The organism is Candidatus Clostridium helianthi (assembly GCF_045310795.1).
GTDB classification, from domain to species: domain Bacteria; phylum Bacillota; class Clostridia; order Clostridiales; family Clostridiaceae; genus Clostridium; species Clostridium helianthi.
The window spans coordinates 57,672-115,342 of sequence record NZ_JBJIAB010000014.1 but is presented as its reverse complement, the minus strand read 5'-3'; the positions used below and the strand labels follow the sequence as shown (position 1 = coordinate 115,342).

56 protein-coding genes (1 of these 56 only partly in view) are annotated in these 57,671 nt (G+C 30.2%); 12 read left to right on the top strand and 44 right to left on the bottom strand.

Annotated elements, in window-relative coordinates; genetic code table 11:
* Window positions 1–225: 225 nt before the first annotated feature.
* The 8 genes from ACJDTP_RS12790 to ACJDTP_RS12755 all read right to left on the bottom strand — a co-directional run bounded on the left by ACJDTP_RS12790 (window position 226) and on the right by ACJDTP_RS12755 (window position 9,257).
* Window positions 226–1,461 carry an MFS transporter gene (locus tag ACJDTP_RS12790; RefSeq protein WP_406761415.1) on the bottom strand — a complete coding sequence of 412 codons (1,236 nt, stop codon included), beginning with the start codon at window positions 1,459–1,461 and terminating at the stop codon, window positions 226–228.
* A 208-nt stretch (window positions 1,462–1,669) separates the two neighbouring features.
* Window positions 1,670–2,233 (bottom strand): flavodoxin family protein, encoded by a 564-nt coding sequence (locus ACJDTP_RS12785; RefSeq protein WP_406761423.1) that lies wholly within the window; start codon window positions 2,231–2,233, stop codon window positions 1,670–1,672.
* Window positions 2,234–2,986: 753 nt separating this feature from the next.
* The gene (locus tag ACJDTP_RS12780) at window positions 2,987–4,207 is read right to left on the bottom strand and encodes a YibE/F family protein (protein WP_406761414.1); all 1,221 of its coding nucleotides are present in this window, start codon (window positions 4,205–4,207) and stop codon (window positions 2,987–2,989) included.
* 111 nt (window positions 4,208–4,318) lie between these two features.
* Window positions 4,319–5,977, bottom strand: a complete 1,659-nt coding sequence (locus tag ACJDTP_RS12775) for a purple acid phosphatase family protein (protein WP_406761413.1) — start codon at window positions 5,975–5,977, stop codon at window positions 4,319–4,321.
* Window positions 5,978–6,664: 687 nt separating this feature from the next.
* Window positions 6,665–7,147 carry a MarR family transcriptional regulator gene (locus ACJDTP_RS12770; RefSeq protein ID WP_171772220.1) on the bottom strand — a complete coding sequence of 161 codons (483 nt, stop codon included), beginning with the start codon at window positions 7,145–7,147 and terminating at the stop codon, window positions 6,665–6,667.
* A gap of 123 nt (window positions 7,148–7,270) precedes the next feature.
* Window positions 7,271–7,459 (bottom strand): hypothetical protein, encoded by a 189-nt coding sequence (locus tag ACJDTP_RS12765; RefSeq protein WP_078117646.1) that lies wholly within the window; start codon window positions 7,457–7,459, stop codon window positions 7,271–7,273.
* Between the two features lie 216 nt (window positions 7,460–7,675).
* The gene (locus ACJDTP_RS12760; RefSeq protein ID WP_406761412.1) at window positions 7,676–8,338 is read right to left on the bottom strand and encodes an HAD family hydrolase; all 663 of its coding nucleotides are present in this window, start codon (window positions 8,336–8,338) and stop codon (window positions 7,676–7,678) included.
* A 271-nt stretch (window positions 8,339–8,609) separates the two neighbouring features.
* Complete coding sequence (locus tag ACJDTP_RS12755) at window positions 8,610–9,257, bottom strand: LptM family lipoprotein (protein ID WP_406761411.1); 648 nt, start codon at window positions 9,255–9,257, stop codon at window positions 8,610–8,612.
* Window positions 9,258–9,850: 593 nt separating this feature from the next.
* On the opposite strand from ACJDTP_RS12755, the gene ACJDTP_RS12750 reads away from it, so the two are divergent.
* The 3 genes from ACJDTP_RS12750 (at window position 9,851) to ACJDTP_RS12740 (ending at window position 11,358) form a co-directional block, all read left to right on the top strand.
* Window positions 9,851–10,243, top strand: a complete 393-nt coding sequence (locus ACJDTP_RS12750) for an RNA polymerase subunit sigma-24 (RefSeq protein ID WP_406761410.1) — start codon at window positions 9,851–9,853, stop codon at window positions 10,241–10,243.
* Window positions 10,244–10,391: 148 nt separating this feature from the next.
* Window positions 10,392–10,613, top strand: a complete 222-nt coding sequence (locus ACJDTP_RS12745; protein WP_077841126.1) for a BhlA/UviB family holin-like peptide — start codon at window positions 10,392–10,394, stop codon at window positions 10,611–10,613.
* Window positions 10,614–11,127: 514 nt separating this feature from the next.
* The gene (locus tag ACJDTP_RS12740; protein ID WP_241395666.1) at window positions 11,128–11,358 is read left to right on the top strand and encodes a hypothetical protein; all 231 of its coding nucleotides are present in this window, start codon (window positions 11,128–11,130) and stop codon (window positions 11,356–11,358) included.
* 96 nt (window positions 11,359–11,454) lie between these two features.
* On the opposite strand, the gene ACJDTP_RS12735 is transcribed toward ACJDTP_RS12740, so the two are convergent.
* Both ACJDTP_RS12735 and ACJDTP_RS12730 read right to left on the bottom strand, forming a co-directional pair.
* The gene (locus ACJDTP_RS12735) at window positions 11,455–12,072 is read right to left on the bottom strand and encodes an anthranilate synthase component II (RefSeq protein WP_406761409.1); all 618 of its coding nucleotides are present in this window, start codon (window positions 12,070–12,072) and stop codon (window positions 11,455–11,457) included.
* On the bottom strand, window positions 12,044–13,546 hold the full coding sequence (locus ACJDTP_RS12730) for an anthranilate synthase component I family protein (RefSeq protein WP_406761408.1): 1,503 nt from the start codon (window positions 13,544–13,546) through the stop codon (window positions 12,044–12,046). The genes ACJDTP_RS12735 and ACJDTP_RS12730 overlap by 29 nt, the downstream gene beginning before the upstream one ends.
* Before the next feature lie 796 nt (window positions 13,547–14,342).
* On the opposite strand from ACJDTP_RS12730, the gene ACJDTP_RS12725 reads away from it, so the two are divergent.
* Together ACJDTP_RS12725 and ACJDTP_RS12720 are read left to right on the top strand one after the other, a co-directional pair.
* Window positions 14,343–14,684 carry a hypothetical protein gene (locus ACJDTP_RS12725; RefSeq protein WP_406761407.1) on the top strand — a complete coding sequence of 114 codons (342 nt, stop codon included), beginning with the start codon at window positions 14,343–14,345 and terminating at the stop codon, window positions 14,682–14,684.
* Window positions 14,685–15,102: 418 nt separating this feature from the next.
* Entirely contained in the window at window positions 15,103–15,423 is a 321-nt protein-coding gene (locus tag ACJDTP_RS12720) for a hypothetical protein (protein WP_406761406.1), read from the top strand.
* Between the two features lie 41 nt (window positions 15,424–15,464).
* Here the strand turns inward: ACJDTP_RS12720 and ACJDTP_RS12715 are convergent, their stop codons facing one another.
* The 5 genes from ACJDTP_RS12715 to ACJDTP_RS12695 all read right to left on the bottom strand — a co-directional run bounded on the left by ACJDTP_RS12715 (window position 15,465) and on the right by ACJDTP_RS12695 (window position 18,349).
* Window positions 15,465–15,884: a helix-turn-helix domain-containing protein gene (locus tag ACJDTP_RS12715; RefSeq protein ID WP_423244595.1), complete on the bottom strand. Its 420-nt coding sequence runs from the start codon at window positions 15,882–15,884 to the stop codon at window positions 15,465–15,467.
* Between the two features lie 133 nt (window positions 15,885–16,017).
* The gene (locus ACJDTP_RS12710; protein WP_406761405.1) at window positions 16,018–16,539 is read right to left on the bottom strand and encodes a ClbS/DfsB family four-helix bundle protein; all 522 of its coding nucleotides are present in this window, start codon (window positions 16,537–16,539) and stop codon (window positions 16,018–16,020) included.
* Between the two features lie 294 nt (window positions 16,540–16,833).
* The gene (locus ACJDTP_RS12705; protein WP_406761404.1) at window positions 16,834–17,301 is read right to left on the bottom strand and encodes a VOC family protein; all 468 of its coding nucleotides are present in this window, start codon (window positions 17,299–17,301) and stop codon (window positions 16,834–16,836) included.
* Between the two features lies 1 nt (window position 17,302).
* Entirely contained in the window at window positions 17,303–17,689 is a 387-nt protein-coding gene (locus ACJDTP_RS12700; RefSeq protein WP_406761403.1) for a carboxymuconolactone decarboxylase family protein, read from the bottom strand.
* Window positions 17,690–17,737: 48 nt separating this feature from the next.
* A complete protein-coding gene (locus tag ACJDTP_RS12695) occupies window positions 17,738–18,349 on the bottom strand; it encodes a class I SAM-dependent methyltransferase (protein WP_406761402.1) in 612 nt (203 codons plus the stop codon).
* A 487-nt stretch (window positions 18,350–18,836) separates the two neighbouring features.
* On the opposite strand from ACJDTP_RS12695, the gene ACJDTP_RS12690 reads away from it, so the two are divergent.
* Entirely contained in the window at window positions 18,837–19,253 is a 417-nt protein-coding gene (locus ACJDTP_RS12690) for a hypothetical protein (protein WP_406761401.1), read from the top strand.
* 716 nt (window positions 19,254–19,969) lie between these two features.
* On the opposite strand, the gene ACJDTP_RS12685 is transcribed toward ACJDTP_RS12690, so the two are convergent.
* From ACJDTP_RS12685 to ACJDTP_RS12635, 11 genes are all read right to left on the bottom strand, one after another.
* Window positions 19,970–20,305, bottom strand: a complete 336-nt coding sequence (locus ACJDTP_RS12685; protein ID WP_406761400.1) for a cupin domain-containing protein — start codon at window positions 20,303–20,305, stop codon at window positions 19,970–19,972.
* A gap of 4 nt (window positions 20,306–20,309) precedes the next feature.
* Window positions 20,310–20,648 (bottom strand): cupin domain-containing protein, encoded by a 339-nt coding sequence (locus ACJDTP_RS12680; RefSeq protein WP_012059922.1) that lies wholly within the window; start codon window positions 20,646–20,648, stop codon window positions 20,310–20,312.
* A gap of 315 nt (window positions 20,649–20,963) precedes the next feature.
* Window positions 20,964–24,881: an acyl-CoA dehydratase activase gene (locus ACJDTP_RS12675; RefSeq protein ID WP_406761399.1), complete on the bottom strand. Its 3,918-nt coding sequence runs from the start codon at window positions 24,879–24,881 to the stop codon at window positions 20,964–20,966.
* A 430-nt stretch (window positions 24,882–25,311) separates the two neighbouring features.
* Window positions 25,312–26,682 (bottom strand): FAD-binding oxidoreductase, encoded by a 1,371-nt coding sequence (locus ACJDTP_RS12670; RefSeq protein ID WP_406761398.1) that lies wholly within the window; start codon window positions 26,680–26,682, stop codon window positions 25,312–25,314.
* 485 nt (window positions 26,683–27,167) lie between these two features.
* A complete protein-coding gene (locus ACJDTP_RS12665; protein WP_406761397.1) occupies window positions 27,168–27,971 on the bottom strand; it encodes an ABC transporter ATP-binding protein in 804 nt (267 codons plus the stop codon).
* Entirely contained in the window at window positions 27,971–29,002 is a 1,032-nt protein-coding gene (locus ACJDTP_RS12660; RefSeq protein ID WP_406761396.1) for a FecCD family ABC transporter permease, read from the bottom strand. The genes ACJDTP_RS12665 and ACJDTP_RS12660 overlap by 1 nt, the downstream gene beginning before the upstream one ends.
* Entirely contained in the window at window positions 28,999–29,997 is a 999-nt protein-coding gene (locus tag ACJDTP_RS12655) for a FecCD family ABC transporter permease (protein ID WP_406761395.1), read from the bottom strand. The genes ACJDTP_RS12660 and ACJDTP_RS12655 overlap by 4 nt, the downstream gene beginning before the upstream one ends.
* Complete coding sequence (locus tag ACJDTP_RS12650) at window positions 29,997–31,022, bottom strand: iron-siderophore ABC transporter substrate-binding protein (protein WP_077855799.1); 1,026 nt, start codon at window positions 31,020–31,022, stop codon at window positions 29,997–29,999. Before ACJDTP_RS12650 ends, ACJDTP_RS12655 begins: the two co-directional genes overlap by 1 nt.
* A gap of 414 nt (window positions 31,023–31,436) precedes the next feature.
* Window positions 31,437–32,777 carry an MFS transporter gene (locus ACJDTP_RS12645; protein WP_406761394.1) on the bottom strand — a complete coding sequence of 447 codons (1,341 nt, stop codon included), beginning with the start codon at window positions 32,775–32,777 and terminating at the stop codon, window positions 31,437–31,439.
* A gap of 318 nt (window positions 32,778–33,095) precedes the next feature.
* Window positions 33,096–35,165 (bottom strand): beta-glucosidase family protein, encoded by a 2,070-nt coding sequence (locus tag ACJDTP_RS12640; protein ID WP_406761393.1) that lies wholly within the window; start codon window positions 35,163–35,165, stop codon window positions 33,096–33,098.
* Between the two features lie 2 nt (window positions 35,166–35,167).
* Window positions 35,168–36,100 (bottom strand): helix-turn-helix domain-containing protein, encoded by a 933-nt coding sequence (locus ACJDTP_RS12635; protein WP_026885720.1) that lies wholly within the window; start codon window positions 36,098–36,100, stop codon window positions 35,168–35,170.
* 415 nt (window positions 36,101–36,515) lie between these two features.
* On the opposite strand from ACJDTP_RS12635, the gene ACJDTP_RS12630 reads away from it, so the two are divergent.
* Complete coding sequence (locus ACJDTP_RS12630; RefSeq protein WP_406761392.1) at window positions 36,516–36,920, top strand: FMN-binding protein; 405 nt, start codon at window positions 36,516–36,518, stop codon at window positions 36,918–36,920.
* A gap of 156 nt (window positions 36,921–37,076) precedes the next feature.
* Here ACJDTP_RS12630 and ACJDTP_RS12625 read toward each other — a convergent pair whose 3' ends face one another.
* From ACJDTP_RS12625 to ACJDTP_RS12585, 9 genes are all read right to left on the bottom strand, one after another.
* On the bottom strand, window positions 37,077–38,459 hold the full coding sequence (locus tag ACJDTP_RS12625) for a HAMP domain-containing sensor histidine kinase (protein WP_406761391.1): 1,383 nt from the start codon (window positions 38,457–38,459) through the stop codon (window positions 37,077–37,079).
* A gap of 3 nt (window positions 38,460–38,462) precedes the next feature.
* Window positions 38,463–39,161: a response regulator transcription factor gene (locus ACJDTP_RS12620; protein ID WP_406761390.1), complete on the bottom strand. Its 699-nt coding sequence runs from the start codon at window positions 39,159–39,161 to the stop codon at window positions 38,463–38,465.
* A gap of 1 nt (window position 39,162) precedes the next feature.
* The gene (locus ACJDTP_RS12615) at window positions 39,163–40,428 is read right to left on the bottom strand and encodes an ArnT family glycosyltransferase (RefSeq protein ID WP_406761389.1); all 1,266 of its coding nucleotides are present in this window, start codon (window positions 40,426–40,428) and stop codon (window positions 39,163–39,165) included.
* An 11-nt stretch (window positions 40,429–40,439) separates the two neighbouring features.
* A complete protein-coding gene (locus ACJDTP_RS12610) occupies window positions 40,440–40,784 on the bottom strand; it encodes a hypothetical protein (protein WP_406761388.1) in 345 nt (114 codons plus the stop codon).
* Window positions 40,781–40,930 (bottom strand): hypothetical protein, encoded by a 150-nt coding sequence (locus ACJDTP_RS12605; protein ID WP_173715003.1) that lies wholly within the window; start codon window positions 40,928–40,930, stop codon window positions 40,781–40,783. Before ACJDTP_RS12605 ends, ACJDTP_RS12610 begins: the two co-directional genes overlap by 4 nt.
* Window positions 40,931–40,954: 24 nt before the next feature.
* On the bottom strand, window positions 40,955–41,650 hold the full coding sequence (locus tag ACJDTP_RS12600; protein ID WP_406761387.1) for a glycosyltransferase family 2 protein: 696 nt from the start codon (window positions 41,648–41,650) through the stop codon (window positions 40,955–40,957).
* A 427-nt stretch (window positions 41,651–42,077) separates the two neighbouring features.
* Window positions 42,078–43,535 (bottom strand): FAD-dependent oxidoreductase, encoded by a 1,458-nt coding sequence (locus ACJDTP_RS12595; RefSeq protein ID WP_406761386.1) that lies wholly within the window; start codon window positions 43,533–43,535, stop codon window positions 42,078–42,080.
* A 60-nt stretch (window positions 43,536–43,595) separates the two neighbouring features.
* Window positions 43,596–44,840 carry an NADH-ubiquinone oxidoreductase-F iron-sulfur binding region domain-containing protein gene (locus tag ACJDTP_RS12590; RefSeq protein WP_406761385.1) on the bottom strand — a complete coding sequence of 415 codons (1,245 nt, stop codon included), beginning with the start codon at window positions 44,838–44,840 and terminating at the stop codon, window positions 43,596–43,598.
* Between the two features lie 13 nt (window positions 44,841–44,853).
* On the bottom strand, window positions 44,854–46,962 hold the full coding sequence (locus ACJDTP_RS12585) for an FAD-dependent oxidoreductase (protein WP_406761384.1): 2,109 nt from the start codon (window positions 46,960–46,962) through the stop codon (window positions 44,854–44,856).
* Between the two features lie 99 nt (window positions 46,963–47,061).
* Between ACJDTP_RS12585 and ACJDTP_RS12580 the strand changes: the two genes are divergently transcribed.
* Window positions 47,062–47,880 carry a MerR family transcriptional regulator gene (locus ACJDTP_RS12580; RefSeq protein ID WP_406761383.1) on the top strand — a complete coding sequence of 273 codons (819 nt, stop codon included), beginning with the start codon at window positions 47,062–47,064 and terminating at the stop codon, window positions 47,878–47,880.
* A gap of 391 nt (window positions 47,881–48,271) precedes the next feature.
* On the opposite strand, the gene ACJDTP_RS12575 is transcribed toward ACJDTP_RS12580, so the two are convergent.
* The 5 genes from ACJDTP_RS12575 to ACJDTP_RS12555 all read right to left on the bottom strand — a co-directional run bounded on the left by ACJDTP_RS12575 (window position 48,272) and on the right by ACJDTP_RS12555 (window position 52,502).
* Window positions 48,272–49,039, bottom strand: a complete 768-nt coding sequence (locus tag ACJDTP_RS12575; RefSeq protein WP_406761382.1) for a hypothetical protein — start codon at window positions 49,037–49,039, stop codon at window positions 48,272–48,274.
* A 107-nt stretch (window positions 49,040–49,146) separates the two neighbouring features.
* Window positions 49,147–49,809 (bottom strand): response regulator, encoded by a 663-nt coding sequence (locus ACJDTP_RS12570; protein WP_077308507.1) that lies wholly within the window; start codon window positions 49,807–49,809, stop codon window positions 49,147–49,149.
* Window positions 49,802–51,082: a sensor histidine kinase gene (locus ACJDTP_RS12565; protein WP_406761381.1), complete on the bottom strand. Its 1,281-nt coding sequence runs from the start codon at window positions 51,080–51,082 to the stop codon at window positions 49,802–49,804. Before ACJDTP_RS12565 ends, ACJDTP_RS12570 begins: the two co-directional genes overlap by 8 nt.
* A 525-nt stretch (window positions 51,083–51,607) precedes the next feature.
* Entirely contained in the window at window positions 51,608–52,054 is a 447-nt protein-coding gene (locus tag ACJDTP_RS12560; protein WP_406761380.1) for a hypothetical protein, read from the bottom strand.
* Complete coding sequence (locus tag ACJDTP_RS12555) at window positions 52,047–52,502, bottom strand: DUF3990 domain-containing protein (protein WP_173708598.1); 456 nt, start codon at window positions 52,500–52,502, stop codon at window positions 52,047–52,049. The genes ACJDTP_RS12560 and ACJDTP_RS12555 overlap by 8 nt, the downstream gene beginning before the upstream one ends.
* A gap of 356 nt (window positions 52,503–52,858) precedes the next feature.
* Between ACJDTP_RS12555 and ACJDTP_RS12550 the strand changes: the two genes are divergently transcribed.
* From ACJDTP_RS12550 to ACJDTP_RS12535, 4 genes are read left to right on the top strand one after another with little or no spacing between them, the layout of a single operon-like run.
* A complete protein-coding gene (locus tag ACJDTP_RS12550; protein ID WP_406761379.1) occupies window positions 52,859–53,824 on the top strand; it encodes a DUF4097 family beta strand repeat-containing protein in 966 nt (321 codons plus the stop codon).
* 4 nt (window positions 53,825–53,828) lie between these two features.
* Window positions 53,829–54,365, top strand: coding sequence for an RNA polymerase sigma factor (locus ACJDTP_RS12545; protein ID WP_023975226.1), 537 nt, complete (start codon window positions 53,829–53,831; stop codon window positions 54,363–54,365).
* Window positions 54,346–54,651: a hypothetical protein gene (locus tag ACJDTP_RS12540; RefSeq protein WP_023975227.1), complete on the top strand. Its 306-nt coding sequence runs from the start codon at window positions 54,346–54,348 to the stop codon at window positions 54,649–54,651. The genes ACJDTP_RS12545 and ACJDTP_RS12540 overlap by 20 nt, the downstream gene beginning before the upstream one ends.
* Window positions 54,652–54,655: 4 nt before the next feature.
* Window positions 54,656–55,159 (top strand): hypothetical protein, encoded by a 504-nt coding sequence (locus tag ACJDTP_RS12535; protein ID WP_039773745.1) that lies wholly within the window; start codon window positions 54,656–54,658, stop codon window positions 55,157–55,159.
* A gap of 220 nt (window positions 55,160–55,379) precedes the next feature.
* On the opposite strand, the gene ACJDTP_RS12530 is transcribed toward ACJDTP_RS12535, so the two are convergent.
* The 4 genes from ACJDTP_RS12530 to ACJDTP_RS12515 form a co-directional block, all read right to left on the bottom strand.
* Window positions 55,380–55,811, bottom strand: coding sequence for an MOSC domain-containing protein (locus tag ACJDTP_RS12530; protein WP_039773827.1), 432 nt, complete (start codon window positions 55,809–55,811; stop codon window positions 55,380–55,382).
* 8 nt (window positions 55,812–55,819) lie between these two features.
* Complete coding sequence (gene moaC, locus ACJDTP_RS12525; protein ID WP_406761378.1) at window positions 55,820–56,290, bottom strand: cyclic pyranopterin monophosphate synthase MoaC; 471 nt, start codon at window positions 56,288–56,290, stop codon at window positions 55,820–55,822.
* A 4-nt stretch (window positions 56,291–56,294) separates the two neighbouring features.
* Entirely contained in the window at window positions 56,295–57,251 is a 957-nt protein-coding gene (gene moaA / locus ACJDTP_RS12520) for a GTP 3',8-cyclase MoaA (protein ID WP_406761377.1), read from the bottom strand.
* 235 nt (window positions 57,252–57,486) lie between these two features.
* Window positions 57,487–57,671, bottom strand: the 3' end of a protein-coding gene (locus ACJDTP_RS12515; protein WP_406761376.1) for a molybdenum cofactor guanylyltransferase. It continues 427 nt past the right edge of the window; the window shows 185 of its 612 coding nt (coding positions 428–612); the start codon falls outside the window, past its right edge — the gene reads right to left on this strand; it ends in the stop codon at window positions 57,487–57,489.

The window sequence follows — 57,671 nt, the reverse complement described above, 5'->3', positions numbered from 1 at the left end:
TAATATGAGGGTAATTCATATCCTTGCCTTATACCAAAATCTCAGGCGACATGGACTTTTTATCATTTTTATATTCCTTACAATCCAAAATGAAAATTGATACTCGCCTGAAAATAAAGTATTTATATATGTTGCAATTCACAATGCACGTTTCACAATTACAGATAAAATTCTTGTAATATTTTTAGAATTATGATGAAGAGTTATTTTTGCAACGTATATGTTTTATATATTTACATGAGTCCTCTTATATAGAACTGGTATTGCCAATGCTATAAGGAGTATCCCCATAAAAGCAGGTGCTGAATGACCAAGTGATACATAGATTTGTCCACCAATGATAGGTCCAATCATTCTTGCTAAAGCCTGAATAGATTGATTGCCTCCTTGAATCCTTCCTTGTTCACTGGAATCCACAGACTTGGAAAGCATCCCATTGAATGAAGGCCCAAATATTGAATCACCAAAACCGAATATAAACATTCCAATAATAAAGAGAGGATAAAATGATAACAAAGCCGATAGAGCAATAAAAGCATATCCCATAATCTCCGAACCCATACCGAGAATTGCTATTTGTCTATCATTAAGTTTTAGTAAAAGCTTTGGCATTATAAGGCTCTGTGAAATGATATCTTGAAAGCCCATAATTGAAAACATAAGTCCGATTACTGTAGGCTTCCAGTTAAAAGTATCTATTGTAAATTGTGAAAAAACTGCTTGCAGAGATCCGTTTGGTATCCAAAGTAAGAACCCAGATATAAGTAACATCTTTATACTTTTCATAGAAAGTATGCTGGCAAGCTGTGTAAATGGATTTAGTCTCACAAAAGTGATCTTCTCTAGTCTATCTTCATTGTGGAGACTCTCAGGCATAAAAAAGATTCCATAAACAACATTTAGTAAAGTTATTATTGCCCCAAAATACATTGGCACAGAATAACCAAACTTAGCAAGTAATCCACCTAGAGTTGGACCAATGACAGTACCTACGCCTACAATAGCGCTCACCCATCCAAAGTATTTAGTTCTCTGATTACTAGGAATTATGTCTGCAAAATATGCAAAAATAGTGCTTATGGTCCCACCTGTTATACCATCTATTATGCGTCCGGCAAATAGTATCCATAAGGCCCCTCCTACACCAAAGACTACGTACCCGATTGCTGAACCCAAGAGACATACTAAGAGCACTGGACGACGTCCATATCTGTCGCTCAAAGCGCCAAGTCCTGGAGCTGCTAAAAACACACAAACTGCATAAACAGATGTAAGGAGTGTAACAACTATAGCTTGCTCTCCTGGATTACTTGTATAAGGCTGAACTAAAAATGGAACGACTGGTGCTATGATCGTAAAGCCTATTCCACAAAGAAATACAGATATAAGACCGAATATTAAAGCGTGTTTATCTATAATTTGTTCTGAACTTTGTTCATTATTTGATTTAAATTTGGACATTTAAACCCTCCTATCAATATTTGTTATTTTGTAAAGATTTATGAAGTGAGGTTGATATAATATAAGTGAGTCCTCCTGTTAATAGTTGCTATTTTGTTTCATTAAGAACTATGCATACCGTATAACAAATTGGGTATTTTTGACCATCCCTCCAAAATGGAGGAATGAGCAAAGATACCTAGTATCATTATTACTTTGAGAACCCTTCCTAAACAATTGTTGAGCCTATTTCCTTTAGCATAATGTTAAGATCTTCTCTTTCATTAGCTGGTCCATTTCTCAAACCAGTAACAACCGGTACCTCTGTAACATCAAATTCAAGCAGCTCAAACATGTGCTTAGTATAATCAATATACGACTTGAACAGTTCTGGATCTGGATTTCCCTGATTAAACGTAAGAATTAGTCTTTTTTCAGCTGCATTTTCTTCCTTGAAATATGGAGAGTATCTTGGAGAAAATCGTGCAAACATCCTGTCAATGATGATCTTTCCTTGAGCGCTCATCTGCATCATATAAATCGGCGAACCGAAAACAATCACATTTGCACGGTCAATTGCATCATTAAGTTTTTGCATATCATCTTTGATAACACACCCCTGATCACCTTTATGGCAGGCCCAACATCCTTGACATGGTTTGATATCAAGATTATTGAAATCAAAGTATTGAGTTTCAGCACCTTGTTCTTTCGCACCTTCGAGTATTTTATTTACTATCCAGGCAGTATTCCCTTCTTTTCGTGAACTAGCACTAATTCCGATTATATTCATACTTTTTCCTCCTTGCATATCTTTTCTATCTATAGTTTGTTTTGTACTTTCTAAATTCATTTTAAATTCTCCTTTCGTAGCAGGTATTTTTTGTTTACCTCTCAACAAAACCATCTTAACACCATTTTGTTTACCTGTCAACAAAATAGCAACAATAAAAATGCAGCCTATCACAAATAGTTTTAGGCTGCCTGTTGTTTCATTATAGATATCCAAATTTAAAATTATATTTATGTGTGATAACTTACCGAAATCATAAATATTTTGATTCCGAAAAGCTATGAAAATATCGCTGGAGGTTCTAAGCAGCAGGTTGTATCCACCTTAGCATGCTCCAACTTTCAGTTTGACAAGCTAAAATGGAACAACCTACAGCTAAGAACCTTTAACAGCTCATTTTCAAATGTTTTCTCCACAAATATATTTATGATTTCTAATGAAGATACAAACTTAAATTCTTAGCAACTTTGTAAATATGTTCATCTAATAAGTCTAATTTTCAAGTTGTTTGTCTATATAGATAACACAACCAGAAATGAGTAATATACTTTTGTGGAATGTTTCATTGGTAATTTTGATGGATGTGATTCTTTGGCTATAAGTTGTTCCAAATGTGCTAGTTCAAAGCTTGTCTTTGAGGCTAGCACTTTGGGTGCAACTTTATAGCCTTAGAATCACCCATCAGAATTACCCAGAAACTGGAACAAAAGTATATTATTCATTTCGGTGAATTATATGCATAAATTCAGGTATCTAAAGTGCATTAAAACTAGTTTCTTGTTCCTTAACGGAACTTTGCTTTCCTTGAAGCAGTTTTGCTGCAATAGCCGATACAATTGGAACTGTAAGTATAACTGCTAAGCTCCCACAAACAGCATTAAGAATATCAATTGCAACACCGTTTGAGTTAATCAATTGCCTAAACTGTACTTGGTAAGAGTACATTAGAATAAATGAAAAAATGGATTCACCTAGGAATGCTAGAATAAGAGTATTACTCATAGTCCCCATCATATCTCGTCCAATATTCATACCTGAACTGAATAATTCACTAAAGGAAGCATCCTGATTTTGCTTCTTTAGTTCATTGATTGAGGTAGCAATAGAAATAGCAATATCCATTACAGCTCCAAGTGAAGCAATAATAATACCTGTAAATAAAAGATCTTTCACCTGCAGCTTGCTTTGTCCAGCAATGTTAAGCAATGCATCTGTATCTGAAGATGTATAACCAGATACACCTAGAATCCTACTAAAAATAAGCATAATTACAACTGACACAACAACACCTGCCACTGTTCCTAATACGGCAGACAAAGTTTTTCTATCAAAGCCACCTACTAAAAAGAGGGTTACGCAAGAAGTTACAATGACAAGTAATATAGTTGCCAAGACATCAGACACACCCATGAAAAGTAATGGAACAAAAATAAATAATACCGTGGTCAAGGTAAATATTATCCCTAGCACAGAATGAAAACCACGCCATCCACCTACTAAGCAGATTGCTCCAATAAAAAGGCCTATAAGTACAAGTAAAGGAACAACACGATATGGTGCAAACATATAAACATTTACGTATGATTTATCATCAGTAGATGTATTAACAGACACCACAATATCTTGTCCATTATGAAGAATAAAATTAGTATCATAATTAAGGGCATTATTAACCTTAAAAGTCTGTCCCTTATATTGCCCACTTTCTATAAGTACATCTACAATCTGTCTTCCAATGTAAAGCCCAGAAAAACCTGATGAATTTATTACCTGTTCATCAATTGAGACAACCTTACCCTTTTCATAATGTACTTCTCCACCAGCTCCTGAACTAAATGGATTATAAATAGGCGTATGTGAGCTAAAAAGTATAGCTAGTATAATGTAAACAGACAAAATGGCAATAGATCCAATAATTTTGCCCCCTATTTTAATAGATGAAATCCAACCTAATTTTATATTCATAATATTCATGCTATTCTCCTACTTCTATACTGCCTTATAAAAAGCAGTTTAATTTTATATGACAAACAGTCCAGTCAATATTAACTGAACTTTTGTCTTTTACTAAGTTATGCTTATTTATTATTTCTTTGTAATAGTGTAGCTATCAATTAATGATTGATTACCAATTGTATAATCATTTGCTGCATAAGTATTGATTGTAAATGTATCATCAGTGAAACTTACATATGAGTACGATGGAACATACCCCTGCCACCCAACAACACTAAATGAATGATCAGCAATTCCGCCAATTGTATCATTATTACCCTTGTTTAAGTCATAATATTTACTTCCTGTACCTGAATCAAGAGTAAAGTAAACTGTTCCCTTAGGATTAGTTACACTGTCTGGATATTCTTTTTTTGCATAAGTAGCATTTGGATTTGCAGTGCCTGGTACAGAAGCGTTGCTACTATTTTTCAAAGTTTCAGGAGCACCAGTATTAGGATCAACAGCACTTCCATTTAACATTTGTGCAGTACGAGTATAGTAGTGATCATGTCCTTGTAGCACAACATCTATATTGTATTTATCCATCATTTTTGTCCAAGTATTACGTATTGTTAAAACTGGATCATCAAGTTCATTTTTAGTATTGTGATTAGCTTCGCTGTATGCAGATTGGTGCCATGTAGCAACCTTCCACTTTACATTTGGATTAGCTTTAATAGCCTCTGCTATAAATTGGTCATGATCAGCAGTACCATAGTTATTTGCATTCAATACCAAAAATAATACTGGACCAGCAGTAAACCAGTAGTCACCATCATTTCCATATTGTGTAGCACCTAACTTGCTTATATTTGGCTGATTGTAGTGATATCCATAATATTCACCCATTTGGTGATCATGATTACCGCAAAAAGCAGCTAAAGGCATATTTTGCATGTAATTCACTGTAGAATCTGGATTAAAGAAATCCCTATATTGATACCATTGTCCATCAGATGAATTTGAAGGTTGAACTAAGTAATTATAGTCGTTAATTTGATCTCCCATTGAAAAAAGGAAGTTTAAGTCCTTATTTTGAGTCACTAGTTTCAGCATATTATTCCAGCCTGTTTTATCATCATTTAAGTTCTTGTGACCACCTGTAGCATTAGATTTAGCAGTACCTTTAGAATTATCAAATGCACCAATTTGTGGATCACCAAAAGCAGCAAACGTTACTTTATCTGTAGATAGTGTGGTAATCGTATAAACTGGACTCCAATTACCTTGTCCATCACTTACAGAATAAGAGTATTGTGTATCTGGATCTAACCCTTTTACTTTCGCTTTATTTGAATATTCACCAGTTTGAGCACCTGCTGTTTTCTTCCCATTATAAACAGCATCCCCATTATTAGCAGGAGTAGCCTTTCCATCAATATCTGTAAGGGCTGTCTCACTCTGATTAATAGATTGTGTAGCTTTTACAACAGTTTGTTCCGCATCCTGAATATCTGCAGAAGTTGGAAATTCTGTACCATTCATATTAGATGTACGTGAAATTTTTATTTGTGTCTTTCCAGAAGATTGTGTGAACCAAGCAAAATCAAGCTCTTTTGGATCAGAACCAACATTTGCATTAATATTGTAAGGTCCTGTAACCTTAGGTAATGAGAAATTTTCAATACCTGATATACCAGTAATTTCGGCATTAACGTTTCTTATAAAAGGTATACTGGCAGACGTAGCCATGACTGTAGCTACAGCAATTGGAAGCATGAATTTAACTTTTTTACTAATTTTCATATAATCTTACCACCTTCTAAATATTTTGTTCTTATATAAAGTTACTACTTTTATTTTAAATACCAGTTAACTTATAGTTAATTTCACTTTAAATATTATAATTTACCTTTAATTACATATTTTTACTGAAACTATAGTTATATAACTACTTTACATGCAATTTTATTACAAAGGAATTATAAAATTTCTAGTATAAGCCCACACCAAATTTTAACAATCGCAGATAATCATTCTAGATATAAATCTAATTTATAGTTTTTATATCTATATGGATAAACATATTTACAAGGTTGCTAATACTTTAAGTTCGTATATTCACTAGAAATCATAAATATATTTGTAACCACAAGGGTCATAATATGGAGAAAACATTTTAAAATTAGCTGTTAAAGGTTCCTAGCTGTAGGTTGTTCCATTTTAGCTTGTGAAGTGAGCGTCCAAAATTTTATTTTGGGTTCTCGAACTTCCTCAGCGAATGTAATGAGTCGAGCTTCCCTAGGAAATTGGGAGCACGCATTAGTGATGCAACCTGCAATTTAGCACTTTCAGCGATATTTTCATAGTCCTGCGAAATAACAATGTTTCTGCTTTCGGTGGAATATCCCATAAATCTGTTTGTCTATAATTTGAAAGAAAAAAATACAGCCAATTCCAAATGGAATTAGGCTGCTTATCGTTTTATTTTAATTATTCAGATTTATCAGACTTAGTATCTATTCCAAGTTTATTTATTTCCGCGTCCAAATGTCTGCTATATTTTTCTATGAAGCCAAGCATAGCGTCAAATTGTTCATCAGTCACTTGCTCAAATACGACTTTATCTCGCTCCTGAAACTCTTTGTGCAACTTTTCATGGACATCATAAACTTTTTGCCCTTGCTCAGTAAGCCTGAAATAGATTTCCTTCTTATTATCTGGCTTCTGATAGCTTTCTATAATGCCTCTTTGTATAAGCTTCTTTGTCATTTTACTTATAGCTCCCCTAGTCATATAAAGAGACTCTGCAAGTTTTGTCACGTTGGACTCTACGTTTCTTCCAATACATTCAATGTAATGTACTTCCGAAGGATTATATCCCTTAAGACTATCTTCCATCTTAAGTTTATTAAGCCAAGCCATCTTATTAAATACTTTCCTAAAATCCATTAAGACCTGTTCTTGTTTATTCATGGCCTACCCTCCCACTTTTTGACGCATTAAGAATATTATATTACTCTTTTGTTTCCATTTCAACAATATTAAAATATTATTGTAAGAAATTGAACTATACGTAAAAAGTTATTCTTATCCCTATTATGCTTCCTTATACTCTATTTGTATCTTTTGATCCTCACTTCTCACAAATGTATTGCAGGTATTACAATTATAACTATTTGTTATAATCTTAAAAAAATTCCCTTTTTCGTCTTCTTCATTTCTCTCCACAGTATTTACATTCATAATTTCTAATGCATGACATTTAGGACAATATTCATTAACCATAATTTACACTTCCTCATAACATAATTTTGTATTTAAAAATATTTTTTATGATTCAACCGTTTTTTATTCTTGCCAAAAACTACACGTATTTATGTTAAATGTACTTTTTGCTAACTAAAATTTATATATTTATCTTAAATCCAATTTTAATTATATGCCCAATATCTCTGTATTAAAAACTAAGTAAAAACTCTCTTAAAATTAGCTTCTTCATCCTTAGTTTTCAGAATCACCAATTATATCCAGCAACTCACAAGGCTTGTCTATGATGTAATCTGCACCTTTTTCCTTTAGAAGCTCTCTATCTCTAAATCCCCAAGTCACGCCTACACATTTAACTCCAGAATTTCTAGCTGTCTTTACATCTACTTCTGAATCCCCCACATATATTGCTTTATCAGTAGTAGAATCTAATTCCTTTAAAGCTTTAATTACTGTATCAGGGGCTGGTTTTTTAGCAATATTTGAACTTTCTCCAATTGCAACTTTTATATATTGTTCAAAATAAATCTTATTAAGCTCTTTTACTGCTGCATCAAATTTATTAGAAACAATTGCGAGCTTATAGTTTTCCTTTGATAAAACATCTAAAAGCTTCATGATTCCTTCATATGCTTTAGTTTTATTTTGCATATTTTTTGAATAATGACTGCGAAAATCTGCAAGACATTCTTTATAATAAGGATTATTTAAGCCGTCAGGTACAGAAAGCTCCATTAAACGCCCAACTCCGTTTCCTACAAAGCTTCTAACTTCTTCCTTTTTTCTAGATGGAAAATTATATTTTCCTAATGCAAAATTCACGCTATCAGCAAGATCTTCAAGAGTGTCAAGAAGCGTTCCATCCAAATCAAATATAACTGTATCATATTTCTTCATAAATAGTATCTCCTTAAAAAACATATAAATTTATAATTTACAACTTAATTGTTAGTTAATTATAACAAAAAGCAATTAGAAATAGAATTCTACATTTAAAAAACATATATATGTTGCAATTCACAATGCACATTTCACAATTCACAATTACAGCTAAACTTCTTGCAATACTTTTATAATTATGATGAAGAATTGTTTTTGCAATATATATGCAAAGATAAAAGAGGTAATTTACATTTTTGCAGATTATCTCTTTTATCTTTATATTTTACTATTCTCTTTTAACCTCATAAAATACACCTTCATCAAAATAAAGTAAAGTATTATTGTCCTTGATGAATAAAGTTAATTTATCTGCTACATTTAATTGAATAATAGAATCAGTACTAACACCTATTTTTGAGAGATTGGTCTTATACTCACTCGCCATATTATTTTGAGTTTTGTTTGTCATCTTATATTGTGGATTATTATAAGATTCATTACCAAAGGTCGCTAAGTTATTGGACAAACTAATCTTTAAACCTATTAGTGATGTTTTTTCACCAACAGATACCTTTGCATACCCTGCTACTTTTTTGATTTCCCAATTACCATAAAATGATTTTTCATCATTACTAGTTTCTTTATCATTGTTTTGTGACTTAGAATTATTATTTGTGCTACTATTGTTTTTCTCCACTGCAACATTTGCATCTTTCCTGTCAGTAGATGAGCTAGCAGTCTTATTTGTTTCAGTATTATTATCTGTATTTTTTGAATCACTGTTAGTAGTAGTATTATCGCTATTATCTGTAGTAGCCTCAGTAGTTGTATCATTATTGGTTTGGTTAGCATTATTTTGTGGCTTTTGATTTCCACAACCACTTAATGTTACTAATATAGCTGCTACTGATAAAATAATTTTTATTTTTTTCAATTTTATTCTCCTTATTGGATTAACTCGTTATATTTTAATATGAAGATATTTTAACATAAACATACATGGCTTACAATTTTTATATTTACTCTAAATTGTAAATGCGCTTTTGTAATAATATTATAAAGTGTACATTATAGAAATAACCTTCGGAATCTCTGCAGGTTATTTTTATCTCTCCAAACATCTATCTTTAATCTTCTTTAGGGCAGCGTTTTTCTTTCTAATAATTTTATGACAATATATTTTCTTTTTAGCTGCATAATCAGTTAAGTCTATAGCAATTATTTAAATCACTATAAACTTATTATAGTCAACCAGAAAGATTAATGAAACTTGATCTAGCTCAACATCTGATATTATTTTTTGAAGTTCAACTATTTTATCATCATTACAGATAATCTTTTTAGCAAATTTAAGATAACAGATGAAAACATAAGTCTCTTATATACTATCTCATAATATAATTCAGTTTCTATGATATCAGCAGTTTCATTTTATCACCCTAACCGTTAAAATTAATATATGTAATTACATTAACTTTATTTAATAGGAAATGAGTAACCCTAAATAAATCACTTGGAGGTTAGAATATGGATATAGACTTATTAGAAAAACTTATAATTTTTCAGAAAAATAAAAATAATTTTATGGAAATCTTATCTTATTTTAATCCAAAGATAAAATACCTAAGCTATAAACTAAAATATTCTGAAGCTGAAACAGACCTTATAATATTTCTTTATGAATTAATTGCAAAAATAAAATTATATAAATTTGTTTCTAGTGCAGATGCTTTAAGGTATATAAAAAGATGTCTTAGAAATCAAGCAATTAAATTATCATATAAAGTTAATCGTGATAAAAATTTTCTCATCTTTAATTCTGACCATGAATCATTAGAATCATTTAATGAAAATAATTCCATCAATGATTATTCAGATGTATTTTTCAATGATTTAATTTCATCATTAAAACCTAGGTAAAAACAAATTGTTTATTATAAATTTCATATGCAGCTTTCAGATATTGAAATTGGTAAAATTCTTAAAATATCTAGACAATCCGTAAATACATCTAAAAGAGTTTCTTTAAATCTACTAAAAACTAAGTTATATATGGAGGGATGATATTATGTATGATGATCTTATAAAAGTTGCTATGACTCAAGGAATTTGGACATTACTCAGTTGTGTGCTTATAGTATACATATTAAAAGCACAGGAAACCAGAGACTTGAAGCAAGAAGAAAGAGAAAAGAACTATCAGGAAATAATCAGGGAACTCACTGACAAATTAAACCTTTTAGATTCTATGAATTCAACCTTAAATGAAATCAAAATTAAGATTAATTAAAGTTTACTTTTAAAATTTTACTAAGATATATCCAGTTATTTCTTTAAGATGTGCATTAAAAAGTGTTCAATAATATAAAATAAAAGTATATAATCTTTAAATTTTATGGATTATATACTTTTATTTTCATGTAAGCATAATGCTATTATGTTTATTTTTGTCATATATTTATGTATAATATAATTTAAATAAACTTAGATTGAGGTGATTTATGATTTTAATATTTAAATATTTAGATATTCTTCTATTCCTTGTTTTTTTCTGTATTTCATTAATTTTTATGATAAATTATATACAATCCTACCGTAGGTTAGTTGGAGATAAAAAAGCTAATTTAGTAATTGATTCACATTTATGTTCTAATAAACACTCATACTTTATGTATATCTTTATTATATTTCTTATAGTAAGAAATATTGCAGAAAGCTTTTCTTTATACTTACTGCTAAGTAATTGTATTCTTATATTTATTATTATTTTGTGTCTATTTTTATATGACAAAGTTGTATCTAAAATGTATTTTCTTGAAGATGGAATTTTTATTGGAAATAAATTCATTGAATATATAGATATAAGAAGCCTTGATTTTATAGAAGAGAAAAAAGAGGTTTTCATTATAAAAATATATTATATTTTTTTAGAAAAAGATTTTACTATTTCATATAAAATAAATCATGATTCAAAAAGTAAAATCGAGGATTATATTAATTCATTGAGTGTTAATGTTAATATTAATGAAAAATAGATAAAACTTAACATCATAGTTTCCTAATTATTGCATTAAGAAATCTATGATGTTAAAATTTAACTTGATATACTTTTAATAATTTTAGAGTTTATCTTAAAGTGCATCGCAAAATCTGCCAGGACGAAGCGATGCTCTTTGCTTAACATACTTATCTTTAAAATTCTTTAATATTAATTTACCTTCTTCTGTGCCAATACTTTCAGGATGAAATTGTAATCCTTCAATAGGATAATATTTGTGACGAATTCCCATTATGTATCCGTCATCTATAGAAGTTGCAGTTATTTTAAGTTCATCCCCGACACTATTATTATCAATAACTAAAGAATGGTAGCGCATAGCCTTAAATTTATTTTTGAGGTCTTTAAAACAACCTTTCCCGTCACTTTCAATTACACTTGTTTTTCCATGCATAAGATGTTTGGCTTTAATAACTTTTGAATTAAAAGCTAACCCAATTGCTTGATGGCCAAAGCATACTCCTAAGATAGGAATTTCACCTTTGAAATAATTAATAATTTCTATATAATATGCATCTTTTGGATGGCCAGGTCCAGGTCCAAGCAATATCATATCTGGAGATAGTTCTTCTATTTTCTGTAAAGAAATTTTATCATTTCTAAATACTATTGGATTCATATCCATTTCTTTTAAATATTGAACAATAATGTGAACAAAACTATCATACGCATCTATAACTAGAGTTTTCATCAAATTTCACCCTCTCAATTTCTTTTTCAAATTCCCTGCCTGTTATAGCTAAATAGCTAGCACCAAGCTTATTTAAAGTTTCCTGCCACTCATTTTCAGGTTTAGAATCTGCAACAATACCAGCTGAAGCACGTATAGAGTATTTACTATCCTTATACAAAGCAGTTCTTATACAAAGAGACATTACTGCATCCCCGTTTAGAGATATTAACCCAAGTGCACCTGCATACATGCTACGTCTGGATTTTTCATATGATTCAATTATCTCCATAGCTCTTATTTTAGGAGTACCAGTCATAGTCCCTGCTGGAAATGTTGAAGCTAAAACATCAAATATATCTTTATCATCGTCCAGCTCTACCCTTACATTAGAAACAAGATGAAATATATGAGAATAACGCTCAATTGCTAATTGTTCATTTACATCTAACGTACCTGGCTTACACAAACGCCCTAAATCATTTCTACATAGATCTACAAGCATCATATGTTCAGCAACTTCTTTTTCACTTGAAAGAAGTTCATCAATATTTCTTTTGTCTTGTTCAGCATTTTTCCCACGCCGAACAGTTCCAGCAATAGGTCTCATAGCTACCTTTTCTCCTTGCTTTCTAACAAAAAGTTCTGGACTTGCACCTACGACAAGTGCATCATTAATCGGTATAAAATACATATATGGAGAAGGATTAATTTTACGTAACCGCAAATACACGTCAAATGGATCAATGTTTGAAGTAATTTGCAATTCATGGCCAATTTGTATTTGATAAATATCTCCATTTGCAATGTGTTCTAAGCAAGATTCTGCTATAGATATAAACTCTTCCTTCGTAATACTATCTAATATATTTGTTGGTAAACTTATTTTTTCTTGAGCTTCTGGTTCAATTTCGTTTTTAAATTCTTTTTCAAGAATATTACTGTCAATTGGTGAAAAGTCATTTATAATTATTTGTTCAAATACAGCATTTGAATTGGTCTGATTAAATGTTATTATGTCTCTATATAAAACTAAACAAATATCAGGTAATTCTAAGTTATCTTTCTGAATAATACGAGGCAATTTTTCAATATGCCACGCAGCATCATATCCTAGGAATGTAAGAAAACTAAAATTTGTATGCTCTTTCACCGAAAATACTTTATATATTCCCTGTAATACATCCCAAGTATGCTTTTCATCAATTAAAAATGACTCTTTGTTTGATTTTAAGTAGGAACAATTGTTAAAAAACTCTTTGAGCACCTCTTTTACTTGTCCAATTCCCGAAATGGTCAGCTCATTTCCTTTTATGCTTATCTGTGCAAGTTTATCGAATCCGACTACAGACATTATTTCACCGCACTCTAACCCAGAAAGTGATTCCATAATGTAGCAATTATTAATTCCATAAGATTTTTTCAAAGTTTCATAACATTGTAACGGAGTGAAGCTTGAAGATAAATTTTCTTTTAGTAATTTAAATGATTCCATAAGGACACCTCTATTCATTAAAAATTTTGTTGCGCATTAATATATATGTTGCAATTCACAATGGACATTTCAAAATTCACAATTACGGCTAAAATTCTTGCAATATTTTTAGAATTATGATGAAGAATTATTTTTGCAACATATATACTTAATTAAATTTTTGTACATCTCCTTTCTTAATAAAGTAAGTGAATAAGGCTATTCTAGGTATCATCCATATATTACGATATAAACTGAATAGAGAGTAAATAAAGAATAAAAAAAAGTACTTCATCCTAAAACAGGACAAAATACTAAAATTCTGCTATACCACCTATACGTTATATATCTCTTACCAGGTACTCAAAATATAATTTTTTTATACCCTGTCATTTTAACGGCTGACTTTCCCGAATATCCCTACTCTTAAAAATTTCAAGATATCACCTCAGGGACCCATTCAATAATAGCTACAATACTTGGATCTCACTACCCCAAATTCTCTGGAATCAAACTCTATTATCTACTATCTCCCATCAAAGGCTTTATTTTACTATTTGAAATTATTATAGAAGTAATTATATTTAATATAATTACTTAAATCTAGCTTCAAATTCACTCATAAGCATTTGTTTTTTCAAATAAATCCATAATAATCTATATAATGCTCATTCTTTCCTTTAAATCCTTAATAATTTATGTTATTAAATATTTAAATAAAATAATTAAACATTCAATTTCCACATATTGTAGCTAATAGAGATATAATGTAAAATACTTAAGTGAATAGGTCTATTAATGTAACTGGGGGATCAACATGAATGAATTTATCTGCTTTTTGGAAAAATATTTTTTCTTAGTGCTTTCAATAGTACTATTTGTAACCGGTTTTAGCTGTCGTTTCAATTTATCAAAAGCTATTGCTTCTTTTAAAATTAATATTACTAAAAGAAAATATACAATAATCGATGAAAAAGAATACTTAAGATTTGAGGGAACTTACGATTTAATCATAGGATGCTTATCTTTTATTAGTTTTTTAATAGTTACATTAAAGGAAGACTTGATTTTTCCTGTGCTAACTATAGAGGTAATCATCATAAATATTATTATTTACTTTTATAATAATCTAAAAAAGGGCTTTCTACAAAATAAGTAATCAATATTTTACAATATAACAACATTGTTTCTATGTAATGTGAAAAATTTTAATTCTGTTGAATATTCCATTTAACTTATGCAAATAATTATTAATGAAGTATTAACTTTTCAACTATGGTAAAGAGATAGCATTTTAGATTACCCTGCTATCTCTTTTTTATGATTTATTAAGTCTTATAAATATTCACATAATATTATAATTGTGAATATTTTTTTATAAATAACATATACTACTCTCGTAAGATAGTAGTAATTTAATTTCATTAAAAGTGAACCACCTGAATAAGCCCTTATTTTTAGGGGCTTATTTTTGTATTATTAAATAAGTATTTATTCTGAATATATATACTAACTTTTCACATAATAAAATAAATAGGTTAATTATACATTTTGATTAAGAAAGGTGGATGATTTTAATGAATAAAATTCGTATGGCGCTATTAGCTTTCTTATTAGTATTATTTACTACATTAACCTCCACTACTTATGGCCTATCTGGTAAAACTCTTTCTCAAGGGATTTACAGTGCAAGAGATTCAAATTTATTAATAGGTACTCCTATGACAGTTAAGATTGATTCTCCTAGTGGTAAGGCCATTATCTTTATACTTGATTCTGATTATTCAATGAAGGAAATGGTAAAATTAGAGTCTGAGTCTACTGAACATACTTTAAAGCCATTTGATTATGGCTCTTTAATCATAGTTGTTGGTAATTCAAGTGTTACCTTCTTCTAAAAGGCACTAGAAATAGTGTCTTTTTTATATATGATCTATACTTATGCGTATACCTCACCGAAATGAATACTGTTTGGATATTCGCTTAGATATTTTTTACATTCTTTCTCACCAATTGCATACCCCTCATGAAGAAATAGTTTTGTGAGCTTTGATTTTATATTATTAACTTCTTCTTCAGAAAGTTCTTTATGAAATGATAATAATGTATCAATAGATGTGTTTAAAGCTCTGGCTAAAGGTGCTAATATTGAAATATCAGGCATTGAATTTCCATTTTCCCACTTACTTACTGTCCTGCTGAAATTCCAATCATAAGAGCTAATTCCTCTTGGGTCAATTTTCTCTCTTTTCTTAACTTTAAAATTGTTTCCCCTATATTTAATTCGTTCAATTCTATACCTCCGATATTTAGGCTTGAAAATACCTTTTGATAAATTTATTATAAGTTTACCTTTCACAACAAACAATAGAGGCTAATTCATATTTAAGTTAAGAAAACTTGAATGATATTCAACTTTAATTTATTTAAAAATATATAGATTTCATGAACAAATTCTATTAAAAATTACTATGCAATACTTACTTAATGCATTATAATTGTGCTGCACGAAGTTTTTTCCACTTTCGAATTTTGCTGCGAAAAGATTTAAAAGGTGCAACAGTATTTATATGAATCCATTTCCAAACTGGCCAATTAGATGGTGTTGACTGTGCCCACTTTCTGCCTCCTTGATTAAATAACTCATCCTCATTAAAATCTTTTATCCATGAAATAATATCATCTACATTTGAAATGTACATTTCCTTTAACTCTGCTAACGAATAGTCATTATATTTAGCATAAAATCTTTCATATAACTTTCCTAGTTGATTCCATTTAAAATCTTTATCTGGTGTTATTACTTCCTTTCCAGCTAATTCATCACTTTCCCAGCTTTTAAGCAGCTCCATCCATCCAAGTTGGTATGCAATTATTTGTTCAGGAGCTCTATCAACTCCTTCTATAATAAGATTCTTATCACTTTCTGCTACATCATCAAATTCCTTTATAAAAAGTGTTGATGTCTTTTTTATTTCATTTATGAAAGTTTCCTTATCTTCATATTGCTCCATAACTACACCTCCTATTTTATATAATGATACAGCATAAAACTTGACAGCATCATGTCATATTAATTAACTTTACTAAAGTGTTAATTAGCTTTAGTAAAATATAGGTTAATATAAAAAGCTACTAATTCAATTTATATAATTAGTTTAGCTCCTTCAATGGCTTTTTCATTTATTAAAATCTATGGGTAATTCCTAAAAGTATAAGAAATATATGGTCTTAAATCAGATTTCCTTGTGTTATTCTATATTAGAATTTCTAAACCTTCTCCTGTACCCATCTAAGATTATAAACATCTATTTTAAGCAAGACTCTATATAATCAACTGGCACATCCATCCTAATAGCCGTTTCTTCTATGGATAGACCACTATTTAAGAATCTTTTTACGACCATGACCATATTTTCTCCAACTTCGATAATATGCTTATCAGGATCATAAAATCTAATAACACGCTGTCCCCAAGAATGTTCTACCATAGGATGTACATAATTAATATCTGAGTTCCTGTTAAGTTTTTGAATAAAGCTGTCAAAATCATCTTCCTCAAAATATAATTCTGCTGCATTTCCACCAAAAACAATTTCATCATTCTGTTTGCATATAAATGATAACCAAGTATCTTTTGTTTGTAATGCAACACCACCAGTCAAAGTTACATTTGCTCCAAAGTCAACAACAACCTCTAGCCCAAGTACTTCATAATAAAATTTCTTTGATTTCTCCATATTAGAAACAACTATCATTGGATTTGAAAACTTCATTTTATTCCTCTCCTTTAGCTAGCTTTATCTCTTCTAACCTTTCCTCAGCTGCTTTAATTGCCTGAGTTCCTGTTTTGCAAAGTACATTTATTCCCTTAACAATAGTTACAATTAAATATGCTTCTACTAATTCTTCCATAGTTAAACCTGCTTCTACAGCTGCAACAGCATGTGCCTTTGCTCCACTTACTTCATCATCCAAACTATCCAATATAGTAAAAATCAATTCTCTTGTTTTTTTAGGAAGATGTCCATTTTCAATTGATTCACGCATTGCTAAATATCCACTTAACCCATCTGGCGAATATTTAGAAAGTGCATCAGCAAATGGTGGATTCCATTTCAATTCTTCCTTATAATATTTAAGTATACTTTCAAAATCCTTCATAACTAAACTCCCCCTCATTTCTTATTTTCTTAAGAGTATTAACCCAAACTATATTTTCTTAACAATATAATCAACAAATCCTTGTCTTATTTTTTCACCTTCATCCAATCTTTCTAATACCCTAATTTCTTTATGCAATATTTCCATATCTTCAAAATATGTATCTGGCTCACATTCCTCAAAATATGAATGTATTACAAGAGTGTTTCTCTCCATTTGCTCATATTGATTTTCACCAATAGCTAAACCTGTTCCATAACGCGAATCCTTTGTCGTAAGAAAATTTACAAAAAGTAATCCTCCAGGCTTTAATACACGTTTCATTTCATTTATTGATTTTAAAACATCTTCTTTTCTCATGTGAAATACTGAATTATACGAATAAACAAAGCTAAATGTTTCATCTTCAAATTTTAAATATCTCATATCTCCGTGTTCAATATTTAAATCTTGATTTTTATCATCTGCATACATATTAGCCTCTTTTAATTGATTAATATCAAATTCTATTCCATGTGTCTTATACCCATATTCTGAAAATAAGCTTAACGGTGGACAATTCCCTCCTGCACCACAATCTAGAACAACTTTATCCATAGTTGTTTCATTACAGAACATGATAAATCTATACAATAGTATTTGCCTAAATATTTCATTCATTTTACCTAATCCTTTCTATTAAAAACATTTTATAAATCACCTAAATTTAGCATTGCTACAGCCTTTTATTTCTCCTAAAATATTCTTACATTATAACTAAATAATAACATATATTACAATTATAAATTACTTAAATTTTATTAAGTTTAAGTCTATGTGCTGAAATATAAAATTATATTTTTTACTTAAAATCTTTAGCAAACCAGGTGTTCGATTGAAACTAAAATTTAGAAACCTAATTACAATATATATTTTTAATAGACTCCAATTAAATTTATTACATCCTTTGACACGATGTATCCATAACAATCAAAAATATACAAAATCCAATCATAGCAATGAACACTTTATGATTTATATTGATGTATTTTGTTGAAATTCAGATTAAAATATATTCTTCAGAAAGAAGGAACTATTCATTTTTTTGAGAATTTTAAATTATAGGTAAATAAATATAAAAATATTAATTTATGAGGGGTGTGTTTTTATGAATTTTAATTTTAATACTAGTTTTTCTATGGAGTTTGATGCTATTGACAATAAGCATAAAGAATTATTTAATCGAGTTAATAAACTTCTTTATGCTTTAGAAAAGGAAAAGGATACGATGGAAATCTTAAAAGCTTTGGACTCTGTTGAATATTATGCAAATAATAATTTTGATGAAGAAATGACCCAAACAAAATACAACTGTTCTGAACTTAAGATGTGTCACAGAAAGCTTAATATGGAAATAAGAAAATTAAGATATTCATTTGAAAATCCAGGAGTTTCATCATTATTTATTCCTCTAATGCAGAAGGAAATAATGAAGTGGAGCAAAAATTACATAATTGGCTTACATAAGTATTCATATGCATTTTTAAACGAGAACTCTTCATCTGCTGCTAAAGTTAGGTTATAGCAAGATGATTTAGCTGAACCATTGGCTTCGTTTTTTACTTCTTCAAATAATTACCCCTGCACCGTGTTTCACGGCACAGGGGTAGTTTCTATATATTTTGTATTATTTTACAACATCTCTTGTTCAATTATTATAATAATTTTAGCTCCTAACTTTAAATATATTATGGAATATCCCAATTAAAGTTAATAGTTTGCATTATCAGTCCCCATTACGGACTTTCACCGATTATAACACGTTCCATACGTGTACACCAAAAATATAACCAGAAATAAAATTTCCAATTATATAAAATATCAAATATTCAATTTACACCAGTTCTTCTACATTCTCCTTGGTTCTGTTAATTTATAAGGAACCATTTAAATATTAAAAAGCAAGACTAAAATCTAGCCTTGCTTTTTTAATTCATATAGATAACACAATCATAAACTCTACTTACACTATGAAATATCTTCCAACCAGAAATGAGTAATATACTTTTGTGGAATGTTTCATTGGTAATTTTGATGGATGTGATTCTTTGGCTATAAGTTGTTCCAAATGTACTAGTTCAAATCTTGTTATTTGAGGCTAGCACTTTGGGTGCAACTTTATAGCCTAGAATCACCCATCAGAATTACCTAGAAACTGGAACAAAAGTATGTTATTCATTTCGGCGAGTTATATGCATAAGTTCAAGTCTTAGCTGAGTTATCTATAACCTTTTGTATAAATTACTCTTTTATTAATATGTTCAATAACTTTACATCAGTTAATGCTTCCATTCCATATTGAATATCAGCTTCCAATGCAAAAATATCGCCTTCGCTTATTACTGATTCGTCATTTTCATTGTAAACAACTTTGGCTTCCCCTTCTATTACAATAAATAATGATTCCATTTGATAATATTCTTTATCAATGCTTTCTCCTTTTGCATACGAAAAGAATCTAACTTCATGTTTTTCATTATCTACTAAAGCCTTACTTGCTATTGTATTTCCTGAATGACTTATCATATCTTTCATTTTCATTGGTTCAAATGATTTGATGTTTCTTAAATATTTCATAAGCTTAATCCTCTTTCACTACTATTAATAGCATCTTCATATCTTCTTTTGCAGTTACTTGATGCTGAATATTTGCAGGCATAACTACCACTTGCCCTTTATGAGCTTCCATTACTTCATCACCAATTTTTACAGTAGCAACTCCTTCTTGAATAACAATCATAGCATCGCCTTTAGCTGCATGAGGTCCAACGCCTTCACCTTTTCCAAAAGCTAATGCAGTAAGTCCTACACCTTTCTTTTGAGCCATTGTAACAGTTTCTATTTGACCTTCCTTGCAGCTTACTAAGCTGTCAAAATCTATTGCCTTTGATTTTTCTATATTCTTAATTAATTCTTGCATATTAAATTCTCCTTTTCATTTTTATATGTAGGTAAACAACCTCTCTCCATTGATTTATATTTATATATATAGATAGCCATACTAGAAATAATAGGGACTCTTTTGTGCAGTGTTTCATTGAGAATTTTGCTGTAGGATTTCTTCAGTACAAGTTGTTCTATTTTTGCTTGTCATTTGCTTGTCAAAGGAGCCATGCAAAAATGGGTACAACTTATACTGTTAGAAATCCACAGTGAAATTCTCTAGAAACCGAAATAACAGAGTCCCTGTTATTTCGGTGATTATATCCATGACTCTAAAGTTCATTTAGTTTATCTACAGGTAAGCTGTAAATGTCTCTATTAGTTCTTCGTTATTTTTGTTTATATTGCTGTCAAAATATAGATCTAATACAGGAATTTTTATTTCTTCTTTATATTTTTCTCTCAGTATTTTTAGTATTGTAGCCGTATTTTCATACATTGAGCTTACTAAAATAATCCCATCAACATTTTCTGCTGTTAGGAATTTAGCAAACCTATATCTTCCGCTTCCTCCTGCATAATTTGGAAGCTTATCTTTTAATATTTCATTAAGACTATCAATATCCTTATTAAATGGAGATTTTTCTTCTAGAATCAAATTAACTTTATTAATAATCTTCTTAGCTTCATCTACTAATTTTAAATATTGCTTATTAGTCTTATTTCTCTTATTGCTAAAATCTTTATATAGCATATATAATTCTTCTGCAAAGGGCTGCTTTACAATATCATAATTTTCCATTAGCCTTTTTATGAGATTATTATTTAAATAATCTTTATGCACTACTAAAGCTTCTCCAACTATAAGAAGTTTCTTTTTATTTTCTTTTAATATCTCACTATTTAGGATTTCTAATTTTTCATCAAAATATGAGTCTGATATATTATTATTTTTTATTGCTTTAATTAAATCATCTAAGGATGTTTCTTTTTTATCTTCATGTAATCTATTAATCAGATCGCCTATTACCAATGCTTTAAAGAATTCTAGACCAAAATCTTTATCTCCTAAGTAATCTTCTATAAATGGCGCTTCGAGATTTAATTTTCTGCCACATTCTAAGGCTTTATATTGTATAAGCTTCCCATACTGCCCAAAGGTTTCACTTCCTTCATCTGTAGGAAGATATAATGTATATTCTTTTTCACTTTCTTTAACTTTACTTATGACTTCTGATATTAAACCAGTTAGTGAGAAATATTCTTTTCCTCTTGAAAATTGCTTTCCAATTTCAATTGTGCTTTCACTTACAGGTTCTAATATTGTAACCTTTGTATTTTTTCTTTCTAAGAAAGCTTTTAGTATATTGCTATATGGATACATATATGGAATTATTACTTCATTTTCAGTTTCCATTTCATTTTTAGAGTTTTGAAGTTTATTATCAAATTTAACTTCATTAACCATTCCAAGTTTTTTACTACAATTACCTTCAGCAGATTCCTCAACTTTATTTTCTAAAAGGCCATTATTATCACAATTTTTAATCGAATTTATAAATGCTTCTACCCTTGTAATTACTCCAACTTTTGAAGAATGTTCATCTACTTCTATATGCAAGTATGGCTTACTTCCCATTTCCTTTTTAAAATAATGAGTAAGAATTGTATCTGGTCCGCATCCATGATTAGTAATGTATATTGGGTATAAATTTTTATGGTTTCTTATAATTTTTGCTCCAGTTATTATGTGCTGTCCAAAAGGCCAATACATATTAGAATATTCTTCTCCTATATTCATTTCAGAAGCTTCAAGGTGAGTTAAATGAAGTACTTTATATCCACGCTTTTTCAATTCATTTTCTATGCCCATGTTTAATGCTGGATCAACTATGTTATACACTCTGCTTATCATAACAAATACTTTTTCATCTTCACCTATATTCTTTAAAACATCAGCTCCAAGTGATTCAAGATTTTTCTCATAATCCATGAACTTTCTCATACCAGACATTACTGCCGCCGCTGTTTCTATTTTGTTTTTTCCAAGATCTTTTCCTATACTTAATAAAGTTTTAATCATATATTGTTTGCCAAAATTAAATGATAATGTTGGTGATATTAATTTTATATTTTTTTCTGCTAAGTTAAACACACTTTCAATTATCTTTGGTGAAGTCTGCATATACACACATGCATAATCTTCCCTTACATCTGAACCTGCATGCTTCATAGTATATAAATGTGGCAGGAATATATAGTCAACTTTCTTCTGTAGAAGCCATGCTACATGTCCATTTATTAATTTAACAGGAAAACATGTTTCTTCAAAAGAATATTCCTGGCTAAGCCCGATTATATCTTCATTAGTCGCATCTGAAAGTAAAACATTATATCCTAATTTTTTAAATATCTCATTAAACATCGGGAACATTTTATTAAGAAATAATACTCTTGGTATTCCTATTGTTTTTTTATTAGCATCTTTATTAGTTATATATCCATCTAAGAATAACTTTTCACCTTTATTTGAATAATCTATACTGCTATTTTGCTTCTTATCTTTCTTATTATTCTTTATACTTTCCTTTGTTAAAACTGCAGTTCCTAAAGCACCTGTAACACTAAAGAATTCTGGAACAATAATTTCTTTATTAAGTAAAGCTCTAAATGCATTTACTACTGCTTGATTATGAGCAATTCCACCTTGAAGGAATATTTTATTTCCAATAGGTCTATTTCCAACAACTCTGTTTAAATAATTTTTTACTATAGAGTAAGCAAGGCCAGCTGAAATATTTTCAATACTTTCCCCTTCTCCTATTGCCTTACCTATATTTCCTTCAATAAAAACAGTACATCTATCCCCTAAATTGCAAGGGCTATCGCCTTCTAAAGCAACCTTTCCAAACTCATTAATACTTATTCCAAGTTTCTTAATTTGCTCTTCTATAAATGCTCCCGTTCCAGCTGCACATATTTTATTCATTTCAAAGTCTTTTACTAACTTATTTTCTATACATATATATTTTGAGTCCTGACCACCAATTTCAAATATGGTATCAACATCACTACATACATTTATAGCTCCCTCTGCTTGAGCTGTAATCTCATTTACAATTAAATCTGCATTAATTAATTTTCCAATAAACTCTCTACCAGAACCAGTTGTACCTATTCCTTTGAATTTAAAGTCTTGTCCTAATCTTTCCTTTAATATATCAAAATATTCAGTAACAACTTCTTTTGGTTTTCCGTTAGTTTTTGTATAAATATAATCAATTACGTTGTTAGCTTCATCAATAACAACAAAATTGATACTTGTTGATCCAATATCAACACCCAAGTAACCTTCTTTTAAATTATTATTTATACAAGTATGTTTATTTAAGCTATCATTTACTCCGAATTTATCTAACTTTTCAAACAAACTATTTTTAGGCTTTTCTATAATTAATTTTTCAGAAGCGCTAAGTTTATTTACATCTATAATTAATCCTTTTTCTTCCGCTATCTTGCAATCTCCAAAACATGTAAGCAGCTCAAAATTTTCTTCAATTATAATGTCTTTATCTTCTAACTTTAATACATCCTTTAGAGCTTTAACTACTCCTTTGTTATGTATTACCCCGCCAGAAAGCATGATTGGTTTATTGAGCTTATTTTTCTGAAGAACATTTGCTTTATAATTTCTAACAAGTGCATGGCATAATCCTTGCAATATATCCTCTACTTTTACCCCATCCTGCATATGATGTATCATGTCAGTCTTTGAAAAAACGCTGCATCTTCCTGCTATTCTTGGAATTTCTGTAGCTTTTTCTGTGTAGGCTGATATATCTTTTATATCTATAGATAATCTTGAAGCCTGTTCTTCTAAAAAAGAACCTGTACCAGCTGCACAGCTTGTATTCATAAAGAATTTTACATTTTTAACGTCTATATCTGTAATATATTTTGTTTCTTGTGCACCAAGTTCAATAATAGATTTAACATTCTTATTTTTAAATAAAGCTCCTTCAATAAGAGAAATACTGTTATTAATATGATATTTTTTATCTAAATTAATTCTTGATGATAAACTTCCTGTTATCCCAATAACAATATTTGATTCTTTATTAATTGCTTTAATCTTATCTATTAACTCACTATAATATTTATTAATATTTCCTTTATGGAATATATAATTACTTTCAATTAAATTATCATTACTATCTAAGTAAACATACTTAAGTGTTGAATACCCAATATCTATTCCTAACTTATTCATATAGCCCCTCCTTTGATATCCATTCTCATTTACTTCTTATAAGTATTATATTATACTTTCACTATAGACTCCGTATCATATGATACGCTTTAAAAGAAATTTATGAGGTATCTGATGTCAGCTTTAGATAATTTAAATATTTCATGTGCTTCTGAAGTACAGATGATTGAGGTTTTTATAAACTAAAATACCCTATAGAGTTGACTTTTTTATCGTCTATTCTATAGGATAAAATCTAATTATCTTATGATCCATCAATTATTAAAAATAAAGTTTTCACTATATCCTTCAGTATGAAGTATTGCTCAATCTTTTCGTCAATTAAACAAAAATTACAGGAAATGCGATTTTAAATTCCATATTTTTAGTTAAGACTAGAAATAAATTATGCAAATTAATCAATAGTTAGCTACAACAATGGATTATGCCACTATCTTTCTTCTCTATAATCACAATCACAAGTACGAGCTGGAGGAATACTCTGTATGAAGTTAAAAACATTTTCCGGATCATATTTAGCTTTAATTCTCCTAAGCCTAGCAAAATTATCACCATAATATTCATGACCATAATCTTTTATACACAAATCTGGTACATTTACATATGATCCAGTTATATACGGCTGCAACCTTGCACGTGTCTTCTCAACAAGCATAATATTCTCTCGTGCTTCACCTTTTTCAATCCATGATGCATCCCATTCCAAATAATATTTAGTATTTCGCCAGAAAAAGGCTGTATCCTTTGGATTTACACTATTCATAGCGCCTCCAGAGTTAAGGAAAAAGAAATTAGATTCGCTTCCTTTTGCTTTCTCCAAGAAACTTCTTATTGCTTCAATTCCCTTTTCAGGTAGAGTTTGCTCAACCCAGGCAGATGACCACGTACTCTTCTGTTCATCGAAGAAAGGTTCATTTGGAGCCCAGAAATCTATTGCCTCACTTAGTGTAACCCCATCAACAAGCACCTTTAAAGGACATCCTACTTCTATCAAAGGTCTTATCAATTTCCTAAGTTCTGCTTTAGTTCCAAGGAATAATCCTTGCGAACGGAGAAGTCCATTTGTTTTTGAATATATCTCCAATATGGTACCAAGTCTTACATCTACAAACGGAGACCATCTTTGCCAGGCATCAATAACTTCATCTAATTGCTCCCAAGGCCAAATTATTTGGAATATCCCTACTTCAGCAGGAGCACGACGTATTCTAAATGTGTATGAGGTTATAATACCGAAGTTACCTCCTCCACCTCCACGAATAGCCCATAGTAAATCTGGATTTTCTTTTTCGCTAACGTGCATAATCTCACCATCAGCATTAACTATAGTGGCAGCTAGAATATTATCTGAAATCACTCCTGCTGTTCGTTGTATAGCCGTAATTCCTCCACCAGTACTTATTCCGCCTATACCAACAGTAGAACTATCTCCAAAAGGAGCAATGAAACCTTCCTTTGCCAGCATCCTCACAAGAACACCAACGCGTATTCCCGCTTCAACTGTGGCAACTAAATTCGCTTTATCAACCTTTACTCTTTTCATTAGACCAGTATCTATTACAATTCCACCGTTTGTTTGTGAAAAATCTTTTGCTAGAGCATGCCTGCCGCTGCGCATCCTAATTGGTACATCATTCTCACGGGCCCATTTGACTGCATTTTCTACATCCTTATTATTCCTTGCAAAAACAAATACACTAGGAAACGCATTGGTGAACGGATTCCAGTTCATTCGTGCTTCCCTATATTCAGGATCATTTGGACGGATTACCTTTCCAGTTAATTTAGTTTTGCATTTCATATAGTCACCCTCTTTTGTAAATTAGCCTTATATAAAAACAATTTATTTTTTTACACAAAGCTTGTTATATTTTATAATATGAACTTTTATAGAATTAGTACCACCTTTTGACTTTACATCTAACATAATGCTATAAAAATAATACGAGTTTTTCCTTAGACTACTGTGGATTAAAAGGCAAGTACACTTATATCTTCCCTTATACTTTTTCACAAAAAGGAGTATACAATTTTCATTAATATGTAATTCAACATGTGACTTTTTTCAAACTTATCATGATATAAGATTAGTTTTTTTATTAGCCACCAAGTAAAATATATTTTCTTTTTTTATTCTCTTTTAAAAAGTAACTTTCCAAGTAAGCCTTTCTCCATAATTAATCCCCCTTACGAACCACAATGATCACATGATTATCCATCGATATAATTTTCTAGAGAATAAACAAATCCTCGACAATACTACAATTAATATTGTCGAGGATTTGTTTAATTAACATGATGTCTTCCTCTTGGCACTATAAAAGGTGAATCAGATACTGGATCTTGTATTACCACACAATCTAGCCCAAATACTTTATTGATTAATTCCGAAGTTATAACCTTTGATGGTTCACCTTTCCCAATTAATTTTCCCTTCCGAAGAGCAAATATATAATCTGCATATCTGGCAGATAAATTTATATCATGAAGTACCATTACAATAGTAGTTCCTCTTTTGCGGTTTAGATCCGTCAATAAATCAAGGATTTCTACTTGATAAGCAATATCAAGATATGTGGTTGGTTCATCTAGAAGAAGTATATCTGTCTGCTGCGCTAGTGCCATAGCTATCCAAACCCTTTGGCGTTGCCCTCCAGATAATTCATCTACACTACGATTAGCAAGCTCTGTTATTCCCATTATTTCAAGTGCCTCTTCCACAGCATCAAAATCACTTTGATCCATGCTTTTTAAAAATGCTTGATATGGAAATCTACCTCTTGAAACTAAATCCCAGACTGTTATCCCTTCTGGAACTACTGGTGATTGCGGAAGCAGTCCTAAAACTTGTGCCAATTTTTTAGAAGGCATTGAAGTTATTTTTTTACCGTCAATTACAACATCTCCTGAAATTGGCTTTATAAGCCTTGCAAGTGTTTTTAGCAAAGTTGATTTACCACATGCATTTGCTCCAATAATAACACTGATTTTATTACTTGGAATAGTTATATCAATTCCATCAACTATAATCTTTTTTTCATACCCAGTTACTAAGTTTTTTGCTTCAAGCAATTGTTGTTTTTCATTCATTATGCTTGCCCCCTTCTGTTTATAGTTATTAGAAGCAGCAGCATATATGGTGCTCCTAAAATTCCTGTAATTACACCTACAGGAAATCTTGTACTAAATACAAACTGGCCAATCATATCTGCTCCAAGTACTAATAATGCTCCAACTAAACCTGATGCTAAAACATTTGGCGCACCTAATCCAACTAGTCTTGCTGAAATTGGACCTGATAAAAATGCAACAAATGCTATAGGCCCTGTAATAGCAGTTGCAAAAGCAATTAAAAATACTGAACTTAAGATCAATGCTATTCTTATTAAATTTATTTTAATACCTAGTGTTGTCGCAAATTCATCTCCTAATTCCAATATTTGAAGATGATTTGTTAAACATAAAATAATAACTCCAAATATAATAACGACCACAAGTAGGCCTGGGACATCTTTCATACTCATCCCATTTAAGCTTCCATTTAACCATATGAGTGCTTTTGAAACATCATGTTCTGAAGCCTTAACTAGCAAAAATGATATAAGGGCATTTAACATTGCTTGCATTCCAATTCCTACAAGTATTAATCTGCCACCTGAAAATCCTGTGCCCTTAGAGAACATATATATAAGTCCTGAAACCAAAAGTCCCGAAATCACAGCTGCAACAGAAACACTGCTTCCACTCATGTGAAGAACTAATATACAAAACACTGCTGCAACACTAGCCCCTGAACTTATTCCTATAATATCAGGACTAGCTAGTGGATTTCTAAGCATAGTTTGAAATGTATTTCCTGCAATTCCAAAAGCTAACCCTGCTAAAAGTCCACAGATCATTCTTGGTAAACGCAAGGTTCCTATAGTAAATGTAGCGCCTTGTATCTCTTCCCCACTAAGTACCTTTATAACTGTACTTAATGAATAATTAGTTTTACCATATAAAAGCATAACTCCGCAAAGACCTAATGTTAAAGCAAAGAGAATTATATTAACGCTGATCATGCGTTTTTTTCTTTTTATATAACCTTCTTTTATCATAGAGTGAGTAGTTTTTATCATATAGCCCTCACCTTCGCTTTCCTTGCAATGATAATAAGAATTGGTGCACCTAAAAATGCAGTAATAATTCCTACCTGAAGTTCACCTGGACTTCCAATTACTCTTCCTAAAACATCCGAAATCGTTAAAAGCACCGCTCCCCCAATAGCTGACATAGGCACTAAACCTCTTAAATTTGAACCAAATATGAGACGTATACTGTGAGGAATCATTAACCCTACAAATCCTATTGGTCCTGCAATCGCTGTTGTTGCACCGCATAGTATAACCCCTGCAATTGCACATATAATTCTAATGATTCCTATATTTACTCCAAGACCAGTTGCAACCTCATCTCCTAAAGCCAAAATATCCAATGCTGGTGCTGATATTATGCTTATTATTAATCCAATTATTAAAAATGGTAACATTAAATCAATACTCTCCCAAGTTGCACCACTTACACTTCCGACCTGCCAAAATCTATATGCATCTATAACCTCGCTTCTAGGAAGTATTACTACACTTACTAAAGAGGTTAAAACTGCACTAGTAGCTGAGCCTGCCAAAGCAAGTTTTATAGGTGTCATACCTCCGCTACCAATAGAAGCTATAGTATAAACAAATATTGATGTGATTCCTGCTCCAACTAGTGCAATCCAGATATACTCGTTAGCTGAATTTATATTAAAAAATGCTATTCCAATTACAACAAATAAAGATGCACCTGTATTAACTCCTAAAATGCTTGGATCTGCTATTGGATTTCTAGTGATTGATTGCATAAGAGCTCCCGATATTCCAAGAGAAGCTCCTGCCATAATGCTAAAAATTGTTCTTGGAATACGTTCTCGAACAACTAATGCAGCAAAAGAAGTATCGTCACTATTTAACAAAGCATTTATTGCTTGGCTAATTCCTATATTTTTTGACCCAAACGCCAGTGATATTATTACACATATACCTAGTAAAAAAATACTACCTAAATATATTCCTACTGTCTTTCTAAATCTCATTATGCTTTATCTGCTGCCTCTCCAATTATTTTTAGATATTCATCTATTGTTGCTGGAATTGATAAGGCAGTAGGAGTACAAGATGCTGCAAGTGCTGATCCATCTTCTATTACGGCAACTGATCCTCTTTTTATTGCTGGAACTGTTCCAAGTAGGGCATCTGATTGCAATTGTTTTACTAATGTGTCATTTCCATACGTTACTATTACATCTACATCTGTTAATTTATCAATATTTTCTGAACTAATTTCAAGAGCAAAACTGTCTGAAGTTTGCGCAAGCTTTTTAACACTCTCTGGTAATTCTAATCCTAAATCAGTTAAATATGCTGCTCGAGGATCTGTTGGAAGATATATATAAAATTTACCTAAGTCAGCTGGATTAAAGTAACAGAAAACAGCCTTTTTACCTTTAAGCTTAGGATACTCACTAGTTTTTTCTGTTATTTGCTTTTCCAAATTTGAAACCAATTTGTCTCCTTCATCTTTTTTACCCATTGCAGTTGAATTAATTGATATTTGATCACGCCAATATGTTTGCCAAGGAAGTTTAGGATATGCTACAACAGGCGCAATTTTACTTAACAAATCATATTCTTCTTGCGTTATTCCTGAATATGCAGCTAATATAACATCTGGCTTAGCATTACTGATAGCTTCATAGTCTAAACCATCTACATCGTCAAAAGTAACAGGTTTGTCCACACCTAACTCTTTATATTTTTCTGCTGTCCATGGCAATAAACCATTTTCATCTGCTTTTCCATAGTTAGCTTTAGAAACTCCTGCTGGTACAACTCCTAATGCTAATGGTACGTCTTGATTTCCCCAAGAAATTGTAACAACCTTTTCTGGTTGCTTTTCAATTACTGTTTCACCAAAAGCATGTTTAATAGTAAGCGGATAAGTTACAGTCGCACTTTGTCCCACATTAGATTTATCTTCATTTTTAGCCGCTCCACTTGAGCATCCCGTTATTAATAAAGTACAAGCAAGAATAATCGTAGTTATTCCTTTTAATTTCATGATAATCCTCCTAATTGTTATGTATTTTATTCAATTAATATTTATTTGATTTTTATATTCAAATGATAATGTTTTTCATTCGCTGTCGGTATTTATTTTATATTCATCAGTAAAATTTGTCAACCTTACATTGAAGAACTTTATCTTGAAACTTATGGTAATACTTATTAAATAAAATTATTTCCATTATATTTTGTGAAGATCTTGCCTTCATAGGGAGTTGCTAGAAAATAAAAAAATATTTATGATAAATCCTTATTTTAATTGCGTTTCTAAACAGCAATGAAAACAAGGATCTATACATAAATATTTCAAAACAAAATTACATAAAATTAATTATTAATGCACAAGTTCTTTAAGCAATAAAACTTATTTTTTGACTTAACTAAATCTTGCTTTAAGACATTTGATAAATTAATTTAATTCTATAGATTTAGAAGTCCTCTTAATATTAAGTTCAGTTACCATTTTATTTGAAAACTTGTCCATATTTATAAAATACATTACAATTAATCCAATTATGGTAAATACAATTCCTGAGTATATAAATGAAATATTAATTGCCTTTATTGCAGCTCCTGTCTGTACAGCAGCTGTTCCATTATATTTTCCAAAGTCAAGAATCCATCCGAGAATTGCAGTACCAAGGCCACCCCCTAATTTCATTCCAAAACTTACACAACTGTTAATCAATCCATCTGCGCGTATACCAGTTTTCCATTCTCCATAATCTACAGCATCTGCAACAATTGCGAAAATTCCAACTATTAGAGGCGCCATACCAAAACCCTTTATAATGCTTCCTGCCATAACAAGCTCATAAGAAGCAGGATTAATTGCCATAATAATAACACCTACTAATTTCACTAGAAATCCAAACATCATAACTTTCCATTTACCAAATTTACTTATAAACTTAGGTAAAAGTGCAAATCCAACTATCATAGGTGCATAAAGTGCTAAAGTAAGCATCCCCATTAAATTAGCATTATTTAATACATAGGTTGTATAATAAAGAGTAGCTCCTGAAAATAACCCCATATCTGTATAAATAATAATAAACATAATCGCTATAAGTAAAAAATATTTATTTTTCATCAAGGAGCCAATTCCTACTTTTAACTTGAATTTTTCTCCCTTTTCATCCTGATTTCTTTCCTTGGTAAATGCAAATGTTATGAATAGAAATGCGCATGAAATTATTCCATAAATAACTGAAAGTTTTGACCATCCATACTTTTCAACTAATGGGTTTGTAATCATTGATAATATAATAGTAAATGAAATAACAAAAACAAATCGAATTGAACTCAAAACTGAACGTTCCTGTATATTGCTTGATATTCTTGATAGCAATGTACAATATGACAAATTTGATGCCGTGTATACAATTGATACTAAAAATATATAAGTGATATATGCATAAATCAGCTTCCCACCATCGCTGAGACTCATAGGAACATTAAACAATAATATCAATCCAATTCCCATAAATGGTGCACTCCATAAAATCCAAGGTCTTGTTTTCCCCCACCTTGTATTAGTTTTATCAATAAGTGCTCCAATTGATAAATCTGTTACACCATCTAAAAGTCTTGCAATCAACATTAGTGTCCCAACCGCTGCTACTCCAAGTCCAACGCTATTAGTATAATATATCATCAAAAAAGAAGTAATTGGCACATACACAAAGTTACATCCTACATCGCCTATTGAATAAGAAATCTTTTCTTTTAAATTAATTTTTTCTTCCATAAAAATACTCATTCCTTTCATAGTACTCAACATATAAAGTAATTAAACGATTACTCCAAGAATATATATGTTCTAATTAATGATGCACATTTATCAATAAATAATAAATTCTGAAACTTTTTTGAGTTTTCAATAATTCCTATTCAAAAAGCATTGAATTCTAATTAAAACTTATATATTATAAAAATATGACTTGATATGGCAGAGTAAAGTAATTATATTTTTATGTACAGTTAATATTAACTAATCAACCAACTAATATTAACTATCATTAAACTAATACTTTTCACTCTGTCATTTCATTTGTATTTGAGACAATTACAATGTAACTTTTCCCATGTGTAGATCTGAATCTGCGCTGCTGCTTCCTATATACACCTCATACTCCATTTTCTCTAATTCCATTTGTTCTGTTTTTGGATTATACCAGCAAAGCTCCTCTTTAGGGCAAGTTATTGTCACTTCTTTGCTTTCTCCCGGCTGTAAATTTACACGAGCAAAACCTCTTAACAATTTTACAGGTCTCTCTACAGATGAATTTTGGAATCCGACATACATTTGTACGACTTCATCCCCTGCCATTTTTCCTATATTTTTAACAGTACATTTAGCGATAACACTATCATCAGATGCATCAAACTTTGCATCACTAAAATCAAATTTAGTATAAGATAGTCCATATCCATATGGAGCAGATGGTTTTATGCCTTCCTTTTCTAACTTTGTATATCCATGATAGTAATCATACCATTGAGATGTTGTATCCCAATTTACTTGTGTAAGATCACTTTCTTTAAATGGAATTACATATGGTAGTTTTCCACTTGGATTAACATCTCCAAATATAATCTCTCCTATTGCAGTTCCGCCTTCCATACCTGGATAATATGCCATCATTATAGCTCCAACGCTTTCTTTCCACTCTTCCATCATTATCATATTTCCACCAATTAACACAGCTATAGAATTGGTATTAACAGGACCTACTTCCTGTCTTAATTTAATTTCATTTTCATGAAGACCTAATGAGTTTTTTCTATCTCCACCTACTGCTCCTGTGTAAGATTCAAATTCATCTTCTGATATATATTCACCTTCATCGTCATAGTTATATCCAACTACAAATATAACTGCATCTGCATCTTTAGCTAATTCTTTTGCGTGTTCCAAATTTTCCCCATTATAATATACAACCTGCGCTTTAGGTGCTGCATTTGCAATTCCCTGTAATGGTGTTATAACATAAGCTGGTCTTACCTGGCTTGAACCGTGATCTCCTATTACTTCCTTATCACCTAACTTTCCTAACACAACAATTTTTCTTGCTTTATCTTTGCTTAATGGTAATACATTATTTTCATTCTTAATTAATGTAATCCCCTCTCTTGCTGCCTGAAGTGCAAGTTTAATGTGATCTTCACATCCAATTACGCTCTCATCATATTCATTTGAATAAGCATCCTCAAATGCTAGCAATGTACGCACGATACGTAATGCAGATTCATCAATTTTACTTTCTTTTACTTGTCCGTTTTTTACTGCCTCTACTAATTTATCTCCAAAAAACTGAGTACAGCACATTTCCATATCTTGTCCGCCATTAGCTGCTTCAACCGTATCTCTGACTCCCCAGATAAAGTCACTCATAACAAATCCATCAAAATCCCATTCCTTTTTCAATACTTGATTTAATAAGTAATCATGATGTCCACAATGAGTTCCTTTGTATAAGTTATAAGAACTCATAATAGCTGCTGCACCTGCTTCAACACATTTCTTGAAATGAGGAAGAAATACTTCTCTTTCAGTACGTTTATCACATTCAACATTTACCTTAAATCTTGAAATTTCCATTTGGTTAAAAGCAAAATGTTTTACACATGCGATTACATTTTCGTCTTGTACACCTTTAACTAATGCTCGTCCCATTTCCCCTAAGTGAAAAGATTCTTCACCATAAGTTTCTTGGCTTCTTCCCCAGCCCGGATTATATGGAAGGTTAATGCATACTCCTGCAAATAAGTTACCTTTATACCCATGAACTTCTTTACCTATAGCATTACCTATTTTTTCTTCTAATGCTGTATCAAATGTTGCACCTCTAAGCATTGATACTGGAAAACATGTGCTTTTTCCTGCACTACAAACTACACCTCTTGGACCATCACAGAAAAGCATAGGAGGCACATTATTCTTCTCTATTCCTCCAGCTGGATAAGGATAACTATTATAATGTTTTTGCTCATCAGCATCTCTCAAATCAGAGAGCATATCATTAAGAGTAACATTTCCACCCATTAAGGAAACCTTTTCTTCTAAAGTTAAAGAGTTAACTATTTCCTTTGCCTTTTCAGTATAAGATAGTCTTTTTAATTTAGTACATTTCATTTTTACATATCTCCTTTACAATATTTTTCTAATAAATTGATAGATTCTTTAAAATCAAAACGCAAATAGCCTTGTACATTTGGATCAGCATTTAAACTTGCCCCACTTTTTCTGTATTCAGAAGGGGTCACACCTATTTCTTTTTTAAAAGCTCTGTAAAAAGTACTTTCAGAATAAAAACCACAATCATTTGCTATAAAGCTAATTGACTTGTTTGAAAACTTAAGCATATATTTAGAAGCCTCTATTTTGCTGCTAAGCACTAAATCCTTAGGTGATAATCCAATGTTTGCCTTTAAGAAACGATAAACTGATTTCTCGCACAAGCCTATAAATTTATATAGTTCATCTAATACTGTATCCTTTTTACAGTTTTTTTGGATAAAGTTTATTACCTGCATGAGCAATTCTGTGTTTTCTGTTTCTTTCAAATCTACAGCTTTTTGATGAATATCATATAATGTGAATTCAAATAAGTCCGCTATTAACATATAAACTAAAGATTTTACCCGGTAAGTGTTAAATATTTCATCATTCTGACTTTCAAGTCCAATTTTAGCAGCATTAGTAACGTATGCATCATATCCGTTCTTAGGTTTCTTATCATCAAGCTTGCTATTTAAGTAAAAATAATATGATCTATTATCATCTTTTGTATTTTTGAATAAATTCTCATTCATCTGAATAAACAAGCATAAATTATCTTCTTTAGTACGTTGTAATTCATGTACTGCTTTTGAATTTAATAACACAATATCCCCTGCTTCCAAAACCGTTATCTTGGGGCTTGCATTTACTATTAAAGATCCTTTCAAAACTAAAATTAATTCATAATCATAATGCCAATGAAAACTAGAATGTTCAATTGATGTTACAAACACCTTTGCTGGATATTTCTCTTCATGCTCAATTGTTTCAAAAATATATGAACTCATATTTCCCCCATTTCATGATATACTATAACCCCTTTGTAAATATTTACACTTTGATTATAAATTATATCAAAATATATTTGTTATCATTTTTGTACAAATTCTATTTCATTTTCAGACTACTCATATTATAACTGAATAATATAATGCACATAAAAATAAATTAAATATTTCATATTATGTATAGACAATCCACAAGATAATAAACTGCATAAGAACTTAACTAATCCACTAATTTCTCGCTATTCTAAATCATAATAAAAAAATGCAGCAATAATTTATCTTTAAAATCTCAAACCCAATAATTTGGAAATTTATGATAAAATATTATTATGCGAAAAAGAAATATTATTAATTTAACAGAAGATGGAATTAGCCTTTTATTAGAATCTATTAAAAAGTAAAGGATGTATTTTATATGTTAAATGTTAAAAAAATATTATTAGGTGTAGTTTGTCTTGTTGTTATCACCAGTATCATAGTTGGAGGAAAATATCTAATCTCTGTTAGAAATTATCAAAAAGCAATTAAGGAATTAACAATTAACAACGTAGATTTATCAAAGATTCCCGATGGAAAATATATTGGTTCATGCGATGTCAATTTTATTAGTGCAAAAGTTTCAGTTACAGTTAAAAACCACAAAATTGAAAATATAGATTTGCTAGAACATAAAACCAATAGAGGCAAGCCTGCAGAAGTTATTCCAAGCATGGTAGTTAAAGCACAAAGTTTACAAGTAGATACTGTTTCAGGAGCAACAAATAGCAGTAAAACAATTTTGAAGGCTATTGAAAACGCACTAAAGCCTAATCAGAAATAAAGATATATCAATAAAATAGGCTGTAAATAGATTTTGTTTTTACACAAATCTACCTACAGCCCAAAGCATAATCTTTATATTATTTCCATGTTCACATAAGTAATAACATCATTTCAGCCATTCATTATTTTTTTATATTTCCCCCTTATTACTTATTTACTTATATATTCTTAGATAAATCTTAAATACATCATTCTCACACTCTGCCCAGATTTCTCCCCTATGAAGTTCTACTATATTCTTTGAAATAGCCAATCCAAGACCTGAACCACTAACTTTGGAGTTTCTAGATTTATCACTTCTATAAAATCTGTCAAAAAGTTTTAATGTATCTTGTAAACCATCGCTAGCTACTTCATTTTTAAATGAAATGGTCACACATTCGCTGCTTTCTATTAAATCTACATATATATCAGTGCCTTCTATCCCATATTTAACTGCATTTGATAACAAATTTTCAAAAACTCTTCCTAGTTTGCTTGAATCAACATTTAGAATTACTTTAGAAGCCTCATACTCTTTTTTTAAATTCATATTTCTTTTTTGAGCCTCAACAAACAATTCTCCTATACTTTGCTCCAATATCTCAACCACATTTGCCTCTCTCTTATTTAAAGATATTCCGCCAGATTCTAACTTGGAATATTCAAATAGATCTTCTATAAGCTTATTTAACTTATAAGCTTTTTCTATGGAAACAGCAGTATATTTCCTTTTATTTTCCTCTGTAGTCTTTTCGTCCCCTACAAGCTGCATATAAGCTATAAGCGAAGTTAATGGAGTTCTTAAATCGTGTGAAACATTAGTTATAAGCTCTGTTTTAAATTCTTCCTGAGCTCTTTCCTTTTCAATATTTTCCTTAAGTTTCTCTGCCATGGAATTCATACTTTCAGCCAAAAATCCAAGCTCATCCATCCCCTTCTTTTGAATCCTATAATCTAAGTTTCCATTTGAAAATTCTACTGCACCTTCTGCTATTTGTTTTATATATTTTACTTTTCTGCTGGTTAAAAAGAATGTTAAAAGCATTGCTGCAATTACAGGCGACAATAAAATGATTAATAATTCATTATCAGTATATTTTTTCTCATCAATTTCATTATACTTCTTATAAATATATAGTTTTTCTTCCTTACCATCTATTGTGATATCATAAACTTGATATACATTCCCATCCTTGTATTCTCTATTAAGCCATTTATGGATTTTTTCTACATCTAATTTATCTCCTTCTACATTTTTTGACTTCAGCAATATGTTTCCATTTTCATCTGCTATTACAGCATTTACATCATATAATTTTGCAACATTATTTAAGTATTCTTCACAGGATTCATCATTTCTATTTACAAATCTATTTATATCAACAAAAGCTTTATTAAAATTATTAACATGCCCAGACACAGTACCTTCATATATATAATATAGAATTGCACCTATTCCCACTAATATTATTAAAGCACTAATAACATTCATTAATATAAATTTTATATTCAAGCTGCTTAAGCTTTTTATTATTCTATTCTTCAACCCTTTCACCTCTTATTTATCAATCTTGTATCCAACACCCCATACCAACTTTATATATTTAGGCTCTTTCGGGTTGATTTCTATCTTTTCTCTTATATTTCTAATATGAACTGCTACAGTATTATCAGAATTGAAAAAAGGTTCATCCCATACATTTTCATATATCTGTTCAGTACTTAATACTCTGCCAATGTTTGTTGCTAAAACTTTTAAGATTTCAAATTCTCTTGGAGTCAATCTAACAAATTTGTCGTCTACAAATACTTCCCTAGTTGCTGTATTTATTACAAGCCCATCTATGCATATCTCATCATCATTTTCTTCTCTTGGTTCATTAAAACTTGTAGTTCTTCTTATTTGAGATTTTACTCTTGCAACGAGCTCTAGCGGATTAAATGGCTTTACCACATAATCATCTGCACCAATATTTAATCCTAATATCTTATCACTATCCTCACTTTTAGCTGATAGCATTATTATAGGCATCTTTTTTTCTTCTCTGATTTTTAAGCATGTCCTAATGCCATCTAATTCAGGCATCATTATATCCAATATTATTAAATCTATAGCTTCATTCTTTAATTTTTCTAAAGCTTCTAATCCATCACAAGCTGTGATAACCTCAAACCCCTCATTTATCAAATAAATTTCTATAACTTCTCTTATATCTTTTTCATCGTCTACAACTAGTATTGATTTCTTCTTTTCCATGCTATACACCTTGCCTTTTCTTTATCTTTGAATCTCTATATTTGCACATTTTATGGTAAACATAATTACCTGAAAAAATAATCATCAGTGGCATAAGAGGATATGCATATCTGCTACATGTAAAGTATGGAAGATACACTACATTCATAGTTATTATACTTAGGGCCATAACCTGTTTTCCTAAAGTGAAATTTTTTTCTTTAACAAAATTTCTAATACTAATGATTGCTGTAATTAATATAAAATAATGTTCTATAAACGCAAGCAAGTTTTTTATACCTATATATTGAGTCCAATAAAATGGTTCATACCAAAAATAAAAAGTCTTTCCAATAGTATACCAATAGGCAAATTTAAAAGTTTCTTCTTTTCCGTATATCTTTAACCTTTCTATTCCTTCCTCTACTTCATATTCATCATTTTGTATAGAATCTTCACTTCTCCTATATTCAACTCCCCATCCTTTATCCTGATTATAATTAATGAATGTACCTTGTAAAAATGGATTACCACTTGACTTTGTAAATGGTATAAACATATTAAAATTATTGTAATTTCTTACCCACCAAGGCGACATTATAATGCAAAATATAATTACTACTATACTAGCATATTTAACCATTTCTTTCATCTTATACCTAGCTTTAATCCAAACTACAAATATTACTACAGGATATACTGCTATTGTCGGTTTAAATAAGCAACCTAAACTCCAAACTATTCCTGCCAGTACATAATATTTTGTTTTCTTAGTTTCTAATGCTCTAATACTTAAATATATAAGCAGTAGAATCAAGAACTTAAATGTAACTTCCATTAATATAAGGTTTGCAGAATATATCTCAACAATATAAATTGAATCAATTGTACAAGCTATTAAAGCTGCCTTTTCATTAAAAACTCTTTTTCCTATTAGAAATATTAAATTTAAGCTGCATATCTGCAGAAAAACTTGAAATATCCTAAATGCCACAATAGCCTGAAACTTTCCAAATATTATTACAAAGAATGAAAGTATAAATGTTAATCCTGGCATTATATAAACTGTCGACTTACTTATATCTTCATATGAAAATATTCCGCTTCCTACCAAATTCCAAGCGCTTCTTATATATTTAACATCATCATTATCAAAACTCTCCAAGCTTCCAAGCAATGTAGAATTACCATGTTTGAAAATTGAAATGAGAGCCACTATTATAAATGATATTTCTAAAAGAATAAGTCCAAATTTTATCCTTTTATTTTCCTTATAAGTAATAAACATATTTTTCTCCTCTACTTAGCAATAATAAATGTTCCAATTATTATAAATATTGCTCCTAAAGCTTTGTTAAATGTAAAATACTCCTTAAATATTAGAACTCCAGCAAGTATTCCCCCTACATAACATAAGCTTTGCAATGGATATATCCTGCTTAATTCCTCCTTTGATAATATGTAAATCCAAATTATTGTAGCAAACACATATATAATTCCTCCACCTAATATATAAGGATTAAAAAACATATTAATAATTCCTTTAATTGAGAAGTTAAAACCACCTTTTCCTATACCAATCTTCCACAATACTTGACCTGAAACCAACATTATTATGTTTAAGAATAACAATAAATACATCATCTATTCTCTTGCTCCTTTATAAATTGCCAAATCACAGCATTTTCTTGTATCAGCCTAACTAATCTCCTCTTTATCTCATATATTTGTCTGATTAAATAAGCTATTGCAAAAATTAATATTATCAAAAAAATTATTATTCCATTCATAGTTTAATCTCCTCATTTACATTTTTAATAAACTTGCTTTTGAGCTATTATTAATGTTGATAATGTTACTTTAATCATGTAATAAATTGATTTTAGTGGTGTTATAGATGACTTTCCTTCATATCTTTGCCTCATATTTACACCAATTTCTTTAACCTTCAAACCATTTTTGTACGCATATACTATGGTTTCTACTTCTGGATAATCCTTTGGATAGTATTTTGCAAAAAGCTCTATTGCCTTTTTATTTATCAATCTGTATCCAGAAGTAGTATCATAATAATTACTTCCACATAACAACGAAACTAATTTAGAAAAATATCTTATTCCCATTGATCTAAATGTACTTGGTATATAATTGGTTTTCTCTACAAACCTTGAACCTATAATCATATCGAAATTGCTTTTTTCCATTTGTTTAACCAAATTTTCTAAATCCTTTGGATCATGCTGGCCATCACCATCTATTTGCACAGCCACATCATATCCCTTATTTAAGGCATAGATATAACCTGTCTGAACAGCTCCCCCAATGCCCAAGTTTTCGTTTAAATTTATTACTTCTGCTCCTGCCTTTTTTGCTTCAAAATATGTGTTATCTTTAGAGCCATCATTAACTACAATGACATCTGCAAATACATTATTATTTCTTATTGAAGTTATTACATTATAAACATTTTTTTCTTCATTATAAGCTGGTATTATAATCAAACACTTCATTACTTTATTCTCCTTTTTCCTTGATCTTGTATAACTTAATTTTAGTTATCAAAATTAAAGAACTATTTATTAAATTTATGAAGAAATTATGAAGTTCATCTTTTGTCTAAACTTTATAGATATAAATTTGTAGTTTTCCGAAATAGAGCATTTAATGGGAACTTAAAATTATATATACGTTGCAATAAATTACATAACGAAAACCTTCTGAATAATACATTCATCAATCAAAAAGTCTATATTCTCCTGTGAAATGAGAAAGCCCCATGAAAATCTAAATTTTAGATTTTCATGGGGCTTATAGATATCCAATTTAAGAATTAAACTTATTAGATGAACATATTTACAAAATTGCTAGAACTTTAAGCTAATATCTTAACTAGAAATCATACTATTTCAAATCCACCACAAAAGCAATTAAGCTTTTCTATTCTTCTGTAAAGTGCTCTTTTATATATTTAACTGAATTTTCACCAGCCATTCTGCCTGAGTTTAAGGCAAATCCTAATGAATTTCCTGGAAGAATAAATGCGTAGTCTGGATTATATAAAGAGTTTGCATCTGTTCCTGCTGCAAATAATCCTGGTACTACATTAGAGTCTGCATCCATTGCTTGTGTCTTATAGTTAATTTTAATTCCACCTGCACTACCATATGCACTTGGCGCAAATTTTAATGCATAATATTTTGGACCTATTAATGGTTTTAAATATTTTGGATTTTTATTAAATATGTTATCTCTTGATTTACAAGCTTCATTATAATCGCTTATTGTTTTTACAAGACCTTCTTTATCAATTCCTGATTTTTCTGCTAATTCTTCAATGGAATCTGCTATGAATAAAATATCATTTCCGTTTTTAATAAATTCATTCATTTCTTGTTTAAAATCATCCATACTAATATTTGAAGTTACAACATTTATTAGCTCTAAACCGTTTTTCTCATAATATTTCATAATACTATCATCTATAATTGAAAATACAGTTTTACTTTTTTGCTTACAGATAGCATTAACTGAAAATACAGGATTTTCAACCACAGCTTCATCATAGAATCTTTCACCATCTAGATTTACAAAAACGTTTGGTTGTCTAAATGGAAGTTCGATTGGAGCATATCCACCTGTATTAGGTGCAAAGAAAACTAATTCTAAATCCATTGTGTCTTTTGCTGCACCAGCTTCCCATGCCATTTTAATTCCATCTCCTGTAAGTCCTGGAATTCTATATGAAAATAAGTCTTTTCCCCATTCAAATCCTGTATACTTTTTAATAAATTCAGGACTGTCTCCAAATCCTCCTGTTGCAATAATAACTGCTGAACCATATGCTTCAATTTCACCATCTTTATCTTTTGCAACTACTCCTATTACTTCTCCATTATCTTTAATTAAACTTTGAATTGGTGATTCTAAACAAATTTTAACTCCTAATTCTTCTGCCCTGTCTGTCATTGCTTTGATCATTGTAGCAGCTGCTCTAAGACCAGGTGCTCCTGTCTTTGGTTGAACAATATGCCAAGTTGCTTCTGAACCCGGGAAATATTTTGATGGTAGTGCAAATTTTACACCCATATCTTCTAACCATTCAATTGTACTTGCTGATTTATAAATATAATCTTTTACAAGTCTTGCGTCTGCGCGCCAGTGAGTATAATCCATGAATTTTTGAAAAGCTGCTTCTCTTGTGCAGTCAATAAGTCTTTCCTTTTGCATTTTAGTCTCTACGCCTAAAGGACCCATTGCCATATTAGCACATCCACCAGTAGTATTTGCTTTTTCAAATACTATAACTTCAGCTCCTTGTTCTGCAGCTGCAATTGCTGCTGCAAGCCCTGCTGCTCCTCCACCTACGATAATTACATCTGATTCCATTTCACGCATATTTGTTACCTCCTAAATTTAATTAATGATTAAAAATATATATTAATTTTTGATTATGAGCTATTTTCTTCGTCTTCTTCCAAGTCCAAGGCCTTTCTTTTCGCCTAAAGCACCTTCATCAAAGCTCCCAACTTCTATTGGTTCTGATGGTAATTTAGGTTTTACTGAGCCATATCTTTTTACTGCTTTTACGCTGCATATCTCTTCACATTTTTTGCATTTATCACAACAATCCATATCAATTATATGAATTAGATTATTTCCACCTTTGATTGCTTTTTGATGGCAATCCATACAATCGCCACACCCATTACAAACCTTTGGATCTATAAAATAATTAGCATAAGCTATACAATTTAGTGTATTGCAGATTTTTCTATCAATATGCTTCTCAAATTCATCTCTAAACTTATTAATAGCTGTATATAATGGATTAGAAGCAGTTCTTCCAAAATCGCATAAGGTTCCGATTTTAATTGTTTCACTTAGCTGGATAGCTAAACTAATGTCACTCTCTTTTCCTTTTCCTTCAGTTGCATCCTTAATAATTTTATATAATTGGTAAATCCCTTCCCTGCAATATACACATTTTCCGCAGGTCTCTTTACTATTATCTAACATCTTTTGAGTTACCCAATTCACAACACAAGTATCTACGTTATAAACTTCTACTTTTGATACTTCTAACATTGTCCCATTTCCCATTAAATTTGAATATATGAATGGAGTATCTAATTCTTCTTCTGTGAAAACAGCACCCGTATTTCCACCTACCTGCACGAACTTTATTGCTTTTTCAGATTCAGTTCCGCCACCATATTCACTTATAATTTCCCTTAAAGATGTTCCAAATTGAATTTCATAGATTCCAGGATTTTTAACATCTCCAGCTATTGAAATAATCTTTTTAGGTGTATAATTTTCTTCTAATGAATTCTTAAGTGCATACATTGTTTCTGCATTATGTACTAATGTCACTTCATTAAATACATCTTTTTCAAAAGCTTTCTTATTCCCAACTAGCACTACTTCTATTTCATATGATTCTAATTGCATTTTGAAATTACTATAACATTCACTAAGATAAATTTTAACTTTCTCTATGCCTAATTCCTTTTGGCATATTTTAATTCCATCAATAACCTTACCTATGTGCTGTTCTAATAAATATCTTATATTTTCACTTTGACTATTATCTTCAATAAAAAGACATGCTAATTCTTCCCATTCCCTGCTTTGCCATCTATCTATAAGATTAGTGTTTTTTATTCCATGTCCTGATATCTTTATATTTTCTGCTAGCATTTTTTCACCACCTTTACTTCACCTTATATTCAGTCCAGAATTTTGCCTTTGTAAGTTTTGGACGCAAATCACATTGAAGACATCTAGAAGCCTCGCATTGTGCAGTTTTTGTGTCAAATCCCACTGTCATTAAGTTAAAATTATTTATTCTTTTATCAACCGGAACACATTTATAATGACTACATTCCTTTTTAGCAAAATCTTCTTCCATTCCCATCATTGGATCTAAAGGCTGTTCAGATGATAAAACTTCATCTATAACTCCATCTCCGCCTAAATATTTATCAATACTTGATACAGCTTTTCTTGCTCCTGCTATTGCCTGAATTACAGATGCTGTTCCTGTCACTGCATCTCCAACTGCAAAGATTCCATCTTCATTAGTTTTATAACAATCGTCAATATTTACTAGACCTCTTCCGTTAAGCTCGATTTCTTCAAATGCTCCAAGATCTGCTCTTTGGCCTGTTGCAAAAATTATCATTTCACCTTTGATTAAATGTTCTGAGTTTTCTTTTATATTTAATATTAATTTCTTATTTTCATCAAAGTGGAAATCTTCAACTTCCTGACATACTATCCCAGAAGCATTCCCATCATTATCTTCAATTTTTACAAATGTTCTGCTATTGTAAATTTGAATTCCTTCTTCAATTGCTTCTTCAATTTCTTCATCGCTAGCAGTCATGTTTCCTTTTCCTTCTAAACAGACAACTGCTACACTTTCAGCTCCTAATCTCTTTGCTGATCTTGCACAATCGAATGCTACATTTCCTCCACCTAAAACAACAACTGATTTCTTCATTTCAACGTCTATATCTATCAAATCTCTTCTTAAAAAATCAATATTTACATATACATCTTTCAAATCAGACCCAGGGATTGGAATCCTTACACCTTTATCTGTTCCTATAGCAATTACAACCGCATCATAATTCTCTTTTAATTCTTTTAAAGATTCTACTTTGCTGTTAGTAATGATATTAACTCCTGCTTCACGAATTACATCTATTTCAGATTCTACAACTTCTTTAGGAAGTCTATAATCTGGAATACCTGCTGATAGCATCCCTCCTGCTACTGGGAGTTTTTCATATACATCTACTGCATGTCCAAGTTTCGCAAGATAGTAAGCTGTTGTAAGTCCTGCTGGTCCTGATCCAATAATTGCGGCTTTCTTATCAGTTTTATCCTTTTTAAATGATTTATCTTTCCACTTATAAGAATCAGTTTCAGCTGCAAATCTTTTTAATTCACGTATTGAAACTGCTCCATTTATATCTTTTCTTCTACATGCAGATTCACAAAAACGCATACATACAAGACCTAATGATTTTGGAAATGGTGCTTTTTCGCGAATTACTGCTGCTGCTTCATCGAAATTTCCATCTTTTATGTAACGAACATATTTAGGCACATTAATTCCTGCTGGACATTCATGCTTACATGGAACTAATACATCCTCTCTATTTCCATCTTTGAATACACCTTTTTTATCTTGAAGAGCTCCTGTTGGACATACTTCAACACAAGCCCCACAAAAACGGCAGTTTGCATCTGATAATGATAATCCATTTTTAACTCCAACATAAATTCTATCTTCTTCATTTTTATCATAATCTAAAATTCCAACACCTCTGATATCATGGCAAGCTCTTACACATCTGCCACATGCTACACATCGGTTTAAATCTCTAATAATTAATGGATTTTCTGTTTCAACAGGAACAGCATTAAGAGTTCTTCTTAATCTTGAAGTACTAACACCTAAATATTGAATTAATGATTGCAATTCGCATTTTAAATACTTTGGACATGTAGTACAATCGTCTACATGGTTAGCAAGCATAAGTTCCATTGACAATCTTCTCATCTCATCAAGTTTTTCTGATTTTGTTTTAACAATCATTCCTTCTTCAATTTTTGTGGTGCATGCTGTTTGTATATCATTTTTTCCTGATATTTCAACTACACATAATTTGCAGCCCCCAACATCATGAAGATCTGGATGATGGCAAAGATGTGGAATATAAATATCAGCATCTTCAGCTACTTGCATAATTGTTTTATTTTCATCAGCGCATAATTCTATATTATCTATTATGACTTTTATACTACTCATGTTAACCTCCAATTTTCTTGACTCTTGTACAAAAGTTACTTTATACTATTAATATAAACGTTGCCATAATGGTAAAGTCAATAGTGGAGTGTGAAAAAAATGACAAATCTATATACAATCGGAGAAGTATCTCGCTATATGAATATATCAACTAAGATATTGCGTCATTATGACCATTTAAATTTACTAAAACCTTGCTATATTTCACCAGACACTAAGTATAGATATTTTAGTTATGATCAACTTTTTATAATCGATGTAATTCGATATTTAAATAAAACTCTGTTAATCCCATTAGAAGATATCAAAAATATACTTGATGAAAATAAAGATTATGATAAACTATTAACATTTTTAGAGTCTCACAAAGAACAGCTGGATAAAAAGATAGCTGCCATCGAATATTCAAAGCAGCTTACAGATAGTATGATATCTGATATAAAAGAATTAAAGAAATCCCCTAAAAAAATTGAAACATATGAACAATATCTAATGAGCAGAAATTTTTATTATCTTGAGCTTAATACTTCTATTTATGACATTGACAAGCATGTAACTAGACATATATCTAATATTACTAATATAGATATTACAGAATATAACACTATGTGCTTATTATTCTCCTTATCAGAATATACGAAGACTAAAAATTTAAATGTCAAAGGTTTCGGTGTATTCTCTGATAAAAAAATTCCTCAGCTAAAATTTAAAAATTTGCGTGAAGGTCGTTATATTAATCAAAGCTTTATTTACTCAGAAGAAAATACTATGTCCGCAATAAACAATATAACTAAATATGCTGATATAAGAAATATGAAACTTGATGATACAGCTTTTTTAGTCTCAAAGATGGTAGATTTATCTGTTTCCTCAAAGTATGACTATTTTATGGAGCTTCAAATAATGCATCATATGTAAATATCCCAACTAAGGCCTGAACTTATGCATATGGGTCGCCGAAATAGGAATTATGCTGTTATTCCAGTTTCTAATGAAACATTTCACAAAAGCATAATTCTTATTTCCAGTTGATATATATTTCATAGTATAACCCTAGCTTATAATTAGTTTATCTATATATGTATTGCAAAAATAATTCTTCATCATACTTCCAAAATTATTGTAAGAATTTTAGCTGTAATTGTGAAATGTGCATTGTAAATTGCAACATATATATAAAACCAACATTTCTGCATTTCATACAAAAAATTGAATTAAACATAAAAATACTTTCTATGATATTTCTATTTTTCCCAAAAAAGCCATAATCTCAATTGGATTATAAGCTATTTACATCCTCTTAACTATTTCATTGATAATAATTTTTAATATAATCAACCCATTCATTGTATATATCTTCATCAGATTTTCCAAATACCGTTTCATAATCTTCTGTTTTAATTATCTCCATTAATTTTTCCCACCCATATTTTTTATCTATATACTCTATATAGGTATTGGCAAAGGTGTAACCTCCCATCTTTGAAAATTTGACTGGGTTGCTAGTCTTAATTTCTGAAAAAGTTGGAATGTGCATATTATAGACATATCTTTTGTAAAAAGGTTCTGCATTGGATAAATATAAAGCCGTTCCTTCAGTTAACCATAATCTAATATGTGGATTTAGTATACTTACATAGGCATGTACCATTTCATGTAAAGCAGCTTGCTTATTATTATCATAGTCATGGACCTTTCCTGGATTTGCTGGCGATGTCAATATAACATTCGTTCCTATATTGTCACCAATATACCAGTCTAGCCCTAACATTGGCCCTATTAGCCCATATTTTTTCATTTGCATTGTGGACTGATGGTCATAAATATAAATATTAATATTTTGCTTTTCACTAAATCCTAATTTTTTAGCTAATTCACCTGCTCTTGCATTGGCTAACTGAAAAACATCCTTAGCTGCCGCTTCTTCATCTTCATAATAAACATTCACCCATTCCCCTTCAATAACATGCATATTTGATGTTTTTAATCTAAGAGTTGGTATAAGATTAATAAAAATAAGTAATGCAGCTATCACAAAAATAATTCCAAATACTTTAAACGATTTATTTCTTTTCATTTCTTTTTCCTCATTTCTTCTTCATTTTCTATAGAATAACTAAAATATCATTCATAAAAAAGTAACCAGAGTCATTATTTTCATATGACTCTGTTCATGTTCAATTATTAAGAAAATATTTTTGCAAGCTTTAAAGCTAACATTGTCCTATCCTTTATTTCTGTTTTATCATAAATAGTACTTATATAATTTTTTACTGTACCTTCAGAAATATATAAGAATTCTGCTATTTGAGAATTTGTATATCCATCTGAAAGCAACTGACAAATCTCTATTTCTCTTTCAGTTAAATTTTTTAATAAATCAATATTATGATATTTTTCTTTACCTGTATTTTCATTTGAGCATTTTGACATTATATTTGCTAATGCAGTCATTACTTTACTATCAAGCATGCTTTGGCCATTCATAACATTAAAAATTCCTTGGACAATAACTTTTGTTCCTGCATCTTTTAATAAGTATCCATCTGCCCCATGCATCACTGCCTTCACAATATTTTCTTCATCATAAAAAGTTGTCAAAACAAGTATTTTCATCTTAGGATATGTTGCTTTTACCTTTAATATCAATTCCTGTCCCGACATTCCTTCCATATTTAAGTCTACTAATGCTATATCTACTTGCTCTTTCTCTAAAATATCTAATGCTTCTTTTCCATCATGTGCTAATCCTGTTATTGCAAAAGATTCATTCATAGATAAGATTAACTCAAGGCTCTCTAAAAGAAGTTTTTCGTCATCTACTATCAATATTCTAATTTTATTCATTTTCATCACCTGCTCTTGTTGGAATTTTTAGCATTACCAGAAGTCCTTCTTGATTTTCTATTTTTAAAATCCCACCTATAGAAATTAAGTAGTTTCTGATTTTTTTAATTCCAAATCCAGAGTCCAATAATTGCTCATAATTTCTCATAATTTGTATACCTGTTCCATTGTCCTGAACTATTATATTTATATTATTTCTATCTACATTTATAATAACAATAATAGCCGTTGCATTTCCATGCTTTACACTATTTGTAACTAGTTCCTGCAATGCTCCTATTAAGAAGTCAATTCTTTCGATACAGATATCCTGCATTTTTAATTGCTGTTCACTATAATCGATTTTAGTTCTTATTTTGAGATTAAAATCCTTTTTTAATTTCTCAACATTTGCATTTATTAATTTCATCACATCTTCTATAGTTTGTCCATTTTCTTTTGTATTTACCCCGCGTACTGCTTTTCTAATGGCTTCAAGACTCTCACGCATTCTTATATTAGCAAATTTTATTTTTTCTATTGCTTTTTTAGAATCCATATTGTAGACTGCTTCTGCCGCATCCAAACTCATAATCGCTGCCATTATTGTATGACCAACGCTATTATGTATATCTCTGCTTACCTGCTCCCGCTCCTCATATTTTATCTTCTGCAAAGCAATAGATTTTTCTAGTTCAAAAACCTCTTTATCTTTTATAAACTTATGGTAATTAAGCATGAGTCCAGAAGTACGATTACATAATATATAAAATAAACATCCACAGCATAAATATTGAAGTATTCTTGGCACAGCTCCATATAGCATTATATTTTTTAATCCAGTAAAGGGTTCAACCCATGGTTCCATCAAAAAATAAAAGCTAAGTAAATGAGCTATCACTATATTAAATACTGATTCAATAATTACTACTATAAGCTGTTTCTTTCTAAAATACATAGATGCTAATATTGTTGGAATAACAAACATTAAAACTGTTTGAAAGGTTAATAATGTATAACATATTCCTGTAGAAATCACAGCACAAGTAAGTATCAAATACTTTGTCCATGGTTTCTTAAGTTCAAATATATCTACTAAAATTGTTGGCAGCAAAAGAGGAATTATAAGTAATACATTCATTTTTACCATAACATTCTGTACCGCATCAAATACATGAATTAAATTTAAAAACCCTGCTGCAAAGCAAAAATACAAAACAATACGCATTGCCTTTGATACTGTTTTATTTGTTTCTATTTCATTTTTCCACAATAGCTCATCAAACTGGTTCATGTTATACCTCTTATCTGTAATATAAATCTAACCAAAGTAAATATTATGCTGTTGTTCATATGGTATTACAGTTTATATTAACAACCTTATTTGTAATACAAACCCATAATTTCCTAAATATTAATTATAATTAGTATAACATAAATGAAAGAAAAGTTTTAACTCCAAAACCCGTAAGCAAAATAACCCACGAAAATCTAAATTATAAATCTTCATGAGTTTCATTTTGACAGCTCTACACCGTTTGTAATATTAACTTTAAAAATAGATTCAATTTCAATTATAAATAAGCACCACAATAAAATTAAAAATCATTTAATCCTAATGTTTTTAATCCTTTAATATAATTTTTTCTAGATGATACAAGCTTTAATCCACGTATTCTAATAATAGTATAATAATACTGACTTATAAAAAAACAGCAAAGATTCTTGTTCAAATGCAATTACTATATCTAGAATATAACATCAAAATGATTTATTCATAAATCAAGTCATACAATTTTTATTAAAATCATCTTTCCGATCATACTAATAATTTGCCTTCTAAATAAGAATACTTCAAATATTCTGGACTACTATAATATACCGATGAGTTAAAGTCTGATATTTCATCACTAATAAATGATTCAAATACCGAATATAGCACATCTATCACATTATTTTCTTCTGACAGAACATCGATTATTAATCTCTGATATTCTTTACCTATAGCTTGAAAACTTGGAACAGTATATTTGCACAAACCTACTGAATCAAAATCCCCTTCTTTAATATCAAACTCTTCTATTATCTCATCTGACACTTCCTCAAATGATAAGCAATGATTAACTTCTGCAAGTTCTAACTGTCTTTCTAGTTCTTTCTTTCCCATCATTTTTACTATAGTTGATCTTCTATTTTTAGTTTTCCTTCCTATATACTCTATAAGCGAGCAAACGTAAAATAAATTATCTTTTTCAACATCATTCATTTATAATTTCACTCCTCTCAAACTTAAGACAATCCAATGCCTTCAATGAATGAAAACTAATTTGATGAGTAGGATATTTAAATTTTGCTAACTCCCAAAAAATACTTCTAGTAATTTCACCAGCTAAAAAATCATTTACGTAATTCCAAACAGTATCATCAGCCATTGGGCCTTCTACTATATCGTAATCATGAATATTTCCTTTTCTGCAAGCTGCAATAAAATCTAGCCATTCATCTGTCATCTTTTCAAATTTTAATATATTCAAATTCTTATTTTCTCTGTAAGTATAATAGTTAACTGTAGCATGCTCTCTATTTCTTTTAGCCCATTTTTTAGCCTGTTCAAAATTATTTGTACAATAAAATCCCCATGAAAAATCTTTAGTATATTTGCTTTTTCTTACTTCTGGAAATTCTACTACTTCTCCCGATGCATGATACAACATAAAATACTCACCTAGCTTCCTCTAATTTCTTACTGCTATTATATCATTTTCAAAGCTTTTCTTCTATCAATTTAACCATTTCATAATCATTTATTCTATTTCCTTCTTTTTCATGACATTAAAAAGCCTCCTATGATATTTTTAATTTTTCATACAAAGTCATTATTTCATTAGATTACAAGCTTTTAACAATTTCATTCATAATAATTTTCCCCATGCGCATCTCCGATATATACTCTATATAGGTATTGGCAAAGGTGTATTCTATATATATTTAATTTTTTATTTTAAACGTGGGATTACATGTATCTCTTACGTCTAAATATATGAAAATAAAATTCACGGAGGATTTTTATATGCGAAAAATAGGTACAACAACTTCTGCTATCTGTTTTATACTTTTAGGCATTTGGATTATGATTAATTCTAACAATCCAGATTTAGGAAGAAAGCTCATAAAATTTTGGCCAATAATTATTATCTTAATAGGTATAGAAATTTTGTATTACACTTTAGTCAAAAAAGAAAATGAACGAATACGAATAAGTGGTCTCGTTTTTCTTATAATAATAGTTTTCTTTTTCACAAATATATCTATAGACATTTTTAATAATATAAAACAAAATAATTCTTCCTTTAATTTAGATACAAATTTCTTTGATAATGTCTTTACAAGTAAAAACTTACAATCTATCGATAAAAAAATCACTTTAGATCCCATTGGTAGTAACCTAAATTTTGAAACAGTAAATGGTAAACTGAATATAGAAAAAGCAACTGACAATAAAATAACTATAGACACTGAATTATATGTAAAGCAAGATAATACTTCAAAGGATTATGAATTGAATCCAATAACTGATTCAAATGGTTACACACTAAAAATTGTAGATGATGATATAGACTCAATTAAAGCCACTATCTATTTACCTGAAGGATGTGATGTTTCTATAAATGGGGCTAACCTTAATGTAGATAGTAATAGTGATATAAGACTTGATGCTTTAAATATAAATGCATCTAATGGAAAATTTGATTTACAAGGTGACATTCCTAATTCGTCTCTAAAGTTAGAAAATGGTAAAATAGATTTAAACAATAATTTATGTAAAAATATTGATATTTCTATGAATAATGGTTCAATCTCTTTAGACTCAAAAGACAAAAACTTATCAATCAATACAGATATAAACCATGGTACATGCAAAATAAATAATGAAAAAAGAGTCAACTCTGGAATTTCTAAAAATATCGGTACTGGTGAGGGCATAGTTAAAGCTAAATTAAATAATGGAACCATTAAAATAAATAGTGGAGAGTGAAGAAATGGAGGAGCAAGAATTCGTTGAAAAAATGAAAACCAAAGATGAAAATGCTTTTATTTACATGGTAGACGTTTATAAAAAAAGAATTCTCTCCTTATGTTATTCCTATACCTCTGATTATTATGAGGCAGAAGATTTATCCCAAGAGGTTTTTATAAGCGTATTTAATAATATTGATAAATTTAGAGAAGAGAGTTCCTTTTCCACTTATTTATACAAAATTACAACTTCAAAATGTATAGATTATACAAGAAAAAGAAGCATTAAGAATTTTTTAACTGGTCTCTTTATCTTTTCTAATGAATCTACTCAGGATATAGACAATCAAAATTTTATACGGCAAAGCATTCAATCTCTGCCACTAAATTTGAAAACCCCGCTTGTACTATATTATTATATTGGATTAACTCAAAAAGAAATTGCAGATATATTAAACTTACCTTTAAAAACAATTGAAGGGAGAATTTATAGAGCTAAAAATAAATTAAAAAATATTATTGAAACGGAGGTTCCATTTTATGCAGAACAAAAGAGATGATTTTGATACCATAATTATTAATTCCTTTAAAAATATAACCGTATCTGATGAGTATAATAAAAAACTAATGCAAAAACTTCATAAAAAGCAGCTTCCTGATTCTAAGAGAAATAATCTAATCCCTTCCTACGCTTTAATTGCTGCTGGTTTACTTAGTATATTTCTTAGTATTACTAGTCTTCAGGTGCACATTACAAACTTTGAATCACGTTTTTTTGACAAAGCTGTAATTACTGAAATTAACCAACATTCTATTATTAATTTTATAAAACAATTAGGAGAGTGAAAATATGAACAATAGAAATAGTTTTCTTACTTTTGTAACTGCCTGCATTCCTGGCGTTGGATATATGTATCATGGCCTAATTAAAAAAGGAGTTCAGGTTTTATTCTTATATATGCTTATTGGGCCTATTTTATCTTTTATAGGACTTGGTTTCTTATCTCATTTAATTAAAATTTGCATATGGTTTTATACTTTCTTCGATACATTTGCTGTTTCAAATAAAATAAAACGCGGAGAATATGTACCTGATTCTGAATTTATCTTTAAGAATTACGTTAACACAGAAAATTCTTACAGCGTAACTCCTACATGGAACGGAAGAATTAACAGACAAGGTTGGGTAATATTGGGTTCCTTTTTAATTATTCTTGGAATCTTATCTATCTTAAATCAAGTTTTTATAGATAGCGATATTTATAAATATATCCGATCTTATGCTTCGCAATATTTTATTCCTATAATATTTATTGTCATAGGTATTTTTACTTTATTTAAGAAAAGAGACTAAAAATTGAATACCTTACTCATAAAAACCCACTACCATCTGTAAGTTGCTATTCAAGCAGCATGCAAATGGTAGTGGGTTTCATGGTTATGGTGGAGACAATGGACATTATCCCTTGTCCGCAAAATTCAAAATAACTATCTCCTTGGGCAAATGAGTTTGCTTTAGCTTTTCTCAATATTCTTGCATAAATTCCTTTGCTCTTTTATCTGATGTCTAGCCACTATAAAATTTCTATCGAATCTCCTGATCTAATCACTCCGCCTTTTAGTATTCTTGTGAAGATTCCTTCTGTTGGCATAATGCACGTGCCAACTTGATTTTTTATAGCACAACCTTTATGGCATTCTTTTCCTATCTGTGTCACTTCCTGAATTGTTTCTCCTATTTTTAATCTTGTCCCAACGGGCAATTCATGAAGAATAATACCTTCAGTTGTTATATTTTCTGCAAATTTCCCAGCATCTAAGTCACTTATCCCCATTTTAATCATTTTATCTATGCTTTCTTGAGCTAATAAGCTTATCTGTCTATGCCATTTTCCAGCATGAGCATCATCTTTTAAGCCATGCTCTTCTATGAAAATTCCTTCTTTTATAGGGGTTTTTATAACACCTTTTTTTTCACTGATATTTATTGATAATACTTTAGCCATCATTTTATTTAAATCTCCCTTATATATTCTCCACTTTTTCCGCCTGTTTTCTTTATTAATCGAACATTTTCTATTACCATATCCTTATCAACAGCCTTGCACATATCATATATAGTAAGGGCTGCAGTTGTTACAGCTGTTAATGCTTCCATTTCAACGCCTGTTTTCCCAACTGTTGAAACTGTTGCTTCAATCTCTATTTCTTCCTCACCTATATTAAAATTTATATCAGACCCTGTTATAAAAATATTATGGCACATAGGAATTAAATCCGAGGTTTTTTTTACTCCCATTATTCCGCCAATTTGGGCAACTGATAAAACATCACCTTTTTTAATAAGGCCATCTTTTATCAAATTTACAGTTTCCTTTTTCATTTTAATTAATCCTCTTGCAATAGCAACTCTCTTTGTCTCATCCTTTTCACTCACATTCACCATATGAGCTCTTCCTTTTTCATTAAAATGAGTAAATTCCATAAAATCAACCTCCAATTGCTGTCATTTCTCTATTAATATAATTTCCGTTCTCTAATTCATGTTCTTTTGGTTTGCTTTTAATAGTATCGGTAATCACTGTCTTTACATCTTTACCCTCTCTAAGCAATTTCTTTAAATCCACTTCGGAGTTTGAGTGAAGGCATGACTTTAGTTTTCCATCTGCTGTTAATCTTATTCTATTGCAATTTCCGCAAAACTTACATGATATAGGATTAATAAGCCCGACTTTCCCCTTTGCATTTGGAAGTTTAAAATATCTTGCTGGAGAAGAAATATCTGCTGGTTCTATTTCTATTAATTCTGGCATATTTTCTAAAACTGTATCATTAGAAATATATTTATTAGATGACCAATGCTTTAGAGTACCTATTGGCATAAGTTCTATAAATCTTATTTCTATATCCTCATATTTTGTTAAATTTATAAAGTCTTCTATTTCATTTTCATTAAAGTCCTTTATTAAAACTACATTTAATTTAATTGGAGTGAGCCCACTCTTTTTAGCTGCTTCAATACCTTGAAGTACATCTTTGATCTTCCCTACCTTAGTTATCTGTGAATATTTTTCTTCATTTAAAGTATCTAAGCTTATATTAAGTCTATTAAGACCTGCGTTTTTTAAATCTTTAGCATAATCCTTTAATAGAATTCCATTGGTAGTCATAGCTAAATCCCTAACTCCGCCTATTTTACCTATACCATCAATTAGCTTTAAAATATTTTTTCTTACTAAAGGCTCTCCCCCAGTTATCCTAACTTTATCTACACCTAATTCAACAAAGTTTTTAGTAATGGCTTCTATTTCTTCTAAAGTTAGAATCTCTTTATGCCACATCTTATCTATTCCTTTTTCAGGCATGCAATATTTACATCTTAAATTACACAAATCTGTAACTGATATTCTCAAGTAATTTATCTTTCTGCCATACGAATCAAACATAATTTTCCTCCTGCTTATTCTTTCTATTAGGAACATGAAAATAAATAACAACTCCAAAGTTACCATGGCTATTTTTCATCAGACAAGGAGATAAATTGCCCTCATAGCGGGCCTATTAGGTCAATTTGCCGATGAGCAGAGAACCCAAATCTATGATTTGGCGTGAATCGCTTACTCAGCGAGCACATGCGAGTCGAGCTTCCTATGATGGAAAGTAGACTGGCAAATGGACTTGTTATTTTTTTGATTGTTCCTTATATATTTCTAAATCTTCTTTTGAGTTAAGATTCATAAACATATCAAAAGAATAATCATATTTTTTCAAAACATTTTCTTCAATAAAAAGGGGCTCTATAATATCAATTAATCCCGCTATAGATCTTTTATTAAGTGTTATAAGTTTTTCAATTTTAGGCAATA

What these genes read in the sequence shown, in the direction of transcription:
- ACJDTP_RS12790 (WP_406761415.1), bottom strand. Translation starts at nt 1,461, where the DNA reads ATGTCCAAATTTAAATCAAATAATGAACAAAGTTCAGAACAAATTATA.
- ACJDTP_RS12785 (WP_406761423.1), bottom strand. Translation starts at nt 2,233, where the DNA reads ATGAATATAATCGGAATTAGTGCTAGTTCACGAAAAGAAGGGAATACT.
- ACJDTP_RS12780 (WP_406761414.1), bottom strand. Translation starts at nt 4,207, where the DNA reads ATGAATATTATGAATATAAAATTAGGTTGGATTTCATCTATTAAAATA.
- ACJDTP_RS12775 (WP_406761413.1), bottom strand. Translation starts at nt 5,977, where the DNA reads ATGAAAATTAGTAAAAAAGTTAAATTCATGCTTCCAATTGCTGTAGCT.
- ACJDTP_RS12770 (WP_171772220.1), bottom strand. Translation starts at nt 7,147, where the DNA reads ATGAATAAACAAGAACAGGTCTTAATGGATTTTAGGAAAGTATTTAAT.
- ACJDTP_RS12765 (WP_078117646.1), bottom strand. Translation starts at nt 7,459, where the DNA reads ATGGTTAATGAATATTGTCCTAAATGTCATGCATTAGAAATTATGAAT.
- ACJDTP_RS12760 (WP_406761412.1), bottom strand. Translation starts at nt 8,338, where the DNA reads ATGAAGAAATATGATACAGTTATATTTGATTTGGATGGAACGCTTCTT.
- ACJDTP_RS12750 (WP_406761410.1), top strand. Translation starts at nt 9,851, where the DNA reads ATGGATATAGACTTATTAGAAAAACTTATAATTTTTCAGAAAAATAAA.
- ACJDTP_RS12745 (WP_077841126.1), top strand. Translation starts at nt 10,392, where the DNA reads ATGTATGATGATCTTATAAAAGTTGCTATGACTCAAGGAATTTGGACA.
- ACJDTP_RS12740 (WP_241395666.1), top strand. Translation starts at nt 11,128, where the DNA reads ATGTATTTTCTTGAAGATGGAATTTTTATTGGAAATAAATTCATTGAA.
- ACJDTP_RS12735 (WP_406761409.1), bottom strand. Translation starts at nt 12,072, where the DNA reads ATGAAAACTCTAGTTATAGATGCGTATGATAGTTTTGTTCACATTATT.
- ACJDTP_RS12730 (WP_406761408.1), bottom strand. Translation starts at nt 13,546, where the DNA reads ATGGAATCATTTAAATTACTAAAAGAAAATTTATCTTCAAGCTTCACT.
- ACJDTP_RS12725 (WP_406761407.1), top strand. Translation starts at nt 14,343, where the DNA reads ATGAATGAATTTATCTGCTTTTTGGAAAAATATTTTTTCTTAGTGCTT.
- ACJDTP_RS12720 (WP_406761406.1), top strand. Translation starts at nt 15,103, where the DNA reads ATGAATAAAATTCGTATGGCGCTATTAGCTTTCTTATTAGTATTATTT.
- ACJDTP_RS12710 (WP_406761405.1), bottom strand. Translation starts at nt 16,539, where the DNA reads ATGGAGCAATATGAAGATAAGGAAACTTTCATAAATGAAATAAAAAAG.
- ACJDTP_RS12705 (WP_406761404.1), bottom strand. Translation starts at nt 17,301, where the DNA reads ATGAAGTTTTCAAATCCAATGATAGTTGTTTCTAATATGGAGAAATCA.
- ACJDTP_RS12700 (WP_406761403.1), bottom strand. Translation starts at nt 17,689, where the DNA reads ATGAAGGATTTTGAAAGTATACTTAAATATTATAAGGAAGAATTGAAA.
- ACJDTP_RS12695 (WP_406761402.1), bottom strand. Translation starts at nt 18,349, where the DNA reads ATGAATGAAATATTTAGGCAAATACTATTGTATAGATTTATCATGTTC.
- ACJDTP_RS12690 (WP_406761401.1), top strand. Translation starts at nt 18,837, where the DNA reads ATGAATTTTAATTTTAATACTAGTTTTTCTATGGAGTTTGATGCTATT.
- ACJDTP_RS12685 (WP_406761400.1), bottom strand. Translation starts at nt 20,305, where the DNA reads ATGAAATATTTAAGAAACATCAAATCATTTGAACCAATGAAAATGAAA.
- ACJDTP_RS12680 (WP_012059922.1), bottom strand. Translation starts at nt 20,648, where the DNA reads ATGCAAGAATTAATTAAGAATATAGAAAAATCAAAGGCAATAGATTTT.
- ACJDTP_RS12675 (WP_406761399.1), bottom strand. Translation starts at nt 24,881, where the DNA reads ATGAATAAGTTAGGAATAGATATTGGGTATTCAACACTTAAGTATGTT.
- ACJDTP_RS12670 (WP_406761398.1), bottom strand. Translation starts at nt 26,682, where the DNA reads ATGAAATGCAAAACTAAATTAACTGGAAAGGTAATCCGTCCAAATGAT.
- ACJDTP_RS12665 (WP_406761397.1), bottom strand. Translation starts at nt 27,971, where the DNA reads ATGAATGAAAAACAACAATTGCTTGAAGCAAAAAACTTAGTAACTGGG.
- ACJDTP_RS12660 (WP_406761396.1), bottom strand. Translation starts at nt 29,002, where the DNA reads ATGATAAAAACTACTCACTCTATGATAAAAGAAGGTTATATAAAAAGA.
- ACJDTP_RS12655 (WP_406761395.1), bottom strand. Translation starts at nt 29,997, where the DNA reads ATGAGATTTAGAAAGACAGTAGGAATATATTTAGGTAGTATTTTTTTA.
- ACJDTP_RS12650 (WP_077855799.1), bottom strand. Translation starts at nt 31,022, where the DNA reads ATGAAATTAAAAGGAATAACTACGATTATTCTTGCTTGTACTTTATTA.
- ACJDTP_RS12645 (WP_406761394.1), bottom strand. Translation starts at nt 32,777, where the DNA reads ATGGAAGAAAAAATTAATTTAAAAGAAAAGATTTCTTATTCAATAGGC.
- ACJDTP_RS12640 (WP_406761393.1), bottom strand. Translation starts at nt 35,165, where the DNA reads ATGAAATGTACTAAATTAAAAAGACTATCTTATACTGAAAAGGCAAAG.
- ACJDTP_RS12635 (WP_026885720.1), bottom strand. Translation starts at nt 36,100, where the DNA reads ATGAGTTCATATATTTTTGAAACAATTGAGCATGAAGAGAAATATCCA.
- ACJDTP_RS12630 (WP_406761392.1), top strand. Translation starts at nt 36,516, where the DNA reads ATGTTAAATGTTAAAAAAATATTATTAGGTGTAGTTTGTCTTGTTGTT.
- ACJDTP_RS12620 (WP_406761390.1), bottom strand. Translation starts at nt 39,161, where the DNA reads ATGGAAAAGAAGAAATCAATACTAGTTGTAGACGATGAAAAAGATATA.
- ACJDTP_RS12615 (WP_406761389.1), bottom strand. Translation starts at nt 40,428, where the DNA reads ATGTTTATTACTTATAAGGAAAATAAAAGGATAAAATTTGGACTTATT.
- ACJDTP_RS12610 (WP_406761388.1), bottom strand. Translation starts at nt 40,784, where the DNA reads ATGATGTATTTATTGTTATTCTTAAACATAATAATGTTGGTTTCAGGT.
- ACJDTP_RS12605 (WP_173715003.1), bottom strand. Translation starts at nt 40,930, where the DNA reads ATGAATGGAATAATAATTTTTTTGATAATATTAATTTTTGCAATAGCT.
- ACJDTP_RS12600 (WP_406761387.1), bottom strand. Translation starts at nt 41,650, where the DNA reads ATGAAGTGTTTGATTATAATACCAGCTTATAATGAAGAAAAAAATGTT.
- ACJDTP_RS12595 (WP_406761386.1), bottom strand. Translation starts at nt 43,535, where the DNA reads ATGCGTGAAATGGAATCAGATGTAATTATCGTAGGTGGAGGAGCAGCA.
- ACJDTP_RS12590 (WP_406761385.1), bottom strand. Translation starts at nt 44,840, where the DNA reads ATGCTAGCAGAAAATATAAAGATATCAGGACATGGAATAAAAAACACT.
- ACJDTP_RS12585 (WP_406761384.1), bottom strand. Translation starts at nt 46,962, where the DNA reads ATGAGTAGTATAAAAGTCATAATAGATAATATAGAATTATGCGCTGAT.
- ACJDTP_RS12580 (WP_406761383.1), top strand. Translation starts at nt 47,062, where the DNA reads ATGACAAATCTATATACAATCGGAGAAGTATCTCGCTATATGAATATA.
- ACJDTP_RS12575 (WP_406761382.1), bottom strand. Translation starts at nt 49,039, where the DNA reads ATGAAAAGAAATAAATCGTTTAAAGTATTTGGAATTATTTTTGTGATA.
- ACJDTP_RS12570 (WP_077308507.1), bottom strand. Translation starts at nt 49,809, where the DNA reads ATGAATAAAATTAGAATATTGATAGTAGATGACGAAAAACTTCTTTTA.
- ACJDTP_RS12565 (WP_406761381.1), bottom strand. Translation starts at nt 51,082, where the DNA reads ATGAACCAGTTTGATGAGCTATTGTGGAAAAATGAAATAGAAACAAAT.
- ACJDTP_RS12560 (WP_406761380.1), bottom strand. Translation starts at nt 52,054, where the DNA reads ATGAATGATGTTGAAAAAGATAATTTATTTTACGTTTGCTCGCTTATA.
- ACJDTP_RS12555 (WP_173708598.1), bottom strand. Translation starts at nt 52,502, where the DNA reads ATGTTGTATCATGCATCGGGAGAAGTAGTAGAATTTCCAGAAGTAAGA.
- ACJDTP_RS12550 (WP_406761379.1), top strand. Translation starts at nt 52,859, where the DNA reads ATGCGAAAAATAGGTACAACAACTTCTGCTATCTGTTTTATACTTTTA.
- ACJDTP_RS12545 (WP_023975226.1), top strand. Translation starts at nt 53,829, where the DNA reads ATGGAGGAGCAAGAATTCGTTGAAAAAATGAAAACCAAAGATGAAAAT.
- ACJDTP_RS12540 (WP_023975227.1), top strand. Translation starts at nt 54,346, where the DNA reads ATGCAGAACAAAAGAGATGATTTTGATACCATAATTATTAATTCCTTT.
- ACJDTP_RS12535 (WP_039773745.1), top strand. Translation starts at nt 54,656, where the DNA reads ATGAACAATAGAAATAGTTTTCTTACTTTTGTAACTGCCTGCATTCCT.
- ACJDTP_RS12530 (WP_039773827.1), bottom strand. Translation starts at nt 55,811, where the DNA reads ATGGCTAAAGTATTATCAATAAATATCAGTGAAAAAAAAGGTGTTATA.
- moaC (WP_406761378.1), bottom strand. Translation starts at nt 56,290, where the DNA reads ATGGAATTTACTCATTTTAATGAAAAAGGAAGAGCTCATATGGTGAAT.
- moaA (WP_406761377.1), bottom strand. Translation starts at nt 57,251, where the DNA reads ATGTTTGATTCGTATGGCAGAAAGATAAATTACTTGAGAATATCAGTT.